This is a genomic window from Streptomyces sp. PA03-3a (assembly GCF_033792735.1).
GTDB lineage: Bacteria > Actinomycetota > Actinomycetes > Streptomycetales > Streptomycetaceae > Actinacidiphila.
The window spans coordinates 1-57,671 of sequence record NZ_JARAVM010000037.1 but is presented as its reverse complement, the minus strand read 5'-3'; the positions used below and the strand labels follow the sequence as shown (position 1 = coordinate 57,671).

At 73.1% G+C, this 57,671-nt stretch carries 43 protein-coding genes and 2 tRNA genes (1 of these 45 running past the window's edge); 28 read left to right on the top strand and 17 right to left on the bottom strand.

Annotated features, from left to right (window positions below):
• Positions 1-592: the 5' portion of a mycothiol-dependent nitroreductase Rv2466c family protein gene (locus PV342_RS33370; RefSeq protein ID WP_018556550.1), read on the bottom strand. 50 nt of this gene lie to the left of the window's left edge; 592 of the gene's 642 nt are visible here — the first part of the coding sequence; the start codon lies at positions 590-592; the stop codon falls past the left edge of the window.
• Between the two features lie 161 nt (positions 593-753).
• Between PV342_RS33370 and pepN (PV342_RS33365) the strand changes: the two genes are divergently transcribed.
• Positions 754-3,333 carry an aminopeptidase N gene (pepN, locus tag PV342_RS33365; protein WP_500319960.1) on the top strand — a complete coding sequence of 860 codons (2,580 nt, stop codon included), beginning with the start codon at positions 754-756 and terminating at the stop codon, positions 3,331-3,333.
• Positions 3,334-3,578: 245 nt separating this feature from the next.
• Positions 3,579-4,553 carry a hypothetical protein gene (locus tag PV342_RS33360; protein ID WP_386991073.1) on the top strand — a complete coding sequence of 325 codons (975 nt, stop codon included), beginning with the start codon at positions 3,579-3,581 and terminating at the stop codon, positions 4,551-4,553.
• A 9-nt stretch (positions 4,554-4,562) separates the two neighbouring features.
• Here the strand turns inward: PV342_RS33360 and PV342_RS33355 are convergent, their stop codons facing one another.
• Positions 4,563-6,311, bottom strand: coding sequence for a TIGR03767 family metallophosphoesterase (locus PV342_RS33355; protein ID WP_500319959.1), 1,749 nt, complete (start codon positions 6,309-6,311; stop codon positions 4,563-4,565).
• A 413-nt stretch (positions 6,312-6,724) separates the two neighbouring features.
• Between PV342_RS33355 and PV342_RS33350 the strand changes: the two genes are divergently transcribed.
• Positions 6,725-10,036, top strand: a complete 3,312-nt coding sequence (locus PV342_RS33350; protein WP_500319957.1) for a S8 family serine peptidase — start codon at positions 6,725-6,727, stop codon at positions 10,034-10,036.
• Between the two features lie 61 nt (positions 10,037-10,097).
• Here the strand turns inward: PV342_RS33350 and PV342_RS33345 are convergent, their stop codons facing one another.
• Genes PV342_RS33345 through PV342_RS33335 form a run of 3 tightly spaced genes read right to left on the bottom strand, consistent with a single transcriptional unit; the run spans position 10,098 to position 11,787 of the window.
• Entirely contained in the window at positions 10,098-10,562 is a 465-nt protein-coding gene (locus tag PV342_RS33345) for a hypothetical protein (RefSeq protein WP_500319955.1), read from the bottom strand.
• Between the two features lie 14 nt (positions 10,563-10,576).
• Positions 10,577-11,260, bottom strand: coding sequence for a hypothetical protein (locus PV342_RS33340; protein ID WP_400801456.1), 684 nt, complete (start codon positions 11,258-11,260; stop codon positions 10,577-10,579).
• A gap of 2 nt (positions 11,261-11,262) precedes the next feature.
• Entirely contained in the window at positions 11,263-11,787 is a 525-nt protein-coding gene (locus tag PV342_RS33335; protein ID WP_391578143.1) for a sigma-70 family RNA polymerase sigma factor, read from the bottom strand.
• A gap of 99 nt (positions 11,788-11,886) precedes the next feature.
• On the opposite strand from PV342_RS33335, the gene PV342_RS33330 reads away from it, so the two are divergent.
• The 3 genes from PV342_RS33330 (at position 11,887) to PV342_RS33320 (ending at position 15,857) form a co-directional block, all read left to right on the top strand.
• The gene (locus tag PV342_RS33330) at positions 11,887-13,329 is read left to right on the top strand and encodes an amidase (protein ID WP_400801454.1); all 1,443 of its coding nucleotides are present in this window, start codon (positions 11,887-11,889) and stop codon (positions 13,327-13,329) included.
• Between the two features lie 157 nt (positions 13,330-13,486).
• Positions 13,487-15,571, top strand: coding sequence for a 4-alpha-glucanotransferase (malQ, locus tag PV342_RS33325; RefSeq protein WP_400801452.1), 2,085 nt, complete (start codon positions 13,487-13,489; stop codon positions 15,569-15,571).
• 49 nt (positions 15,572-15,620) lie between these two features.
• Positions 15,621-15,857, top strand: coding sequence for a hypothetical protein (locus PV342_RS33320; protein ID WP_018556540.1), 237 nt, complete (start codon positions 15,621-15,623; stop codon positions 15,855-15,857).
• A 212-nt stretch (positions 15,858-16,069) separates the two neighbouring features.
• Here the strand turns inward: PV342_RS33320 and pepN (PV342_RS33315) are convergent, their stop codons facing one another.
• A complete protein-coding gene (gene pepN, locus PV342_RS33315; protein WP_392615920.1) occupies positions 16,070-18,640 on the bottom strand; it encodes an aminopeptidase N in 2,571 nt (856 codons plus the stop codon).
• Between the two features lie 195 nt (positions 18,641-18,835).
• Between pepN (PV342_RS33315) and PV342_RS33310 the strand changes: the two genes are divergently transcribed.
• The 4 genes from PV342_RS33310 (at position 18,836) to PV342_RS33295 (ending at position 22,710) form a co-directional block, all read left to right on the top strand.
• A complete protein-coding gene (locus PV342_RS33310; RefSeq protein ID WP_500319952.1) occupies positions 18,836-19,960 on the top strand; it encodes a beta-N-acetylglucosaminidase domain-containing protein in 1,125 nt (374 codons plus the stop codon).
• 115 nt (positions 19,961-20,075) lie between these two features.
• Positions 20,076-20,615, top strand: coding sequence for a PadR family transcriptional regulator (locus PV342_RS33305; protein WP_386991056.1), 540 nt, complete (start codon positions 20,076-20,078; stop codon positions 20,613-20,615).
• On the top strand, positions 20,612-21,322 hold the full coding sequence (locus PV342_RS33300) for an ABC transporter ATP-binding protein (protein ID WP_386991054.1): 711 nt from the start codon (positions 20,612-20,614) through the stop codon (positions 21,320-21,322). The genes PV342_RS33305 and PV342_RS33300 overlap by 4 nt, the downstream gene beginning before the upstream one ends.
• Positions 21,319-22,710, top strand: coding sequence for an FtsX-like permease family protein (locus tag PV342_RS33295; RefSeq protein WP_500319949.1), 1,392 nt, complete (start codon positions 21,319-21,321; stop codon positions 22,708-22,710). Before PV342_RS33300 ends, PV342_RS33295 begins: the two co-directional genes overlap by 4 nt.
• A 102-nt stretch (positions 22,711-22,812) precedes the next feature.
• Here PV342_RS33295 and PV342_RS33290 read toward each other — a convergent pair whose 3' ends face one another.
• Complete coding sequence (locus tag PV342_RS33290; RefSeq protein WP_018556534.1) at positions 22,813-23,349, bottom strand: HNH endonuclease; 537 nt, start codon at positions 23,347-23,349, stop codon at positions 22,813-22,815.
• Between the two features lie 233 nt (positions 23,350-23,582).
• Between PV342_RS33290 and PV342_RS33285 the strand changes: the two genes are divergently transcribed.
• The 14 genes from PV342_RS33285 to PV342_RS33220 all read left to right on the top strand — a co-directional run bounded on the left by PV342_RS33285 (position 23,583) and on the right by PV342_RS33220 (position 41,905).
• The gene (locus PV342_RS33285) at positions 23,583-24,641 is read left to right on the top strand and encodes a mechanosensitive ion channel family protein (protein WP_500319947.1); all 1,059 of its coding nucleotides are present in this window, start codon (positions 23,583-23,585) and stop codon (positions 24,639-24,641) included.
• A gap of 257 nt (positions 24,642-24,898) precedes the next feature.
• Positions 24,899-26,131: an ROK family transcriptional regulator gene (locus tag PV342_RS33280; protein ID WP_500319945.1), complete on the top strand. Its 1,233-nt coding sequence runs from the start codon at positions 24,899-24,901 to the stop codon at positions 26,129-26,131.
• Between the two features lie 114 nt (positions 26,132-26,245).
• On the top strand, positions 26,246-27,583 hold the full coding sequence (locus tag PV342_RS33275; RefSeq protein ID WP_500319943.1) for an ABC transporter substrate-binding protein: 1,338 nt from the start codon (positions 26,246-26,248) through the stop codon (positions 27,581-27,583).
• Positions 27,583-28,530 (top strand): carbohydrate ABC transporter permease, encoded by a 948-nt coding sequence (locus tag PV342_RS33270; protein ID WP_018556530.1) that lies wholly within the window; start codon positions 27,583-27,585, stop codon positions 28,528-28,530. The genes PV342_RS33275 and PV342_RS33270 overlap by 1 nt, the downstream gene beginning before the upstream one ends.
• A gap of 5 nt (positions 28,531-28,535) precedes the next feature.
• Positions 28,536-29,441 (top strand): carbohydrate ABC transporter permease, encoded by a 906-nt coding sequence (locus PV342_RS33265; protein WP_018556529.1) that lies wholly within the window; start codon positions 28,536-28,538, stop codon positions 29,439-29,441.
• Positions 29,438-30,700 carry a 6-phospho-beta-glucosidase gene (locus PV342_RS33260; protein ID WP_018556528.1) on the top strand — a complete coding sequence of 421 codons (1,263 nt, stop codon included), beginning with the start codon at positions 29,438-29,440 and terminating at the stop codon, positions 30,698-30,700. Before PV342_RS33265 ends, PV342_RS33260 begins: the two co-directional genes overlap by 4 nt.
• Positions 30,691-31,707, top strand: a complete 1,017-nt coding sequence (locus PV342_RS33255) for an N-acetylglucosamine kinase (protein WP_396345980.1) — start codon at positions 30,691-30,693, stop codon at positions 31,705-31,707. Before PV342_RS33260 ends, PV342_RS33255 begins: the two co-directional genes overlap by 10 nt.
• A gap of 302 nt (positions 31,708-32,009) precedes the next feature.
• Positions 32,010-33,329: a GlnX family signal transduction membrane protein gene (locus PV342_RS33250; RefSeq protein ID WP_500319940.1), complete on the top strand. Its 1,320-nt coding sequence runs from the start codon at positions 32,010-32,012 to the stop codon at positions 33,327-33,329.
• A gap of 17 nt (positions 33,330-33,346) precedes the next feature.
• Positions 33,347-34,357, top strand: coding sequence for a glutamate ABC transporter substrate-binding protein (locus tag PV342_RS33245; protein WP_500319938.1), 1,011 nt, complete (start codon positions 33,347-33,349; stop codon positions 34,355-34,357).
• A gap of 39 nt (positions 34,358-34,396) precedes the next feature.
• Positions 34,397-35,683: a hypothetical protein gene (locus PV342_RS33240; RefSeq protein WP_386991037.1), complete on the top strand. Its 1,287-nt coding sequence runs from the start codon at positions 34,397-34,399 to the stop codon at positions 35,681-35,683.
• Positions 35,680-38,286, top strand: coding sequence for a serine/threonine-protein kinase (locus PV342_RS33235; RefSeq protein ID WP_500319936.1), 2,607 nt, complete (start codon positions 35,680-35,682; stop codon positions 38,284-38,286). The genes PV342_RS33240 and PV342_RS33235 overlap by 4 nt, the downstream gene beginning before the upstream one ends.
• 5 nt (positions 38,287-38,291) lie before the next feature.
• Positions 38,292-39,479 (top strand): protein phosphatase 2C domain-containing protein, encoded by a 1,188-nt coding sequence (locus tag PV342_RS33230; RefSeq protein WP_400801430.1) that lies wholly within the window; start codon positions 38,292-38,294, stop codon positions 39,477-39,479.
• Positions 39,480-39,532: 53 nt separating this feature from the next.
• Positions 39,533-40,894, top strand: a complete 1,362-nt coding sequence (locus PV342_RS33225) for a vWA domain-containing protein (RefSeq protein WP_400801428.1) — start codon at positions 39,533-39,535, stop codon at positions 40,892-40,894.
• Between the two features lie 39 nt (positions 40,895-40,933).
• Positions 40,934-41,905, top strand: a complete 972-nt coding sequence (locus PV342_RS33220) for an FHA domain-containing protein (protein WP_400801426.1) — start codon at positions 40,934-40,936, stop codon at positions 41,903-41,905.
• Here PV342_RS33220 and PV342_RS33215 read toward each other — a convergent pair.
• On the bottom strand, positions 41,886-43,037 hold the full coding sequence (locus PV342_RS33215; RefSeq protein ID WP_400801424.1) for a methyltransferase domain-containing protein: 1,152 nt from the start codon (positions 43,035-43,037) through the stop codon (positions 41,886-41,888). The genes PV342_RS33220 and PV342_RS33215 overlap by 20 nt on opposite strands.
• 62 nt (positions 43,038-43,099) lie before the next feature.
• On the opposite strand from PV342_RS33215, the gene PV342_RS33210 reads away from it, so the two are divergent.
• The gene (locus PV342_RS33210; protein WP_386991026.1) at positions 43,100-43,504 is read left to right on the top strand and encodes a globin; all 405 of its coding nucleotides are present in this window, start codon (positions 43,100-43,102) and stop codon (positions 43,502-43,504) included.
• Positions 43,505-43,640: 136 nt separating this feature from the next.
• On the opposite strand, the gene PV342_RS33205 is transcribed toward PV342_RS33210, so the two are convergent.
• The 7 genes from PV342_RS33205 to PV342_RS33175 form a co-directional block, all read right to left on the bottom strand.
• Positions 43,641-44,336 carry a DUF8185 domain-containing protein gene (locus PV342_RS33205; RefSeq protein ID WP_361008630.1) on the bottom strand — a complete coding sequence of 232 codons (696 nt, stop codon included), beginning with the start codon at positions 44,334-44,336 and terminating at the stop codon, positions 43,641-43,643.
• On the bottom strand, positions 44,333-44,785 hold the full coding sequence (locus tag PV342_RS33200; RefSeq protein WP_500319932.1) for an acyl-CoA thioesterase: 453 nt from the start codon (positions 44,783-44,785) through the stop codon (positions 44,333-44,335). The genes PV342_RS33205 and PV342_RS33200 overlap by 4 nt, the downstream gene beginning before the upstream one ends.
• Positions 44,786-44,792: 7 nt before the next feature.
• Positions 44,793-46,457, bottom strand: a complete 1,665-nt coding sequence (gene ettA / locus PV342_RS33195; RefSeq protein WP_391577920.1) for an energy-dependent translational throttle protein EttA — start codon at positions 46,455-46,457, stop codon at positions 44,793-44,795.
• A gap of 477 nt (positions 46,458-46,934) precedes the next feature.
• A complete protein-coding gene (locus tag PV342_RS33190; protein WP_500319930.1) occupies positions 46,935-48,353 on the bottom strand; it encodes an LAETG motif-containing sortase-dependent surface protein in 1,419 nt (472 codons plus the stop codon).
• Positions 48,354-48,586: 233 nt separating this feature from the next.
• A complete protein-coding gene (gene ssb / locus PV342_RS33185; protein WP_500319928.1) occupies positions 48,587-49,033 on the bottom strand; it encodes a single-stranded DNA-binding protein in 447 nt (148 codons plus the stop codon).
• A 116-nt stretch (positions 49,034-49,149) separates the two neighbouring features.
• Positions 49,150-50,748 (bottom strand): GTPase, encoded by a 1,599-nt coding sequence (locus PV342_RS33180; RefSeq protein WP_361008643.1) that lies wholly within the window; start codon positions 50,746-50,748, stop codon positions 49,150-49,152.
• A gap of 4 nt (positions 50,749-50,752) precedes the next feature.
• Positions 50,753-52,393 (bottom strand): dynamin family protein, encoded by a 1,641-nt coding sequence (locus PV342_RS33175; RefSeq protein ID WP_500319971.1) that lies wholly within the window; start codon positions 52,391-52,393, stop codon positions 50,753-50,755.
• Positions 52,394-52,724: 331 nt separating this feature from the next.
• Between PV342_RS33175 and PV342_RS33170 the strand changes: the two genes are divergently transcribed.
• The 3 genes from PV342_RS33170 (at position 52,725) to PV342_RS33160 (ending at position 56,570) form a co-directional block, all read left to right on the top strand.
• Positions 52,725-52,797: transfer RNA gene (locus PV342_RS33170), tRNA-Arg, on the top strand.
• Between the two features lie 378 nt (positions 52,798-53,175).
• A complete protein-coding gene (locus PV342_RS33165; RefSeq protein ID WP_500319926.1) occupies positions 53,176-56,403 on the top strand; it encodes an FG-GAP-like repeat-containing protein in 3,228 nt (1,075 codons plus the stop codon).
• Positions 56,404-56,491: 88 nt separating this feature from the next.
• Positions 56,492-56,570, top strand: a tRNA-Arg gene (locus tag PV342_RS33160).
• A 120-nt stretch (positions 56,571-56,690) separates the two neighbouring features.
• On the opposite strand, the gene PV342_RS33155 is transcribed toward PV342_RS33160, so the two are convergent.
• Positions 56,691-56,837 carry a hypothetical protein gene (locus tag PV342_RS33155; RefSeq protein WP_500319924.1) on the bottom strand — a complete coding sequence of 49 codons (147 nt, stop codon included), beginning with the start codon at positions 56,835-56,837 and terminating at the stop codon, positions 56,691-56,693.
• A 386-nt stretch (positions 56,838-57,223) separates the two neighbouring features.
• On the bottom strand, positions 57,224-57,671 hold a 448-nt coding region (locus PV342_RS33150; protein ID WP_500319922.1), incomplete at its 5' end, for a DNA-directed RNA polymerase subunit alpha C-terminal domain-containing protein.

Here is a 57,671-nt window from a genome sequence, read left to right as displayed (position 1 = left end):
CGGGGGTCGACGCGACGAGCAGGGTGCCGTCCCACAGGCGGGCCGCGGCCTCGCCCTTGGGCGCCGGGGTGACGACCGGGCCGAAGAAGGCGATCTGCTCGCCGTCGGCGCCGGGGACGGCGATGACCGGGGTGCCGACGTCCTGGCCGACCTTGGAGATGCCCTCCTGGTGGGAGGCGCGCAGCTCCGCGTCGTAGGCGTCGCTGCGGGCGAAGTCGGCGAGCTCGGCGGGCAGGCCCGCCTCCTCCAGTGCGGCGACGATCACGTCGTGGTCCTTGTGGCCCAGGCCCTGGTTGTGGATGCGGGTGCCCAGCGCGGTGTAGAGGGGGCCGAGCACCTTGCTGCCGTACTTCTGCTCGGCGGCGATGCAGACGCGGACGGGGCCCCAGGCCGTGGTCAGGAACTCCCGGTACTGCTCGGGCAGCTCGTCGCGGTTCTCGTTGAGGACGGCGAGGCTCATCACGTGCCAGCGCACCTCGACGGGCCGCACCTTCTCCACCTCCAGCATCCAGCGGGAGGTCATCCACGCCCAGGGGCAGGCGGGGTCGAACCAGAAGTCCACCGGGGTGGGGGTGGTCGTGGTCTCGGTCACGTTTCTCTCCTCCGGGCATGGTGCGGTGACGCGCTGTTTCCCAGGGCGCAACGCCCTCGCCGCCGTCCCCATTCCCGTGCGCCGCCGTCAGGGCCGACATGCGAAGATGCGTGGCGTCCACACGACAGATCCCACGACGGCGTGCGAAGGATGGAGACCCCGTGCCCGGTGAGAACCTCACGCGTGACGAGGCCCGAGAGCGGGCACGGCTGCTCGCTGTGGACGGTTACGAGGTCGCCCTCGACCTCCGGTCGGCGCTGCGTCCACAGGAGCGGACGTTCCGGTCGGTGACGACGATCAGGTTCCGCTGCACGGAGCCCGGCGCCTCCAGCTTCGCCGACCTGCTCGCCCCCTCGGTGACGTCGGTGACACTCAACGGCCGCGAGCTCGACCCCGCGGAGGTCTTCGACGGGACGCGGATCGCGCTGGACGGCCTCGCCGCCGAGAACGTCCTGGTGGTGGACGCGCAGTGCGCCTACAGCCGGACGGGCGAGGGCATGCACCGCTTCACCGACCCCGAGGACGGCGAGGTCTACCTCTACACGCAGTACGAGCCGGCCGACGCCCGCCGGGTCTTCGCCGACTTCGAGCAGCCCGACCTGAAGGCGCCGTTCACCTTCTCCGTCACCGCGCCCGAGTCCTGGGTGGTGCTCGGCAACGAGCGGGTGACCGGGGTCTCCGGCGGCGGCGAGACGCGGCACTTCGCGCCGACCCGGCCGATCTCCACGTACATCACGGCGGTCGTGGCCGGGCCGTACCACATGGTCCACGACACCTACCGGCGCGCGCTGCCGGACGGCTCCGAGCTGGAGATCCCGCTGGGCGCGCTGTGCCGCAAGGGCCTCGCCCGGCACTTCGACGCCGACGAGATCTTCACCGTCACCAAGCAGGGCCTGGACTTCTTCCACGACCACTTCGGCTACCCGTACCCCTTCGGGAAGTACGACCAGGCCTTTGTGCCCGAGTACAACATCGGCGCGATGGAGAACCCGGGGCTGGTCACCTTCCGCGAGGAGTACGTCTTCCGCGGCAAGGTCACCCGGGCGTCCTACGAGGCCCGGGCGAACGTCATCCTGCACGAGATGGCGCACATGTGGTTCGGCGACCTGGTCACCATGCGGTGGTGGGACGACCTGTGGCTGAAGGAGTCCTTCGCCGACTTCATGGGCGCCTTCTCGCTGGTGGAGGCCACCCGCTACAAGGACGGCTGGATCACCTTCGCCAACCGCCGCAAGGCCTGGGCCTACCGCGCCGACCAGCTGCCCTCCACCCACCCGGTCACGGCCGACATCCGCGACCTGGAGGACGCCAAGCTCAACTTCGACGGCATCACCTACGCCAAGGGCGCCAGCGTGCTCAAGCAGCTGGTGGCGTACGTCGGGCGGGACGCCTTCCTGGAGGGCGCGCGCCGCTACTTCCAGCGCCATGCCTACGGCAACACCGAGCTGGGCGACCTGCTGTCGGTGCTGGCCGAGACCTCGGGGCGCGACATGGCCGGGTGGTCGCGGTCCTGGCTGCAGACCGCGGGCGTCAACTCGCTGACCCCGCAGGTGGCGTACGACGCCGACGGACGGATCGCCGAGCTGGCCGTGGCGCAGGATGCCGCCCCCTCGCACCCCGAACTGCGGCCGCACCGGGTCGCGGTGGGGCTCTACCGGCGCACCGCGCAGGGCACCGTGGAGCGCTACGCGCGCGTCGAGACCGACGTCGCGGGCCCGCGCACGGTGGTGGGCGAGCTCGCCGGGGCGGAACGTCCCGACCTGGTGCTGGTCAACGACGACGACCTGACCTACTGCAAGATCCGCTTCGACGAGGACTCCCTGGCCACGGTGCGGGAGCACCTGGGCTCGCTCACCGACCCCATGGCCCGCGCCCTGGCCTGGTCCGCGGTGTGGAACATGACCCGCGACGGGCTGATGCCCGCCCGGGACTACCTCGGCCTGGTGCTGCGCTTCGCCGGCGCGGAGACCGACATCGGCGTCCTGCACGGGCTGCACATGCAGGCCCGTACGGCGCTGAGCGACTACGCGGCGCCGGCCTGGCGCGAGCAGGGCGGGCGCGAGCTGGCCGACGGCGCGCTGCGCGAGCTGCGCGCGGCGGCCCCGGGCAGCGGCCACCAGCTGGCCTGGGCCCGCTTCCACGCGGCCGTGGCCTCCGGGGACGCCGGGACGGACGTGCTGCGCGGGCTGCTCGACGGCACCGAGAAGATCGACGGGCTCGAGGTCGACCAGGAGCTGCGCTGGGCCTTCCTGGAGGCCCTGGCCGCGGGCGGCCGGGCCGACGAGGCCGCCGTCGCGGCGGAGCTGGCCCGCGACGACACCGCCTCCGGCAAGCGGCACCAGGTGCGCTGCCTGGCGGCGCGGCCCTCCGCGACCGTCAAGGAGCAGTGCTGGGCGTCGGTCGTGGAGTCCGACGCGCTGTCCAACGCGCTCGTCGAGGCCACCATCGCGGGCTTCGACCAGGCGGGCCAGCGCGAGCTGCTCGCCCCCTACGCGGACCGCTATTTCGAGGTGATCGAGCGGGTCTGGAAGGAGCGCTCGATCGAGATCGGCATGGCCGTGGTCCGCGGGCTCTTCCCGCACCACCAGGACCGGCCCGCCACGCTCGACGCCGCGGACTCCTGGCTGGCCGCCCACGCGGACGCGCCGCCGGCGCTGCGCCGGCTGGTCGCCGAGTGCCGTGACGACCTCGCGCGGGCGCTGCGGGCGCAGGAGCGGGACGCGGCGGCGGGGGCCGTCTGAGGCCTCCCTCCCGGAAGGGAACAGGTGACCGGTCACCCCAATGGCGTACGCGGGGTACCGCCCGGCCCCGGTGGTGCGACAGCATCGCCGGGGCCGCCCGCAGGTGGGAGAGGTAGGTCACCCGAATAGGTGAAAAACGGCACTCGGCAACCGAACGTCTGAACTTTAGTGCGGTGATGTCCGCATTTGTCGACGGTACGGTAACAGCCGTTAGCCCCCCCGGGGGATGCGGGAATCCACCCGCCATGAACCACAACATCCCCCTCAGCCCCCGCCCCCTCGACCACCTCTCCCGCACCCGGCCGACCGTGCTGTCGGCCCGCCAGCTGCGGGAGCACGGCGTCGCCCCGGAGACGCTGGCCGAGCGCAGCCGCCCCGGCGGTCCCTGGCAGGAGGTGCTGCCCCGGGTGTACGTCCTCCACCGCGGCCGGCCCACCGGCGACGAGCGCGTCCGGGCGGCACTGCTCTACGCGGGCCGCGAGGCGATGGTCACAGGGCTCGCGGCGCTCGCCCTGCACCGCTTCTCCTCGGTGCCGCCACTGGTCGGCCTGGACCGGATCGACCTGCTGGTGGCCCGGCAGCGGCGGCTGCGGGCCGTCGGCGACGTGGGGCTGGTGCGCACCACCGCGCTGCCCCGGCCGCGCGAGGTGCAGGGCGTGCCGTGCGCGCCGCTGCCCCGGGCACTGGCGGACGCGGTGGAGGAGCTGGACGACGCCCGGGCGGTGGGCCAGGTGCTGACCGAGGCGGTGCGCGGCGGCCACTGCGAGGCGTCGGCGCTGGTCGCGGAGCTGAGCCGGGCCCGTCTGCTGTCCCGCCCGCACGTGGTGGAGGCGGTGGACGCGCTGGTGGCCGAGGGCCGCGCGATCGCCGAGAAGCGGCTGTACACGATGGTGCGCTGCTACGGGCTGCCCGACCCGCTGTGGAACGTGGACCTGCGGCTGCCGGGCGGCCCGTACCTGGGCGGCGTGGACGCGTACTGGCCGGAGCACGCGGTCGCGGTCGAGCTCGACGCCCGCGTGCCCCGCCAGGAGGACGACGCCCTGTGGGCCGAGTACGCCCGCAAGCGCGAGCACCTGGAGCGACTCGGCATCTCGGTCGTGCACATCACTCCGCGCAAGCTCCGGGAGTCCCTGGAGCAGCAGGCCACCGTCGTCCGTACGGCCCTGATGGCCGCGGCCGACCGCAACCCCGCGTCGTGGGTGGTGGTGCTGCCGCGGTGACCCCGGCGGTCAGCGCTTCTTCAGCAGCAGTTCCACGTTGCGGTCGCCCGGCTCGCCGGAGAGCGTCGCCCGGGAGCCCGGCGCGTTGAACGCGAGCTCGCGGTAGAGCGAGGCGAGCCCGGTCTGCGACAGGTCGGAGAGATCGGTGCGGTAGGGAGCGGCGGACTCCACGAGCGTGCAGAGCAGCGAGAGCGTGCCGTCGTGGTTGTCGGTCAGCTCGATGATCCGGGCCAGCTGCGGATAGTCGACGTGGGAGGCGGTGGAGACCTCCCAGAAGGTGCCGTGCGGGACGATCCGGTTCTTGTGGCTGTGCCCGTTGATCCAGGCGGCGACGCCCGGATGCCGGCCGAGCAGCGCGAGCACCTCGTCGCCGCCGTGCCGCCGCTCGCCGGGGCGGGCGGGATCGCGGACCAGGTTGGTCATCGACCAGCTGGGGTGGTGGCTGAAGACCAGCACGGTCTCGCCGGCGTGCGCGGTGAGCGTCCGGTCCAGCCAGTTCAGCTGTTCCGTCCCGAGGGAGCCGCGGTAGTCGCCGCCACGGTCGGTGGTGTCGAGGCTGACGCCGAGCACGCCGTCGGAGATCCGGAACGCGTAGTGGAGCCGGCCGGAGTCGAGTTCGGCCGTCGTGTAGCCGTGGCCGACGGGACCGGCCCCGGCGTGCGCCGGGTCCAGATGGGCGGCGATGTACTCGCGCGGGGTGACCGGTGCCCGGCGTCCGTCGGGGGTGACGGTGCGGGTGGTGCTCTTGTAGCGGTTCCAGGCCTCGCGGAAGCGGGTGCCCTGGGGGTCGGGCCCCTGGCGCAGGAACGTGTTGACGGCTTCGGCCTCGGCCGGGGGCAGCCAGAACAGCTTGCGTGAGCCCAGCGCCAGGTCGTGGAAGAAGGACGAGGCGGCGTACGAGCCCCCGTACAGCTGGTCGTGGTTGCCGATGGTGGAGTACCACGGGACGTTCAGGCCGGGGCTGTTGAGCTCGCGGACCGCGGCGGCGAGGAAGCCGGGCAGGCGGGGGTAGCCGGCCGCCTTGTCGGCGTCGCGCAACGCGTCGTCCGGCTGCCAGAAGCCCTTCAGCCCGGAGTCCTGCACGCCCTCGTAGTGGCCCGGGTCGCCCGAGTCGGGGGTGAACCGGCCGCCGCTCATCACCGCGAGGAACCAGTCCAGTTCGATGCGCGAGTTGTTGTCGGTGTTGTCGCCGGTGGTCATGACGAAGCCGATGGGCGTGCCGGTGGCGGGCCCGTACCGCAGGGCGTTGACCCGCTCGACGAGGGAGACGGCGCCGGCGTTGGTGAGCGCCTCCTGGGGACGCCAGCCGGCGGAGGCGGCGGAGCGCAGGAACTCGTAGCGCTGCGGGTTCTGCACATCCGTCAGGTGCAGGTCAGTGAACTGCACGAAGCAGGACAGGCTCGTACGGCGAGCGGCGCGGCCGCGCCCGGCGGCGGCCAGCTCGGTGCGGGTGACCCGCTTCCAGCCGGGGCCCTCACCGAGCCGGCGGTAGCCTCCCCGGCCGCGCGGGGCCGCGACGGAGTGCAGGGTCGTGCCCGCGGTGTAGGGCCGCGCGGCGGCCGGCCCGGCGGGTGACCTGGGGGCAGCCGGGAGGCCGGACGCGGGCCCGGTGACCGGTTCCGCGGGTGGGGGCGCGGCCGTCGCGTCGCCCGAACCGGGGACGAGCGCGAAACCGAGCCCCGCCCCGAGGGCGGTCGCACCCGAGGCGATCAGGACGTTGCGGCGGCTGAGGGCGGCAGCGGACACGGGATCAGGCATGGCGGGTTCCCTCGGTGGACGGTGGCTGCGGCGGCACTGCCGTGCCGCTCCTCACCGGATCGTTGGCACCCGGGATGGCCTGCGGTGCAACGCAGACGGAACGTCCGGCACCCATTTACGGACGTGGATCAGCGGTCCTCCCGCGGGTCACCGGCGGCCGGTCCGGCGGTGGCCGGACGCTCATCCGGTGTTCACCGCCCGCCGCGGCGGTGCGCGGCGGTCGGGGGCTCAAAGCGCCGGAGCACCGTCCGGCCGGACGCAATGGACCGGTTCGGCACGCTTCGCGCCCCGGCCCGGGTCCCGGCGTCTTGACGTATTCGCGTCATGTCGGTCTTACGCCATCTACGGCACTCCCCAACAAGCCCACAGATGGCGCAATGTGTCGGTCAACTGGCGCCCAAATCTTGAACAGGATGCCCATGTCTCTCGATCACATACGCGGGAAGAGACGCGTGGTCCGAGTCGCGCTCGCGGCGGGTCTGGTAGCCGCGCTGACGACGACCGGAATCTCCGCCTCCACCGCTTTCGCCGACACGACCGGCGACCCGGCGGACGCGGCGGTGAAGACCGCGCACGACAAGCTCGGAACGGCCGACGCCGAACTGCTCGCCGAGGCCAAGGCCGGTGGCGACAAGAACGTCACCCTCATGATCGCCACCAAGAAGGGCTCCACCGAGCAGGTCTCGGACGAGCTCGGCGCCCTCAAGGGCGCCTCGGTGGACCGGACCTACGACAGCCTCGGCTACGTCCGCGCCACCGTCCCGACGGGCAAGGCGGACGCGGCGATCGCGGCGGCGCAGAAGCTCTCCTCGGTGCAGGCGATCGACCTCAAGCAGGAGATCGTCCTCGACGACCCGTCCCCGTCGGCCGACGGCGGCAAGGGCTCCTCGAAGGGCCACGGAGATGGGCACGGTTCCACCACGTACCCGGGTCCCGACGCGAAGACCCCGGCGAAGAACCCCTACCAGCCGTCGTTCGAGACCGGCGCGGTGGACTTCGTCAAGGACAACCCGAAGGCCGACGGCCGCGGCGTCACCATCGGCATCCTCGACTCGGGCGTCGACCTCGGCCACCCGGCGCTGCAGAAGACCACCACGGGCGAGCGCAAGATCGTCGACTGGGTCACCGCCACCGACCCGATCACCGACGGCGACGCCACCTGGCGCCGTATGACCAACGGCCCGAGCGTCACCTACCAGGGCCGCACCTGGTCCGCCCCCGAGGCGACGCAGCAGGTCACGGTCTTCTTCGAATCCGCCACCACCGGTGGCGACATGGCCGGTGACCTCAACCGCGACGGTGACACCACCGACTACTGGGGCGTCCTGTACGACCCGGCGAAGGGCACCGTCCGCCTCGACCTGAACGACAACGGGAACTTCGCCGACGACACCGAGATGAAGCCGTACAAGGACGGCTTCCAGATCGGCTACTTCGGCACCGACAACCCCGCCACCGCCATCTCCGAGCGGATCCCCTTCGTGGTGCAGGTCCGCAAGGACGTCCCCACGGACCCGTACGGCGGCACCTGGGTCGGCAAGAAGGCCGACTTCGTCAACATCGGCGTCATCGAGTCCGAGCACGGCACCCACGTGGCGGGCATCACCGCCGCCAACAGCCTGTTCGGCGGCAAGATGAACGGCGCCGCGCCGGGCGCGAAGATCGTCTCGTCGCGCGCCTGCACCTGGACCGGCGGCTGCACCAACGTGGCGCTGACCGAGGGCATGATCGACCTCGTGGTCAACCGCGGTGTGGACATCGTCAACATGTCCATCGGCGGCCTGCCCCCGCTGAACGACGGCAACAACGCCCGCGCGCAGACGTACACCCGTCTCATCGACGAGTACGGCGTGCAGCTGGTCATCTCCGCCGGCAACAGCGGCCCCGGCGCCAACACCATCGGCGACCCCGGCCTGGCCGACAAGGTCCTCAGTGTCGGTGCCACCGTCTCCAAGGAGACCTGGGCGGCCAACTACGGCTCGCAGGTGACCAAGGCGTACGACATGATGCCCTTCTCCTCGCGCGGTCCGCGTGAGGACGGCGGCTTCGCGCCGATCATCTCCGCGCCCGGTGCCTCCATCAACACCATCCCGACCTGGGAGCCCGGTGGCCCCGTCGCGGAGGCCGGCTACAGCCTGCCGCCCGGCTACGCCATGCTGCAGGGCACGTCGATGGCCTCCCCGCAGGCGGCCGGCGCCTCCGCGCTGCTGCTGTCCGCGGCCAAGCAGGCGCGCATCCCGCTCTCCCCGGCGACCCTGCGCACCGCGCTGACCAGCACGACGAACGAGATCAAGGACGTCCCGGCGTACGCCCAGGGCTCCGGTCTGATCGACATCGTCGACGCCTGGCGCCTCATCAAGGCGGGCGCGAGCGCCCACACCTACACGGTCAAGGCCCCGGTCAGCACGTTCTTCTCGTCCGCGCTCGCCACGCCTGGCTACGGCACCGGCATCTACGACCGCGAGGGCGGTCTGAAGGCCGGTCAGACCAAGACGTACGACGTCACCATCACCCGCACCACCGGTCCGAACCAGTCCGTCCGGCACGACCTGGAGTGGGTGAACAACGACGGCACGTTCCGCTTCGCCGACTACGACAACGTGTGGCTGCCGCTGAACAAGCCGGTGACCGTGCGCGTCAAGGCCAAGCCCGGCTCGACCGGTCTGCACAGCGCGATCCTGACGGTCGACGACCCGGCGACGCGCGGTACCGACCAGCAGATCCTCAACACCGTGGTCGTCGCCACCCCGCAGGCCAAGCCGTCCTTCGCGGTCAAGGCCTCGGGCTCGGTGCAGCGCAACGGCACCAAGTCCTACTTCGTGACCGTCCCCGAGGGCGCCAAGACGCTCGAGATCAAGATGGGCGGCCTCGCCACCGGCAGCCAGACCCGCTTCATCGCGATCACCCCGTGGGGCATCCCGGCCGACCCGACCACCACGACGTTCTGCTACCCGAACTACACCACCACCAACGGGTGCCGTCCCGACCTGCGCTCCTACACCGACCCGATCCCGGGCGTGTGGGAGATCGAGGTCGAGGCGCGTCGTACCTCGCCTGTGCTGAACAACCCGTACAACCTGACCGCGACCGCGCTCGGCGTCTCCTTCGACCCCGAGGTCCAGACCGTCGAGGAGGCCACGGTCGGCACCGCCGCCCCGGTCACCTGGAAGGTCACCAACGGCTACGCCCCGGTGCAGGGCAAGCTGAAGGGCGGCGCGCTCGGCTCCGCCGCGGCCTCGCGCAAGACGATCGCCGACGGTGACAGCGTCACCAGCACGGTCGTCGTCCCCGCGGGCGCGTCCCGGCTGGACGTCGCCATCGGCGGCACCTCCGACACCTCCGCCGACCTCGACCTGACCGTGTTCCTCAACGGCACGCAGGTCGGCCAGTCCGCGGACGGCGACTCGGAGGAGGCCGTGAGCATCGCCAACCCGGCGGCCGGCACGTACACCATCCAGGTGGACGGCTACTCGGTCCCGGCCGGCACCACCGAGTACGACTACCGCGACGTCTTCTACTCGGCGACGCTGGGCTCGGTCGCCGTGGACGAGGCGGCGTCCGTGCCGCTGGCCAACGGCGCCTCCGCGAACGTCGCGGCGAACGTCCTGGTCGCGGCCCCGGCCCCCGAGGGACGTCAGTTCTTCGGCGAGGTGCAGCTGCTGAACGCCGACGGCACCGCCGCCGGCACCGGCAGCGTGCTGATCGACAAGGTCAACGCGGGCTGACCCGCGGGCACGGCCTGATCACCGCCTGAAGGGGCGGGCGCTCCCCGGAGCGCCCGCCCCTTCAGCTCTGCCGCCACTCGTACTCCTGCTCCCCGCAGCGCAGCGTGCGTGAACGGGGCAGCGCCCGCTCCACCCACTCCCGCGTCAGGGCGATGTCCTCGCCCTGGTGGACGAAGGTGGAGCCCCAGGGCCGCAGCCCGACTCTGACGAGCACACGGCTCCCCACGGCCATCTCGGGCTCCCCCTCCTCGTCACGGTCGACGGGGAAGGTCAGCCGGCGGTCCCCGCGCCCGCCCTTGAGGTAACGGTCCACCTCCATCCGCAGCGACACCCGGTCCGGTCCCTCCCCGGGCGTCACCCGCAGCACCGTCCCCTCGGCGACGAGTTCGGTGCAGGCCAGCACTTCCGCGTCGGTGCTGCGGACCGAGTCGGATTCGGCCTCGCCGCCGCCGGTCCCGCAGCCGGCGAGCGCGGCGCGCGCGAGCAGCGCCGCCGCGGCGAGGGCCGGTCCCGTCCTGCGTCCCATGTCCTGTGCTCCCCTCATGCGGTGTCGCTCTCGCACGGCAGGCCCCGGGAGGCCGCGAGCGCCCTCGCCATCCAGGCGCGGGCGGAGGCGATGTCCGCGGCGCCCTCGTACAGGTCCACCGGCTCCCCCGGGAGGACGGAGACCATCACCAGGACGCGGGACCCGGGTTCGGGGGGCGGGGCCACGTCGTCGTGGTCGTCGTCGATGTGGATCGTGAACGCCAGTCGGCGGGCGCCCCCGGCGGGCTTGAGGCGGCGGTCGACGTCCATCACCACCCGCAGGTCCCCCGGTCCGCCGGCGGGCGTCACCTCGCGCACGGTGCCCTCGGCGATGTCGCTCGCGCAGGCGACGACGCCCTCCGGCGTGCGCTTCGCGTCGCCCACCGCCGAGTCCCCGCCCAGGGCGGCGTCCCGTGCCAGGACGACCCCGCCGATCCCCGCCACGCCCGCCACGACGGCGGCCAGGCACCACGCGAGCGCCCTGCGCCCGCGGGGGCGGCGCTCCGCGGGCGGGACGGGCCGCGCGGCGAGGGCGTCGCCGATCAGCCGCACCTGGGTGCGCAGCAGGTCCACGTCGGCGCGCGCCGCGGCGTACGCCCGGTGCGCCTCGTCACCGGCGGACGCCTGCGGGGGCACGTCCGCGAGGGCGGCCGACAGTGCCTCGTCCGCCTCACCCGCGCCCTGCCCGTTCCCGCTCATCGTCACACCACCTCCTTCGTGTGCAGCCGGCCGCGCAGCGCACGGACGGCGGCGTGCAGCCGGCTCTTGACGGTGCCCTCCGGGACGCCGAGCGCCGTGGCGATCTCCGCCACGGGCAGGTCGGCGTAGAAGCGCAGCGTCAGCACCTGCCGCTGCCGCGGCGGGAGTTCCTGCAGCCCGTCGGCGACGGCCAGGGCCAGCACATGCGCCTCTCCCCCGCCGTGCCGGGCCTCGTCCCGGGGGGTCAGGGCCGCGAGGCGTTCGCCGAGCCGCTCCTGCCGGCGTCGCGAACGGTGCCAGTCCATCGCCACGTTGGACGCGGCGACGGCCGCCCACGCCCCCGGGTCCCGAAGCGGCTCGCGGCCGCCCGCCCGGTGCTCCAGCAGCTTCAGCCGCACCTGCTGCACCCCGTCCGGCAGATCGCCCGCCGGCACCCCGCCGAGCGCCAGGACGGCCCGCACCCGATCGAGGTGCTCCGGCGCGAGGGGGTCCTCCCCTTCCCCCGGCCGGGACCTCCGTCTCAGCAGCGCCACACCCCACCCCTTCCGCGATTTCCCCTATGACGCGGCAGCGGGGGAAAACGTTCACCCCTCCTGCGCTCCAGGGCCAGGCCCTAACCTGGCGGTGTGTCCGCCCCCCATGAACTGACGATGCTGGAACAGGCCGCGGCCGTCCGGGCGGGCGAACTGTCGCCCGTGGAGCTGACGGCCCACTACCTCGACCGGATCGAGCGGATCGACCCGGCGCTCGGGGCCTATCTGACCGTCACGCCCGAACACGCCCTGCAGGACGCTCGGCGCGCCGAACGCGTGCTCAAGGAGGGCGGGCCGCTCCCGCCGCTGCTCGGCGTACCGGTACCGGTGAAGGACCTGACGCCGGTCGCCGGGGTGCGCTTCACCTCCGGGTCGGCGGTCTTCGCGGACCGGGTCGCCGACCGGGACGCGTACCTCGTCCGGCTGCTGAGGGACGCGGGGACCGTGCTGACCGGGAAGACCAACACCCCGGAGTTCGGGCTCCCCGCCTACACCGAGGGCGCCGCCGGTCCGCCGGCCCGCACCCCCTACGACCTCGCGCGCGGCGCCGGCGGCAGCAGCGGGGGCGCGGCGGCGGCCGTGGCCGCCGGTCTCGCGGCGGCGGCGCACGGCAGCGACGGGGGCGGCTCGATCCGCATCCCGGCGAGCTGCTGCGGGGTCGTCGGGCTGAAGCCGAGCAGGGGCCGGGTGAGCCCCGCGCCATGGGGCGACGCGAGCGGACTGGCCGTCAACGGGCCCCTCGCACGCACCGTCCGGGACACGGCGGCCCTGCTCGACGTGCTGGCGGTGCCCGCACCGGGCGACCCCTTCCGTCTGCCGCCGCCGGAGCGATCGTTCCTGCAGTGGTGCGAGCGGGAACCGCGGCGGCTGCGGATCGCCCGCTGGGCGGTGCCGGACGTCACTGGCGTGCAGGTCGACCCGCAGGTGCTGGCGGCGTACGAGCGCACCTCGGCGCTGCTGGCCGCGCTCGGGCACGAGGTCGTGGACGTACCGCAGCCGCTCGCCCCCGGCGACCGCGACGCGTTCACCCCGGTGTGGGCCGTGCTGGCCGTGCTGACCCCCGTGGCGGCGGAACGGGAGCGGGAGCTGCTGCCGCTCACCCGCTGGCTGCGCGCCCAGGGACAGGACGTGGGCGGCCTCGACTACGCCCGCACGCTGGGGGCGATGCAGAGCGTGGGCCGCAAGCTGGCCGAGGCCGCCGAACCGTACGACGCGGTGCTCACCCCGACGCTGGCGCAGCTCCCCGCCCCGGTGGGCGCCCTGCGCGACGACGCCGACCCCGAGGCCGACTTCGCGGCGCAGCTGGCCTTCACGCCGTTCACCGCGCCCTGGAACATCGCCGGGCTGCCCGCGGTGTCGCTGCCGCTGGAGTGGTCCCCGGCGGGGCTGCCCATCGGCATGATGCTCGGCGCCCGGCACGGCGAGGAGGGCCCGCTGCTCGCCCTCGCCGCCCAGTTGGAGGCCGCCTCCCCGTGGCGGGCCCGTACGGCCCGCGCTTTCGAGGTGCCCGGGGCCGTCGGCGGGCCGCCCGCCTGAGACCGCCCGGGGACGGGAGCCGGGCCCGCTGCGTCCGCGTGCCGCCACTCCTGGGTGGGAGCGCGTGCACGGAATGCGACTGCTCCGCCACGCAGTGGGTATGGCTGAGGCTGTCCGGAGAACCCGCGCCCGCGATGACGCCCCGGGAGGGCATCCCATGACCGAAGCCGCCGACCGGGACAGACTCGCCGCGCTGCACGGCGTGGACGTCACCTACCGCCCGTCGCCGGACCGCGAGGTGCGCGTGCCGGACGGGACGGTCGTGGCGGTGCTGGCCGCGCTCGGCGTCGACGCCTCGACCCCGGCGGCGGTGCGGAACGCGCTGGCGGAGCACGAGCACCGTGCCGGGCGCCGGCTGCTCCCCCGCAGCGTCGTCCTGCGGACCGGTCGTCCGCTCGGACAGCGGCTGCCCGAGGGCACCGTGCTGCGGCTGACGACGGAGGACGGCACCGAGACCTCCTGGGACGGCGGCGCGCCCCTGCCCGTGGGACGGCACGCGCTGCGCGCGCAGGCCCCCGACGGGCGCACCGCGCAGGCGCAGCTCGTCGTGGCGCCGGAACGGCTGCCCGGCCCACCGGAACGGGTCCTGGGCTTCATGGCGCAGCTGTACTCCGTGCTGTCCTCGCGGTCCTGGGGCATGGGCGACCTCGGCGACCTCGCCGACCTCGCGGCATGGACGGGCCGGGCGCTGCACGCGGGCTTCCTGCAGGTCAATCCGCTGCACGTGGCCGTGCCCGGGCATCCCACGGACCCGTCGCCCTACCGTCCCTCCTCGCGGCGCTTCCCCGACCCGGTGTATCTGCGGGTGGAGGAGATCCCCGAGTTCGCCTACCTCGGTCCCGACGACCGCGACCGCGCCGCGGACCTGCTGCGCAAGGCGGCGGTACTGCGCGACTCGGTGCTGCTCAAGGACGCGCTGATCGACCGGGACGCGGTGTGGGAGCTCAAGCGCGAGGCGCTGGCGCTGGTCCGCAGGGTGCCGCTGTCGCCGGGGCGGCGGGCCGCGTACTGCGACTTCCTCGCGGACCAGGGGCAGGCGCTGGACGACCACGCCACCTGGTCGATGCTGGCCGAGCTGCACGGCCCGGACTGGCGCCGCTGGCCGGCGGGGCTGCGCGACCCGCGCTCGGGGCAGGTCGCGCGGCTCCGCGGCGAACGGCTGGACCAGGTCGACTTCCACTGCTGGCTCGCCTGGCTGACGGACGCCCAGCTGGCCGCGGCGCAGCGTGCGGCGCGGGACGCGGGCATGGCGGTCGGCATCGTCCACGACCTCGCGGTCGGGGTGCACCCCTCCGGTTCCGACGCCTGGGCGCTGCAGGACGCCCTCGCCCACAAGATGTCGGTCGGCGCGCCGCCGGACGCCTTCAACGCCCACGGCCAGGACTGGGGCCTGCCGCCCTGGCGCCCCGACGCCCTGGCCGCCACGGGGTACGCGCCCTACCGGGACCTGCTGCGCAACGTGCTGCGGCACGCGGGAGGCCTGCGGATCGACCATGTGATGGGGCTCTTCCGCCTGTGGTGGGTGCCGGAGGGCGAGCCGCCGACACAGGGTGCGTACGTCCGTTACGACGCCGAGGCGATGCTCGGGATCCTCGCGCTGGAGGCGCGGCGCGCCGGTGCCGTCGTCATAGGGGAGGACCTCGGCACGGTCGAGCCGGGCGTCCGCGAGGAGCTGGCCGACCGGGGCATCCTCGGCACGTCGGTGCTCTGGTTCGAGCGGGACTGGGAGGGGGCGCACGGCTCCGCGCGAGCCCGGCCGCTGCCGCCCGCGGCCTGGCGGGCGGACGCGCTGGCCACGGTGACCACCCACGACCTGCCCACGACGGCGGCCCGGCTGACCGGGGAGCACGTCGTCCTGCGGCACCGGCTGGGTCTGCTGACCCGGCCGCTGGAGGTGGAGCAGGCCGAGGACGCGGTGGAGGTCGCGGAGTGGCTGGCGCTGCTCGGCCGGCTGGGCATGCTGCCGGAGGGCGCCCGCGACGAGGAGGCCGTCGTCAAGGCCGTCCACCGCTTCCTGGCGCGCACGCCGGCCCGGATGGTCGGGGTGTGGCTGCCGGACGGGGTCGGCGACCGCCGCCCGCAGAACCTGCCGGGCACCTGGGACCAGTACCCCAACTGGCGGCTGCCGGTCGCGGACCCGGAGGGACGCCCGCTCACCCTGGAGCAGCTGACCGCCTCGCCTCGGCTGCACGCGCTGGCGCACGAGGTGCGGACGGCGATGGCGGCGCCCCACGGGCCCTGACACCACCCCCGGGCGCGCGGGCCCCGGGAGCGTTCGCTACTTTGAGAGCGTGGACAAGCTCAACAAGAACGCCCTGCGCGCCGGTGCCGTCACGGCCGGCACGGCGCTGATGCTGCTGATGTCGTCCCCCGCGTTCGCGAACACTCGCGACGACGGCGACGACCCGGGTCCCGGTCTGAGCGTGATCGAGACGCTCGGCCTGTACCTCGTCCTGCCGATCGTCCTGTTCCTGGTCATCGCGGGCCTGGTCGTCGCGACCGACAAGTCCCGCAAGACCCAGAGCTGATCCTTCGACCGTCTCGCTGACCGGGCCGCGGAGCACCGCGGCCCGGCTTCAGGCATGCCCGTCGCCGGCCCGCGCGTCGCGGGGCGACCGGTGCCGCGGCAGCGCGCGGGGATCCCCCGAACGGCGCAGTGCTCCCGCCACGCCCCGGTGCGTAAGGCACGAGGCCCCCCGCGGCTGGTCGCCGCGGGGGGCCTCTTCGGTGCTGCCGCGGATCAGCCGGCCGCCGCGTCCGCGGCGCGGGCCTTGAGGGCGCGCTCGACCCCGGCACGGCACTCCGTCACCATGCGCCGCAGCGCGGGCGCCGGATCGGCCGCCGCGAGCCAGGCGTCGGTGGCATCCAGGGTGTCCTGGGAGACCTGGAGCGCCGGGTAGAGGCCGACGATGATCTGCTGGGCCATCTCGTGGCTGCGGGAGGAGAACACGTCCGAGACCGCCGCGAAGTACCGCTGCGTGTACGGCGCCAGCAGCTCGCGCTGGTCCGGCTCGGAGAAGCCCCCGATGACCGCCTCCTGGACGGCGTTGGTGAGCGTCTCCGCCTCGACGACCGAGGCCCACGCCTCGGCCTTCGCCTCGGCCGTCGGACGCGCCGCCCGGGCGGTGGCCGCGTGCCGCTCACCGGCCGCCGTGGCGTCCCGGCCGAGCTCGGCGGCGATGGCCTCCTCGTCGGCGCGGCCGGTCGCGGCCAGCCGCTCCAGCAGGGACCAGCGCAGCTCGGTGTCGACGTCGAGGCCCTCGATCGTCTCCGTGCCGCCGAGCAGCCCGGCGATCAGGTCGAGCTGCTCCTTGGTGCGGGCCGTCGCGGCGAACGCCCGGGCCCAGGCGAGCTGGTGGTCGCCGCCCGGGGCGGCCGCGCGCAGGTGCTCCAGGGTCGCCTCGGTCCACCGGGCCAGGCCGGTCTCCCGCCACTCGGGCGCGGCGTACAGCTCCAGCGCCGTCTTCACCTGGCGGTGCAGGGACTGCACGACGCCGATGTCGGACTCCTTGCCGATGCCGGAGAGCACCAGCTCCAGGTAGTCGCGGGTGGCGAGTTCGCCGTCGCGCGTCATGTCCCACGCGGAGGCCCACACCAGGGCGCGCGGCAGGGACTCGGTGAAGTCGCCCAGGTGCTCGCGAACGGTGGCCAGCGAGACCTCGTCGAGCCGCACCTTGGCGTACGACAGGTCGTCGTCGTTGAGCAGCACGACCGCCGGGCGCTTCACACCGGTCAGCTCCGGCACCGCGGTCAGCTCGCCGTCGACGTCCAGCTCGACGCGCTGGACGCGCACCAGCTTGCCGTCCTGGAGGTCGTACGCGCCGACCGCGATGCGGTGCGGCCGCAGGATCGACTCGCCCTTGGCGCCGGCCGGCAGCGCCGGGGCCTCCTGGCGTACGGCGAAGGAGGTGATCGTGCCGTCGGCGGCGGTCTCGATCTCCGGGCGGAGGATGTTGATGCCCGCGGTCTCCAGCCACTTCTTCGACCAGGTCTTCAGGTCGCGGCCGGAGGTCTCCTCCAGGGCGGTCAGCAGGTCGGTCAGGCGGGTGTTCTTCCAGGCGTGGCGCTTGAAGTACGCCTGGACGCCGGTGAAGAACGCGTCCATGCCCACGTAGGCCACCAGCTGCTTCAGGACGGAGGCGCCCTTGGCGTAGGTGATGCCGTCGAAGTTGACCTGGACGTCCTGCAGGTCGTTGATCTCCGCCATGATCGGGTGGGTGGACGGCAGCTGGTCCTGCCGGTACGCCCAGGTCTTCATGGAGTTGGCGAAGGTCGTCCAGGAGTGCGGCCACCTGCTGCCGGGCGCGTAGGCCTGGCAGGCGATGGAGGTGTACGTGGCGAACGACTCGTTCAGCCACAGGTCGTTCCACCACTCCATGGTGACCAGGTCGCCGAACCACATGTGGGCCAGCTCGTGGAGGATCGTCTCGGCGCGCACCTCGTAGGCCGCGTCGGTCACCTTGGAGCGGAAGACGTACTGGTCGCGGATGGTGACCGCGCCCGCGTTCTCCATGGCGCCGGCGTTGAACTCCGGCACGAAGAGCTGGTCGTACTTGGCGAAGGGGTAGGGGAAGTCGAACTTCTCCTCGAACCAGTCGAAGCCCTGCCGGGTGACCGCGAAGATGGCGTCGGCGTCGAGGAACTCCGTCAGCGACGGGCGGCAGTACAGGCCCAGCGGTACGCTGCGGCCGCCCTCGCCCTCCCAGGTGCTGTGCACGGCGTGGTACGGGCCGGCGATCAGGGCGGTGATGTACGTGGAGATGCGCGGGGTCTGCGCGAAGCTCCAGACGTTGTCGACCGGCTCCGGGGTCGGGGAGTTGGAGATCACCGTCCACCCGGCCGGGGCCTTCACGGTGAAGGTGAAGGCCGCCTTCAGGTCGGGCTGCTCGAAGCAGGTGAAGACCCGGCGGGCATCCGGGACCTCGAACTGGGTGTAGAGGTAGGCCTGCTTGTCGACGGGGTCGACGAAGCGGTGCAGGCCCTCGCCGGTGTTGGTGTACGCCGCGTCCGCGACGACCCGCAGCTCGTTGGCGCCCGCCTGCAGCGACGGCAGGGCGATGCGGCTGTCCGCGAAGACCTCGGCCGGATCCAGCGCGGTGCCGTTGAGCACCACCTCGTGGACCGTGGGGGCGACCAGGTCGATGAAGGTCGAGGCACCCGCCTCGGCGGAGTCGAAGCGCACCGTGGTCACCGACCGGAAGGTGCCGCCCTCCTGCGCCCCACTCAGGTCGAGCTCGATGTCGTACGCGTCCACGGTGAGCAGGCGCGCTCGCTGCCGCGCCTCCTCACGTGTGAGGTTGGTGCCGGGCACGTGTCCGTCTCCTTCGTCGGGTTTTCGGCCATCCTCGCACGCGGCGGGGGTGGAACGGCCGGGGGTTTTCCCTCGACGGGCAGGTCGTGTCCCCGGCCGCCGCCGGCTACCGGCGGTACGGGCCGCGGGAACGGGGCGGAGGGGGCGCGTCCGCACGTTGACACGCCCTCCGCGCGGGTGATGGGCTGTCGGACCATGACCCCGGGCAGGAGAACGGCCGCGACCCGCACGGCAGCGCTCGTCGCCGCCCTCGCCGGCACGGTGCTCGGCACCGCGCCGGCCGCCCTGGCCGCCCCGCCCGTCATCCCGGCGACGGCGCCCGACGCCTCGGACGACACCGCGGCGGAGGGCACCGCGCCCGCCGTCCACCCCCGGCCGCAGTCGCTGCGCCATCGCGGTGCCGACGTCGCCGTGCCGGACACCGCGACCCTCGTCGCCGGACCCGGAGCCGACCCCTACGCCCTGGACTCCCTCCGCGCGATCCTGCGCGGGGCGGGCGTGACCACGCTCCACGAGGACCCGGCCGAGCCGCGCGGGCTGGTGGTGTACGCCGGCGGCGCACAGGCCGGCTCCGCGCTGCGCGCCCTGGGCGCCGCGCCCACCGGGGACCTGCCCTCCGGCGGCTACCGGCTGGCCGTGGGCCGTACCGGCGGCCGCGACGTCGTGGCGCTTGACGGGGCGGGCGAGGACGGGCTGTTCCACGCGGCGCAGACGCTGCGCCAGTTGGCGACCGGAAGGAGCCTGCGGGGCGTCGTCGTCCGCGACTGGCCCGCGGCCGCGACGCGCGGCGTCGCCGAGAGCTTCTACGGCGAACCGTGGACCCGGGAGCAGCGGCTCGCCCAGCTGGACTTCCTCGGCCGCACCAAGCAGAACCGCTACCTGTACGCCCCCGGCGACGACCCCTACCGCCAGGAACGCTGGCGCGAGCCCTACCCGGCCGCGCGCCGCGCGGAGTTCCGCGAGCTGGCCGAGCGGGCCCGGGCCAACCACGTGACCCAGGAACCCGCGCGGGTACCCCGCTGGTCCTCCCCCGTACGGGACGACGCCTGGGTGCAGGCCGAACTGCCGCGGGCCGCCAGGGTCGGCCGGGTGGTGCTGCGCTGGCAGGACGCGTACGCCTCCCGCTACACGGTCCTGACCTCGGCCGACGGGCGGAGCTGGCACACCGCGGCGGTCGTCTCCGACGGCCGCGGCGGCACCGAGTCCGTACGGCTGGACGCCCCGTCCGACGCGCGCTTCATCCGGGTGCAGGGGCTGGAGCGCGGCACGAAGTACGGCTACTCGCTGTACTCGATGCAGGCGTACGCCGTCACCGGCTGACCCGCCGGCGTCCGCCCCTCCCAACCCGCCGCCCTGGGGGCCGTTGCGCGACGGCCGCGCGGCTGCAACTATTCACCCAGTACATATATTGAGTGAATAGCAGAGGGGACGTCGTATGAGCACCGGAAACGTCCTGCTGGGTCTGCTCGCCGCCGGTCCGGGCCACGGCTACGACCTCAAGCGGCGGCATGACGAACGCTTCCCCGAAGCCCGCCCCCTGGCCTACGGACAGGTCTACACGAGCCTGCAGCGCCTGGTGCGCGACGGCCTCGCCGAGGTCGACGCCACGGAGAGCGACGGCGGCCCGGAGCGCACCACCTACCGGCTCACGGAGCGGGGCTCGCTGACTCTGCGGACCTGGCTCGGCGAGCCCGTACCGCCCGCGCCGGTCAGCGCGGCCAACGAGATCTTCGCCAAGGTCACGGCGATCATCGCCTCCGGCTTCGGCGACCCGGCCGCCTTCCTCCGCCTCCAGCGCGCCGCCCACCTCGCGCGGATGCGCGAGCTCACCGCCGTGAAGACCGCGTCCGGCGCCCCGCTGTCGGCCGTGCTCTCCGCCGACTACGCCCTCACCCATCTCGACGCCGACCTGCGCTGGATGGACAACGCCGCGCAGCGACTCGGCGCACTGGCCGAGGAGGTCACCTCAGCATGACGACACCCCTGATCGAGGCCCGCGGCCTCGTCAAGCGGTACGGCACCACCGACGCGTTGCGCGGCGCGTCACTGCGCCTGCTGCCCGGGGAGGTGCTGGCCGTCACCGGACCGAGCGGCAGCGGCAAGTCCACGCTGCTGCACTGCATGTCGGGCATCGTCCGGCCGGACGAGGGCGAGGTCCGCTACACGGGCGGCGTCGCCGGCGCGGAGCGGCTCGACCAGGCCGGGGAGGGCCGTCGCTCCACGCTGCGGCGCACCGACTTCGGCGTGGTCTTCCAGTTCGGGCAGCTGGTCGGCGAACTGACCGCCCTCGACAACGTGGCCCTGCCGCTGCTGCTGGCCGGGACCTCCCGCGCCGCCGCCCACGAGAGCGCGGGCACCTGGCTGGAGCGCTTCGGCGTGCGCGGTCAGGCCGCCCTGCGTCCGGGCGAGATGTCGGGCGGACAGGCGCAACGCGTCGCCCTGGCCCGCGCGATGGTCACCGGCCCGAAGGTGGTCTTCGCCGATGAGCCGACCGGGGCCCTGGACTCCCTCGCCGGTGAGCAGGTCATGACCGCCCTGGTCCACGCGGCCCGCGAGTCCGGTACCGCGGTGCTGCTGGTCACGCACGACGCCCAGGTCGCGGCGTACGCGGACCGCGAGGCGACGGTGCGGGACGGCGTCGTGGAGTCAGAGGACGAGCCGGCCGCCGAGGTGACCCGGTGAGGGGATTGCGGGGGGACGCCCTGCTGGCCTGGACGCTGCTGCGGGGCTCCCCGCGCAGCGAGTGGTGGCGCCTGGCGCTCACCGCGCTCGGCGCCGCCCTCGGCACGGGCTTCGCGCTGGCGGCCGCCGTCGTGACGGTGATCAACACACGGTTCGGGGGCGGGGAGCACCGGTACACCAACAACCTGCTGAACGAGAGCGGCCTGCGCCCGGGTGTGGTGGCCGCGCTGTTGCTGCTCATCGTGCCGGTGCTGGCCTTCATCGGCCAGTGCACCCGGATCGGCGCCCTGCGCCGTGAGCACCGGCTCGCCGCGCTCCGCCTGTCCGGGGCCACCCCGCGGCAGGTCACGCGGATCGCCGCCCTGGAGGCGGGTGCCGCCGGCTGCCTGGGCGCGGTGGCCGGGCTGGCGGGCTTCCTCACGCTGCGGGCCGTGGTCGCGGCCGTGCAGGATGACCGCGAGGCACTGACCTGGCCCACCGACGTGCCGGTGCCGTGGCTTCCTGCCGCCCTGATCGTCCTGGCGGTGCCGGTGCTGGCCACCCTGGAGGCGCGGTTCGCGCTGCGCCGGGCGGCCGTCGACCCGCTGGGCGCGGCGGCGCGCCGACCGCGCCGGCACCGCACCGGCCCCGGCATGTGGCTGCTGGGCCCCGTGGCCCTGCTCCTGGGGATCGGGCTCGTACTGCTGGGGCGGGCGGTGGACCTGGATCAGGTACCGGTCCTGCCGATCCTGGTGGCGATCCTCGCCCTGTGCGCCCTCGGGCTGGTGTACACCAGCGCGGGGCTTGCGCTGCTCACCGGACGGCTCGCGGCCCGCTCGGGCCGCCCGGCCCTGCTCATCGCGGGTGAGCGGCTGCGGGCCGACCCGTGGGCGGCGGCCCGCTCGCACACCGTGGTGATGCTCGCCTCGCTGGTGGGGGTCGGCTGGGTGGCCATGCGACGGGTGACGGTCGAGATGCTGCGGAACGACACGAACTACTCCGCCGGTGACGTCTCGTTCTACGTCGGCGGCTACGACCTGGCCGGGCTCGCGCTGCTGATCGGCGTCGCGGTCGTGGTCAGCGGCCTGGCCGTCGGCGTCGTCGAGTCGCTGATGACCCGTCGCCGGACGCTGGCGGCGCTGGCCGCGGCGGGCACGCCACGGAAGGTGCTGTGGCGCGCGACGCTGCTGGAGACGGCGCTGCCTCTCACCCCGGCGATCCTGCTCGGCGGGTGCTGCGGGCTGACGATCGTGGCCCCCGTCGTCGCCATCGGCCAGCGGCGCGCCCTCCCGCTGCTGGAGCCGGCGCTGCTCACGGGCGGCCTGCTGGCCGCGTCCCTGCTGGCCACAGCCGTGTCCCTGCCGCTGCTGCGCCGCACCGTACAGCCCGCGCAGTTGCGCTACGAGTAGGCGGACGCCGCGGGCGCGGCGGGACCCCGGACCGGCACGGGGGTGCGGTCCGGGGCCCTGAGCCCGGTCCGGGACGGTTCAGGACAACATGAAGGCCCGGTCTCAGGCGGATATGCCGTCGATCCGGGCCATGGCGTCATCCGCGCCGAATGGCTGCAGGTATGGCAGCCAGCGCGGGTCCCTATGCCCCGTCCCGATGATCCGCCAGGCCAGGCCCGACGGCGGGGCGGGTTGGTGGCGCATCCGCCAGCCGAGCTCGGCGACGTGGCGGTCGGCCTTGAGGTGATTGCACCGGCGGCATGCCGCGACCACGTTGTCCCACGTGTGCTGGCCTCCGCGGCTGCGCGGGATCACGTGGTCGACGCTGGTTGCGACGGCTCCGCAGTACGCGCACCGGCCGCCGTCCCGGGCGAACAGCGCCCGCCGGGTCAGGGGCACGGGGCCGCGAAAGGGGACTCGGACGAATTTGGTGAGCTTGACGACACTCGGGGCGGGGACAGAGCAGGTCGCGCTGTGCATATAGGCGCCGGATTCCTCGAGGCACACGGCCTTCTTGTTCAGCACGAGGATGAGCGCGCGGCGGAGCGGTACGACGCCGAGCGGCTCGTACGACGCGTTGAGGACCAGGACATGCGGCACGGGTGCCTCCTTTTACGCCGGCGGCGCGTGGCTCGCGCCGGGACGATCTGCCCACAGTCTCTCCGGAAGCCCGGTCACGGCGCCACCATGACCGGGTAACGGAGCGAGGGTGTTTTCAACCACACCCCCTTTACATGCCCTGAATCGCCGCACGTCGCGCTCGAACAACGCAACGGGACACATCGCCTCCCCCGTTAGTGTGGGAAGCCTGCCCAACCCGGAGGTTTCCGCCCGTGTCCCCATCGCCGTCCACCGCCACGACGATCGACGACGCCCAGAAGAGCGCGACCGACGCCGCCGACTACATCAGCCAGAACTGGGCGGACTGGCTGTCCGCCGGGCTGCGCATCCTGCTGATCCTGGTGATCGCGCTGGTACTGCGGTCGGTGGTCCGTCGCATGATCACCAAGTTCATCGAACGCATGAACCGCGGCGCCGAGGTCGCGGCGACGAGCGCGCTGGGCGGACTGCTGGTCAACGCCGAGCGCCGGCGGCAGCGCAGCGAGGCGATCGGCTCGGTGCTGCGCAGCGTGGCCTCGTTCGTGATCATGGGGACGGCGGCTCTGACCGTGCTGTCCGTGCTGAAGATCAACCTGGCTCCGCTGCTGGCCAGCGCGGGTGTGGCCGGTGTGGCCATCGGCTTCGGCGCGCGGAACCTGGTGACCGACTTCCTCTCCGGCGTCTTCATGATCCTGGAGGACCAGTACGGCGTCGGGGACGTCATCGACGCGGGCGTCGCCAGCGGCACCGTGGTCGAGGTCGGACTGCGCGTGACCAAGCTGCGCGGCGACAACGGCGAGATCTGGTACATCCGCAACGGCGAGGTCAAGCGGATCGGCAACCTCAGCCAGGGCTGGGCTACGGCGGTGGTGGACGTCCAGGTCGGCTACGGGGAGGACCTGGACCGGGCCCGCGCGGTGATCGAGGAGGCCGCGGCGGCGATGGCCAAGGACCAGCCGTGGGACGAGGTGCTCTGGGAGCCGGTCCAGGTGCTGGGCCTGGAGTCGGTGGCCGCGGACTCGGTCCTGATCCAGGCGCAGGTCAAGACCATGCCGGGCAAGTCGGCGGCGGTCGCGCGGGAGCTGCGCTGGCGCATCAAGCGGGCCTTCGACGCGGCCGGGATCGCGATCGTCGGCGGCACCCCGCAGGTGGTGGAGGAGGACGAGGCGGCCGACCCCTCGGCCGCCGTCGCCCCGCCGTCGGCACTCGCCAACCCCGCCTCCCCGCAGGCCCTGGCGGCCCAGCCGCTGACCCCCGCGCAGGCGTCCTCCCAGCCGAGCACGCTCAAGTAGCGAACGCCGCCCACCAGGGGCGCCGGGCACCGCCCGGCGCCCCTTTTCCGTGTCCCGGCGCGGCCGGTAACGCTTTGGCGCCGACCTCGCGAACCGCCCTTGACGCTCCGGCCCCGGGCGCCTACCTTGCCTTTCACCAACAGGAAAGTTTCCTAACTACCAACAGGGGGCACACCCGCCCCCCTGACCCCACCCAGCCCACCAGCCCCGTGCCGTAGCCTGCGGCGCGAGCCGTCACGACGAGGGAGGACGAGACCGTGGCCGGTACCCCAGGAAGCCCAGGCACACCTGGCACCCCCGGCACACCGCGCGTACTGCGGGCGATGAACGACCGGGCCGCGCTCGACCTGCTCATCGAACACGGCCCGCTCTCCCGGACCCGGATCGGCAAGCTCACCGGCCTGTCGAAGCCCACCGCCTCCCAGCTGCTCGCCCGCCTCGAGGCGGCCGGGCTGGTCCTGGCCACCGGAACGACCGACGGCCGCCCGGGCCCCAACGCACAGCTGTACGCGGTCAACCCCGCCGCCGCGTACGTCGCCGGCCTCGACGTGACGACCGAGCGCATCCGTGCCGCCGTCGCCGACATCACCGGCCGGGTGGCCGGCTGGTTCGAGCTCGCCACCCCCGGCCGCGGCCGGCGCGGGCAGGGCGGCGCCGTCGAACTGGTCGTCCAGGCCGTCGACGGCGCGGTCAAGGCGGCCGGACTCCACCGCACCGACCTGCACCGGATCGTCGTCGGCACCCCTGGCGCCTTCGACCCCAGCACCGGCCGGCTGCGCTACGCCAGCCATCTCCCCGGCTGGCACTCCCCCACCCTGCTGGACGAGCTGGCCGCCGCCCTGCCCGTCCCCCTGGAGTACGACAACGACGTGAACCTCGCAGCCGTCGCCGAGCAGCGGCTCGGCGCGGCCCGGGACCACGACGACTTCGTCCTGCTGTGGAACGAGGAGGGCATCGGCGCGGCCATCGTGATCGGCGGCCGGCTGCACCGCGGCTGGACCGGCGGCGCCGGCGAGGTCGGCTTCATGCCGGTGCCGGGGACCCCCCTGGTCCGGCACGTCGCCAAGGCCAACGCCGGCGGCTTCCAGGAACTGGCGGGCTGCAACGCGGTGCTGCGCGTCGCCCGGGAACTGGGGCTGACCGTACCGCGGGGCACGCAGGCCGAGGGCGCCTCGGCGCTGCTCGCCGCGGCGGCGGAGACCGGCGAGGGCGCACACGCGGAACTGCTGAGGCGCTTCGCCACCGGGCTCGCCGTCGGGCTGGCCTCGCTGGTGACCGTCCTCGACCCCGAACTGATCGTCCTGGCCGGCGGGGTGATCGCCGCGGGCGGGGAGCCGCTGCGCTCCCTGGTCCAGTCCGAGCTGGCCGAACTGGCCGTGCCCCGGCCCCGACTGGTGCTCGGCGGCGTACCGGACGACCCCGTCCTGTCCGGCGCGCTGCAGAGCGCCCTCGCCACCACCCGCGACGAGGTGTTCGACACCTCCCGCTGAACCCGACAGCCCACCCATCCCACCCACCCGCACACACAGCGGACGGACCCACCCGGGCCGCTCCGCCGGTCTCGCACACCCTCGAACCGCCCGAAGTCCCCCGGAGGAAGCGAAGTGTCCGGTTCCACCAAGACGGCCGCGGCCGCCGTCGCGGCCGCCGCCGCGATAACCCTGCTGACGAGCGCGTGCACGGGCTCCGCCAACAACACCGCAGGCGACGACCCCACCAAGGACGTGACCATCACCTTCTGGCACGGCTGGTCCGCGCCGAGCGAGGTGAAGGCGATCGACGCCAACGTCAAGGCCTTCGAGAAGGCCCACCCCAACATCCACGTCAAGGTGCAGGGCAACATCACCGACGACAAGATCAACCAGGCGCTGCGGGCCGGCGGCCCCAACGCCCCGGACGTCGTCTCCTCCTTCACCACCGACAACGTCGGCAAGTTCTGCTCGTCCAACGCCTTCGCCGACCTGGACCCGTTCCTGAAGAAGGCCGGCATCGACCCGGCCGCCACGTTCCCCAAGCCGATGCTGGAGTACACCCAGTTCGAGGGGAAGCGCTGCACCCTGCCGCTGCTCGGCGACGCCTACGGCCTCTACTACAACAAGGACGCCTTCAAGGCCGCCGGGATCGCCTCCCCGCCCAAGACGCTCTCGGAGTTCAAGGCCGACGCGGTCAAGCTCACCAAGAGCAAGGGCGACTCCTACTCCCAGCTCGGCTTCATGCCGAACTTCCACGGCTACGAGTCCACCACCACGCACCTGGCCGCGCAGTGGGGCGCGAAGTACTTCGACGCCGACGGCAGGTCGAACGTCGCCAAGGACCCCGGTTTCACAGCCATGTTCACCTGGCAGCAGGAGATGGTGAAGGCGCTCGGCGGCTTCAGGAAGCTGGAGAAGTACCGGTCGGGCTTCGGTGACGAGTGGGGCGCCAAGAACCCCTTCCACACCGGCCAGGTGGCCATGGCCATCGACGGCGAGTGGCGGGCCGGCATGGCGAAGGAGGCGGGCACGAAGTTCGAGGTCGGCGTCGCGCCCTTCCCCGTACCGGACGACCAGGCGGACACCTACGGCAAGGGCTACCTGTCCGGCACGATCATCGGCGTCGCCAACACCAGCGCCAAGAAGAACGCCGCCTGGGAACTGGTGAAGTACATGGCCACCGACACCGACGCGGTGGTGAGCTTCGCCAACGCCATCCACAACGTGCCGTCCACGCTCGCCGCACTCAAGTCCCCGGATCTGGACGCCGATCCGCTCTTCCGCACCTTCGTGGAGATCGCGCAGAACCCGAACAGCACCACCACTCCCGCCAGCGTCAACGGCGGCACCTACCAGCTGACCCTCCAGGACTTCGGCTACGCCTACGAGGCCGGCAAGCAGAGCGACCTGGCCGCGGGTCTCAAGGGCGTCGACGAGCAGGTCGACAAGGACATCGCGCAGGCCCGTTGATGAGCGCCGTCCACCCGATGCTGAGGGCGAAGCGCCGCCGTGAGGCGCTTCGCATCCTCGCCTTCATGTCGCCCTGGATCATCGGCTTCGGCGTCTTCTTCGCCTACCCGCTGGTCTCGACCGTCTACTTCTCCTTCATGAAGTACGACGGGTTCGCCGCCCCGACCTGGAACGGCGTCAGGAACTGGTCGTACGTCTTCAACGACTACCCGTTCTTCTGGCCCGCGCTGCGCAACACCCTGTGGCTGGTCGTGGTCATGGTCAGCCTGCGGGTCGTGTTCGGTCTGGGCATCGGACTGCTGATCACGAAGATCAAGACCGGTGCGGGGCTCTTCCGCACCGCGTTCTACCTGCCCTACCTGGCCCCGCCGGTGGCCGCGACGATGGCCTTCGCCTTCCTCCTCAACCCCGGCACCGGGCCGGTCAACCACCTGCTGGGCAGCGTCGGGCTGCCGACGCCCGGCTGGTTCAACGACCCGGCGTGGTCCAAGCCCGCCCTCACGCTGCTGGCGCTGTGGGGCATCGGCGACCTCATGGTCATCTTCATGGCCGCGCTGCTCGACGTGCCCAAGGAGCAGTACGAGGCCGCCGAGCTGGACGGCGCCGGCCCCTGGGCGAGGTTCCGCTACGTCACGCTGCCGAACATCTCCCCCATCCTGATGTTCGCCGTCGTGACCGGCGTAATCCAGACGATGCAGTACTACACACAGCCCCTGGTCGCGGGGAAGGTCGCCAGCGGCGTCATCGGCGGCTCCGGCCAGCAGTTCGAGCCGGGCTACCCCGAGAAGTCCACGCTGACCCTGCCGCAGCTGGTCTACAACCTCGGCTTCCAGCGCTTCGACACCGGCTCGGCTTGTGTGATCGCCCTCGTGCTCTTCGCGCTCGCCATGGCCTTCACCGCGCTCCTCATGCGCCGCCGCAGCGGCTTCCTGACGGCGGAGGACTGACGCCCATGACCACCCACGCCACCCTCGCCCCCTCCGCCACGGCGCCCGCCACCGGTCTCCCCTCCGGTGCGCGGCGCGCCGCGGCCCGCAAGGCGGCGCTGCACTGGATCGCGGTGCACGCCCTCGGCATCGCCGCCGCGCTCTTCTTCGTCCTGCCCTTCGTCTTCGTCTTCCTCACCGCGGTGATGAGCGACAGCCAGGCCCTCACCCGCGACCTGTGGCCGCGGACCTGGGAGTGGGGCAACTTCGGCACCGTCTGGGACACCCCCGGATTCCTCACCTGGTGGCGCAACACCCTGCTGTACGCGGGCCTCGGCACGGTGCTGACCGTCGTCTCCAGCACGCCGGTCGCCTACGCGCTGGCCAAGTTCCGCTTCCGCGGCCGCAACCTGTCGATGATGCTCGTGGTCTCCACGATGATGCTGCCCCCGCAGGTCGTCATCGTGCCCATGTACCTGTTCTGGGCGAAGCAGCTGCACCTGTCGGGCACGCTGTGGCCGCTGATCATCCCGATGGCCTTCGGCGACGCCTTCAGCATCTTCCTGCTGCGGCAGTTCCTGCTGACCATCCCCAAGGAGTACACGGACGCGGCGAGGGTCGACGGCTGCGGCGAACTGCGCACGATGCTGCGCGTCGTGCTGCCGATGGCGAAGCCGGCCATCGCGGCGGTGGCGCTGTTCCAGTTCTTCTACTGCTGGAACGACTACTTCGGCCCGCAGATCTACGCGAGCGAGAACCCGGCGGCCTGGACCCTCAGCTACGGCCTGGAGTCGTTCAAGGGCGCCCACCACACCAACTGGAACCTGACGATGGCCGCGACGGTGCTGGTCATGGCACCCGTGATCGTCGTCTTCTTCTTCGCGCAAAAGGCCTTCATCGAAGGCGTGACGTTGACGGGAGTCAAAGGATGAAGCTGGCGGTCGTGGGCGGCGGGTCCACGTACACCCCGGAACTCATCGACGGGTTCGCCCGGTTGCGGCAGACGCTGCCGGTCGAGGAGCTGGTGCTGGTGGACCCGGCCGAGGACCGGCTGCGGCTGGTCGGCGGGCTCGCCCGGCGGATCTTCGCCCGGCAGGGCCACCCCGGCACCGTGACCACCACCTCCGACCTGGACGCGGGCGTGGCCGGGGCCGACGCCGTGCTGCTGCAACTGCGCGTCGGCGGCCAGGCCGCCCGGGCGCAGGACGAGGCCTGGCCGCTGGAGTGCGGCTGCGTCGGCCAGGAGACCACCGGCGCGGGCGGCCTCGCCAAGGCGCTGCGCACGGTGCCGGTGGTGCTGGACATCGCCGAGCGGGTCCGCCGGGCCGCCCCCGACGCCTGGATCATCGACTTCACCAACCCGGTCGGCATCGTGACGCGCGCGCTGCTGCAGGCCGGCCACCGGGCCGTCGGGCTGTGCAACGTCGCGATCGGCTTCCAGCGCAGGTTCGCCGGGCTGCTCGGCGTGACGCCCGAGCAGGTCCACCTGGACCATGTCGGCCTCAACCACCTCACCTGGGAACGCGGCGTCCGGATCGGCGGTCCGGAGGGCGAGGACGTCCTGCCGAAGCTGCTCGCCGAGCACGCCGACGGCATCGCCGGCGACCTCCACCTGCCCCGCGCGGTGCTGGACCGGCTGGGCGTGGTGCCCTCGTACTACCTGCGCTACTACTACGCCCACGACGAGGTCGTGCGGGAGATGCGGACCAAGCCCTCCAGGGCCGCCGAGGTGGCGGCCATCGAGGCCGAACTGCTGCGGATGTACGGGGACGAGACCCTCGACGAGAAGCCGGAGCTGCTCTCCCGGCGCGGCGGGGCCTTCTACTCCGAGGCCGCCGTGGCACTCGCCTCCTCGCTGCTGCGGGACACCGGCGACGTCCAGGTCGTCAACACCCTCAACAACGGCACCCTCCCCTTCCTCCCGGACGACGCCGTCATCGAGGTGCCGGCCACCGTGGACGCGAACGGGACGCACCCGCTGCCCGTCGCGCCCCTGGACCCGCTGTTCGGCGGTCTGGTCGCGAACGTCACCGCCTACGAGGACCTGGCGCTGACCGCCGCCGTGCACGGCGGCCGCGACCGGGTCTTCAAGGCCCTGCTGTCGCACCCCCTCGTCGGCCAGTACGAGTACGCCGAGGCCCTGACCGACCGTCTGATCGCTCATAACCGGGAGCACCTCGCGTGGGCCTGAACCCTCTCGTCGCCGACGGCGTGCTCGCCGTCGACGCCGGCAACAGCAAGACCGACGTGGCCCTGGTCGCCGCCGACGGGACGGTGCTCGGCACCGCCCGCGGCGGCGGTTTCCAGCCGCAGATCGTCGGCACCGAGGCGGCGGTCGAGGTGATCGCGCGCATCGTGGAGCGGGCCGCGGACGCCGCGGGCCTGTCCCCGCGGCCCGGCGAGCCGCTGGTGCGGCACGTCTCCGCGTGTCTGGCCAACGCCGACCTGCCCGTAGAGGAGCAGGAGCTCGAACTCGCCGTCCACGCCCGCGGCTGGGGCGAGGGCACCCGTGTCGCCAACGACACCTTCGCGCTGCTGCGCGCGGGCGTCGACGGGCCGCGCGGGGTCGCCGTGGTGTGCGGCGCGGGCATCAACTGCGCGGGCATGCTCCCGGACGGCCGCACGGCCCGCTTTCCGGCCATCGGCCACCTCTCCGGCGACTGGGGCGGCGGGGCGGGTCTGGCCGACGAGGCCCTGTGGTGGGCGGCGCGCGCCGAGGACGGCCGCGGCGGCGCCACGGCGCTGGCCGCCGCGCTGCCCGCGCACTTCGGGCTCACCTCGATGTACGCGCTGATCGAGGCGGTGCACCTGGGCCGCATCGCGGTCTCCCGCAAGCACGAGCTGACGCCGGTCCTCTTCGCCACCGCGCAGGACGGCGACCCGGTCGCCCGGGCGATCGTGGAGCGGCAGGCCGAGGAGATCGTGGTCATGGCCACGGTCGCGCTGCGCCGGCTCGGCCTCCTCGACGAGGAGACCGACGTCGTCCTGGGAGGCGGTGTGCTGGCCGCCCGTCACCCCCTGCTGATGGACTCCGTGACCGCCCTGCTGGCCGCGGCGGCGCCGAAGGCCGTCCCCAAGGTGGTCACCTCGCCGCCGGTGCTGGGCGCCGCCCTGCTGGGCCTGGACCGCACCGGAGCGGCGGCCGAGGCGCACGCGCGGCTGCGGGCGCACTACGAATCGGTGGGCTCCGTGTCGTGACCGGCGCGCACGCCGGGGGAACCGAACACGCTCCCCCGTGCGTGGTGACCTGCGAGGGGGCGGCACGCGGGGGAAGGCCCCACGGGCGGCGGTCGGACCGTGTCGGACGGCAAGATCCACGCAATTCGTGGGTGGATGTCTGTGACGACGGTCATACTGCTGGTCATGGGCTCGTCGCGCGTACGCGCGGGCGAACGGGTCGGGGGGAGGGCCGGCAGGTGACACGGACGCCGATGGAGACGGAGTCGCCGACGGTGCGGGGGGACACGCCCGCACCCGGCGGCAGACGGCCACGGGCGTGGGTGGAGCAACCACGCGCGTGGCGGGCCGCGGCCACCACCGAACCGGGCAGGCTGCGCGTCATGGGTGCGCTGCTGGCCCTGCTCGTCGTCGCCTTCGGCGCGGTGACGGCGTGGCAGATCACCGAGCGCTCTGCCGCGGCCGACGACGTGATCCACCACAGCGAGCCGCTGAGCGCCCGCGCCGCGGACATCTACCGCTCGCTCGCCGACGCGGACGCCACCGCCGCCGGCGGCTTCCTCGCCGGCGGCGACGACCCGGAACGGGACCGCGAGCGGTACGCGAAGGACATCGAGATCGCCTCGCGCAACATCGCCGAAGCGGCGGCCAGTTCCGAGGACTCCGCCCAGGCGCGGGCCCGCCTGGAGCGGCTGAACCAGCGGTTGTCGGTCTACACCGGCCTGGTCGAGCGGGCCCGCGCCAACAACCGCCAGGGCTTCCCGGTCGGCGGGGCGTACCTGCGGCGCGCGAACAGGATGATGAACGAGGAGATCCTCCCGGACGCCAAGCAGTTGTGGACGATCGAGACCGCGCGGCTGGGCGAGGACTACAAGGACGCCAAGGCCCTGCCGCTGGCCGCCTGGGCGCTCGGCGTCGTGGCGCTGGGCGCGCTGGTGTGGGCGCAGCGGCGCTCGTACCGGCGCACCCACCGGGTGTTCAACCCGGGCATGGTGGCGGGCACGGTGGCCACCGCGGTGGTGCTGCTGTGGCTGGTCGCCGGGCACGGCGTCGCCCGCGCGAAGCTGGACGACTCCTCTGCGCACGGCGCGCAGTCGCTGCAGGTCCTCAACGAGGCCCGGATCCAGACCCTGCAGGCCCGGGGCAACGAGAACCTGACGCTCGTGGCCCGCGGCGGCGGGGACACCTACAGCGCGGCCTACGACAAGCAACTGCAGGGCCTGGCGGGCACGGACGCCGACGGGAGGACGGGCCTGCTGGCGCAGGCGCTCGGCCTCGCCGACGACGACCGGGGCCGCACGAGCATCACGTCCGCGATGGAGGCCGCGAAGGCCTGGTGGGGACTGCACGGCGAGGCCCGCGAGAAGGACGACGAGGGCAACTACCTGGACGCCGTTGCCCAGACGATCGGCGGCACGTACGAGAACGGCAAGCGGCCCGAGCAGTACACCGGCTTCTGCTTCGACCAGGTCGACAACCACCTCGCGGATGCCGTCGACCACGAGCAGCGGGAGTTCGAACAGGCCGCCGCCGACGGGCGCGGCGCGCTGGGCGGGCTGGTGCCGGGAGCCGCGGCTCTGGCGGTGCTCGGCGCCGCGGGCGCGGTGCTCGGCATCGGGCGACGACTGTCGGAGTACCGGTGAGCGGGGGGAGGCCGCTGATGGGACGCGAGGAGCGTGGGTGGCGCGTGCGGGGCTGGGCGACCGTGGTCTCGGCGGCAGGGCTGGTCGCGGCCGCGGCGGCCGGCGCCGTGCTGCCGCTGCAGGACGGCGGGGACGGCGGGCCGCGGGCCCGGGCGACGGACAACGCGGCCCCGGCCGCCGCGCCGGGGAGGGCCTCGGCGGACGACGACTGCGGCGGGCACCCGGAGGCGAGCCTACGGCCGTCCTCCGCGAGCGGTCCGGCGGTCGAGCGCATCAAGAAGCGCGGCAAACTGGTCATCGGGGTGGACCAGAACGGCTACCGCTGGAGCTACCGCGACCCGGTCTCCCGGAAGATCGTGGGCTTCGACATCGACCTGGCCAAGGCCATCGCCAAGGACATCCTCGGCAGTGAGGACGCCATCCTCTACAAGACCGTGCCGACCGCCAAGCGCTTCGAGGCCGTCAACCACCGCGACGTGGACCTGCTGGTGCGCACCGTGAGCATCACCTGCGAACGGATCAAGGAGAAGCACATCGCCTTCTCCACCGCCTACTTCAAGGCGGGGCAGCAACTGCTGGTCCCCCGCCAGGGTTCGGCGATCAAGGGGTTCGACTCCTCCGTGAAGGGGAAACGGATCTGCGTCGCCGAGGGGAGCACCGCTCAGGCCGAGCTGGACAAGGAGAAGGAGCGGCTGCGGCCCCGCGTCCTTCAGGTGGCGAACCAGCTGGACTGCCTGGTGATGCTGCAACTCGGCGAGGCCGACGCCGTCTTCACCGACAACGCGCTCGCCGCCGGCCAGGCCGCCCAGGACCCGGCGGTGCGGCTGGTGGGCAGGCCGGTCACCACCGAGTACTACGGCGTGGCGATGAACGAGCAGGACACCGACCTGGTGCGCCGGGTCAACAAGGTGCTGGAGGACTACCGCAGCGGTGGCCCGGACAGCCGATGGATGCAGGCGTACCGTACCTGGCTGGAGGCGGACCTTCCCGGCGTCGAAGGGCCGCCGGAACCGCTCTACAAGGACTGACGGCAGCACGGGGACCGGCGGGGAGAGAAGGAAGGTGCGATGGCGGTCGCGGGACCATCCGGACCGGCGCTGAGCCGTGAGGACGTCGACCGTGCCCTGGCACGGCTCGGTGACGAGCGGGACGCGATCGAGGCGTCCCTGCTCGCGCTGCAGGACCACTCCGGCCGCAGGCTGCTGGAGGGCGCGGAGCTGAGCGGTGCCACCAAGGAGCGCTGGACGGCCGCCGAGCAGGCGATCTCCCTGCTGTGGGCGCACTTCGACACCTACACCGAGGCCCTGACCACCGCCCGGGGCCTGCGCGGCCGCCGCCGCTGGCCCACCCAGAGCGAACTGCGGGAGCTGACCGAGCTGTTGCGTGGCTCCGGCGTCACCGTCTCCGGCGGCGCCGTGCCGGAGGCGGCGCGGGGCCTGACGGGTCCGGCCCGGCTGAGCGAGCGGATCAGCCTGGAGCAGCTGCTGGCGCGGATGAACGAGTGGTACGCGCAGGTGATGGACGTGGTGTCCGCCGCCGACGCGGTGTGGTCGGCGCTGCCGGCCCGTATCGACCTGCTGGTCGCGGAGGCGCAGCGGGTGCGTTCGCTCGCCGAGTCCGTGGGTGTGCGTCCCGGCACCCATCCGTCGGGCGACGACCTCGCGGGGATGCTGGACTCGCTGGCGGCGCTGCGCGCCGAGGTGGTCTCCGACCCGCTCGCCTTCTGGTCCGGCGGCCGGCCCGACACCGGGCGCTACGACCGGGCCGGGCGGACCCTGGAGGAGATACGGCGAGAGGTCGAGGCCGTGCTGCACGTCCGCGACGACGCCGACCACCGGCTGATGCGGCTGCGGGACGTCCTGTCGCGCGCCGACCGCACCCTCACCGAGGCGCGCAGCGCCCGGGTGGAGGTGCTCGCCAAGATCGCGGCCTCGGAGGTGCCCGCGGTCAGCGGGGCGCCGGTCGCGCTGCACGAACAGCTCTCCGCCGCCGTCGACTTCCGCAGGACCGGCCAGTGGCACCGGCTCTCGCCGCTACTGGACGGCCTGGAACAGCGTGCCGACGAGGAACTGCTGCGCGCCCGCGAGTCGCTGACCGCGGTCACCGCGCCGCTGGCCGTCCGCGCCGAACTGCGCGGCCGGCTGGACGCCTACCGGGCGAAGGTGGCGCGGCACGGCATGGCCGAGGACCCGCTCCTGATGGAGCGGTACGACCACGCGCGGCGTCTGCTGTGGAGCGCGCCGTGCGACCTGCGCGCCGCGGAGAACGCGGTGCTGCGCTACCAGCGGGCCGTCGCCGAATCGCTGGTGCCGGGGCAGGCGGAACCTGCCGACCACAGGGGGGATGCACGATGAACTGCCAGCGTCCGGGGTGCGACGGGACGATCGAGGACGTCGGCGGGGGTGAGCTGTTCTGCGACACGTGCGGCCTGGCGCCGCTCGGCGCGGGGACGGCTGTCGGCCGGGGCGGTGGGGGCTCGTCGCAGCCGTCACGTGCCACCGGGACCGGACCGGGCTCCGCCGCCTCCTCGCGCTCCTCGCGGACCTCGGGCTCGTCCCGCTCCTCGCGCCGTTCGGTGTCCGGACGGCTGTCGCGTTCGGTGAGCGGCGGCACGAGCACCGCCTCCGTGTCCGTGCGCAGTTCGCGCTCCGGCTCCAGCGGCCCGACCCGCGGCAAGCTGGGCGCCGGCCTGGTGAACGTACCGCCCATCCCCCGGCCCGACCCGGCCGCCGCCGTGCTGCGGGACCCGCAGGTCCCCGAGCGGAAGCGGTTCTGCAGCAGGGGCGAATGCGGCGCCCCGGTCGGGCGCGGCCGCGGCGACCACCCCGGGCGCACCGAGGGCTTCTGCACCAAGTGCGGCCACCCCTACTCGTTCACCCCCAAGCTGCGGGCGGGCGACGTGGTGCACGGGCAGTACGAGGTGGTGGGCTGCCTGGCGCACGGCGGCCTGGGCTGGATCTACCTGGCCGTGGACCGCGCGGTCAGCGACCGCTGGGTGGTGCTCAAGGGCCTGCTCGACACCGGCGACGAGGACGCGCTGGCCGCGGCGGTCTCCGAGCGCCGCTTCCTCGCGGAGATCGAGCACCCCAACATCGTGCGGATCTACAACTTCGTCGAGCACCTCGACCCGCGGGGCGGCACCCTCGACGGCTACATCGTCATGGAGTACGTCGGCGGGAAGTCCCTCAAGGAGATCGCCAACGAGCGCCGGGGCCCCGACGGCAGACGCGAGCCGCTCCCCGTCGACCAGGCCATCGCCTACGCCATCGAGGCCCTGGACGCCCTCGGTCACCTGCACAGCCGCAACCTGCTCTACTGCGACTTCAAGGTCGACAACGCCATCCAGACCGAGGACCGGCTGGAGCTCATCGACATGGGCGCCGTCCGCAGGACGGACGACCAGGACAGCCCGATCTACGGGACGGTCGGCTACCAGGCGCCCGAGGTGCCCGAGGTCGGCCCGTCGGTCGCCTCGGACCTGTACACGGTGGCGCGGACGCTGGCGGTGCTCACCTTCGACTTCCAGGGCTACACCAACGTGTTCGTGGACAGCCTGCCGGACCCGGACGGCGTCGAGGTCCTCTCCCGTTACGAGTCCTTCTACCGGCTGCTGGTCCGTGCCACCGACCCCGACCCGGGCCGGCGCTTCGCCTCCGCGGAGGAGATGAGCGAGCAGTTGCTGGGCGTGCTGCGCGAGGTCGTGGCGCTCGGCTCGGGCAAGCCGCGGCCCGCGCTGTCCACCCTGTTCGGCCCGGAACTGCGGGTGGTCGACACCCAGTTGATGGCGCCCGCCCGGGACGCCTCCGCCCTGGGCGACCGCGGCGCGAACGGCGGGCGCAGGGGCGCCGTGCCGCTCCCGCCCGCCGCGCGCCCGGCCGGGCCCGTGCTGCCCCCGTCGTCGCCGGCGGTGCCCGGCCCCGGCGGGTACGGCGCCGTCGTGCCGGGCTCGCCGTTCACCGTGCCCGCCCAGCGGACCGCCCCGGCGATCCCCGCGAACCCGGCGGCCGGGCCGGCCGTCTCGACCCTCGACGTGCGGGCGGCGGCGCTCTCGCTGCCCGTGCCGCACGTCGACCCCGCCGACCCCAACGCCGGTTTCCTGGCCGGTCTCGCGGCCGCCGCCCCGTCGGAGCTGGTGGCCGCCCTCCAGGCGGCGCCGGTGCAGTCCCCCGAGCTGCGGCTGCGCAGGGTGCGCGCCCGGCTCGACAGCGACGACGCGCCCTCGGCCGTCGAGGAGCTGCGGAGACTCCAGGAGGAGCATCCCGACGACTGGCGCGTGGTGTGGCACCGCGGCCTGACCGCGCTGGTCACCCGCGACGACGGGACCGCCGCGCTGTCCTTCGACGCGGTCTACGACGCCTTCCCCGGCGAACCCGCCCCCAAGCTGGCGCTGGGCGTCTGCGCCGAGGTGCTGGGTCAGCTGGACAACGCCGCCGAGTACTACCGGCTCGTGTGGACCACCGACCAGAGCTACGTGAGCGCGGCCTTCGGCCTGGCCCGCGTGCTGCTCGCCGCCGGCGACCGGGCGGGGTCGGTGGCCGCCCTGGAGTCGGTCCCCGAGTCCTCGATCCACTACACGGCCGCGCGGGTGGCTGCCGTTCGCGCCCGGCTGCGCGGACGCGCCCCGCAGGAGCCGCTCCTGGACGACCTGCGGGCCGCGGCCCGGCAGGTCGAGGACCTGCAGCGGCTGGGCCTCGACACACGGCTGCGCGAGCAGCTCTGCACCGAGGTGCTGGGCAGCGCGCTGGACTGGGTGCTGGCCGGACAGCAGGGCGCGGCCGGGGTCCCGACCGCGCAATCCGCCACGCCCGGGCTCCTGGGCCGGGACCTGGACGAACGGGGGCTGCGCTTCGGCCTGGAACACTCGTACCGGGTACTGGCCCGGCTCGCCGACCAGGGCCGCACAAGGATCGAACTGGTGGAGCGCGCCAACCGCCTCCGCCCCCGGACGTGGGTGTAACCGCCATGCCGCACCAGACCGTTTGCCCGGAGTGCAGCGAGCCTCTGGAACCCGACGACAAGTTCTGCGGCGTCTGCGGCGCCGACCTGTCCGCGCCCCGGCAACCGGACGCGTACGAACTGGCGCCGCCCGACCCCGCCGCCGTGCCCGAACCGCCGGGCGGTGAGCCGGAGTCGTACGAGCTGGCCCCGCCGGGCAGGGACACCGACACCCTCCCCTTCGGCCTGGGCACCGCCGACCTGCCCCGGACGCGAATCACCGATCCCCGGCTGGACCCGTCCGCGGGCGGGGCGTCGGCGTCCTCGCCGCGGTGCGTCGCCTGCGGGATGGGCGACGTCGACCCGGACGGCTACTGCGAGCACTGCGGGCACGCGCAGCCCCGGCCGCGCGACCACCAGGAGCAAGAGCTCGACGGGGTGGCCGCCGTGACCGACCGGGGCCTGCGGCACCACCGCAACGAGGACGCCTTCGCGCTGGCCACGACCGCGCTGCCCGACGGCACGCCCGCAGTCGTCGCCGTGGTGTGCGACGGGGTGTCCTCCGCATACCGTCCCGACGACGCCTCTGAGGCGGCGGCGGGCACCGCGAGCGGCTCCCTCGTACGGTCCCTGGCCCGCGGCGCCCGCCCCGAGGAGGCGATGCGCGACGCGCTGCTCGTGGCGGCCCAGGCGGTGACGGACCTGGCGGCCGAGACCCCCGAGGAGGAGGCCCGGCGCCACCACAACGCGCCCGCGTGCACCTGCGTCAGCGCGATCACCTCCGGAAAGACCTTCACCGTGGGCTGGATCGGGGACAGCCGCGCCTACTGGATCCCCGACGACCGCTCCGCGCCCGCCTCCCGGCTGACCGAGGACGACTCGTGGGCCGAACGCATGGTGTCGATGGGCCTGATGACGCAGGCCGAGGCGTACGCGGACGAGCGGGCCCACGCCATCACCGGCTGGCTCGGCGCGGACGCCGTGGAACTGGACCCGCACACCGCTTCCTTCGAACCGGACGAACCGGGTGTAGTGGTGGTGTGCACCGACGGACTGTGGAACTACGCGGAGTCGGCGGCGGAGCTGGCCTCCGTGGTGCCCAAGGACGCCCGCACCCGGCCCCTGCACTGCGCCCGCACCCTGGTCGGGGTCGCCATCGACGGCGGCGGCCACGACAACATCACCGTCGCCGTGCTGCCGTTCCCGGCCGCGTGACCTCTCCCTGATGCTCTCTTCCGAAGGTTGAACAAGCGCAAGGAGCGCACCCGATGGCCAACATCTCGAAGTCGAACGTGCCGCAGTTCTCCGTCGACATCTACCAGAACGAGTTCCTGCCGGAGGGCGGGCGCGAGGTCAACGCCATCGTCACCGTGACCTCGACCGGCGGAGGCACCACCGGCGGACTGCCGCTGGCCACGCACGGGCCCGGAGACGTGCCGGGCTCCGGGGCGGGCTCCGCGGCCGGGGCCGCCGTGGTGATCATGGTGGACTGCTCGGGCTCCATGGACTACCCGCCGACCAAGATGCGCAGCGCCCGCGAGGCGACCGCCGCCGCCATCGACACCATCCGCGACGGCGTCGCCTTCGCCGTGGTCGCCGGCACCCACGTGGCCAAGGAGGTCTACCCGGGGAACGGCGCGGTCGCCGTCGCCGGCCCGGCCACCCGGCACCAGGCCAAGGAGGCGCTGCGCAGGCTCAGTTCGGGCGGCGGGACCGCGATCGGTACCTGGCTGCGGCTGGCCGACCGGCTGCTGTCCACGGCCGAGGTGTCCATACGGCACGGCATCCTGCTCACCGACGGCCGCAACGAGCACGAGAAGCCGGAGCAGTTGCGCGCCGCGCTGGAGTCCTGCGCGGGCCGCTTCACCTGCGACGCGCGCGGCGTCGGCACCGACTGGGAGGTCAAGGAGCTGACCGGGATCGCCTCCGCGCTGCTCGGCACGGTGGACATCGTCGCCGACCCCTCGGGCCTGGAGGCGGACTTCCGGCGGATGATGGAGACCGCGATGGGCAAGGAGGTCGCCGACGTGGCCCTGCGCGTGTGGACCCCGCAGGGCGCGGAGATCCAGTACGTCAAGCAGGTCGCGCCGACCGTCGAGGACCTCACCGCCCGCCGCACCGAGGCCGGTCCGCGCGCCGGCGACTACCCGACGGGCTCCTGGGGCGACGAGTCGCGCGACTACCACGTCAACGTGGTCGTACCGGCGGCCGGTGTCGGCCAGGAGATGCTCGCGGCCCGGATCTCCCTCGTCCTGCCGCAGCCTGACGGCACGCCGCGCGTGCTGGGCCAGGGGCTGGTGCGGGCGCTGTGGACGGACGACATGGCGGCCTCGACGCGGATCAACCCGCAGGTCGCCCACTACACCGGGCAGGCGGAGCTGGCCCAGGTCATCCAGCAGGGGCTGGAGGCCCGCAAGCAGGGCGACCTCGACTCCGCGACCGCCAAGCTCGGCCGGGCGGTTCAGCTGGCCAGCGCGTCCGGCAACGACGACACCGCCAAGCTGCTCGCCAAGGTCGTGGACGTGGTCGACGCGGCGACGGGTACTGTGCGGCTGAAGGCCCGGGTGGCCGACGCCGACGAGATGACCCTCGAGACACGTTCGACGAAGACCGTCCGTGTGAAGAAATAGAGCAGCGGGACACAGCGGGGCAGAGGGGGAGAGAGCGACATGTCGACTTGCCCGAACGGTCACCAGTCCGCGACGGACGACTGGTGCGAGGTGTGCGGAATGCGCATGTCCGCGCCACCGTCCCCCTCCGTCCCCGCCTCGCCGTCGCCACCGTCCACGTACGCCGCGCCGGGTCCGCCGCCGCCCCCGCCGCCCTACTCCGGCGGCTACCCACCCGGTTACGAGTCCGCCTACGACCCGGCCTACGACCCCGGCTACGGCCGTGGTCAGGGCGGCTTCGGCTACGACCCGGAGGCCACCGCGGCCGCGGAGCCCTGCCCCGACTGCGGTACTCCGCGCGAGGGCTACGCCCAGTTCTGCGAGGAGTGCCGCTACGACTTCGTCACCCAGGCCGGGACGACCTTCGTCCCGCCGGCGCGGCCCTCCTCCCCCGGTTACCCGCCGGACGGGCCGCCGTACCAGCGCTACGAGTCGCAGCTGTCCCGCCCGTCGCAGATCAACCGCCCGGCGGAGCCGCTGGCCCCGGAGTCGGTGACCTCCGGCTCGGGCGACTTCCTGCTCACCCCGCCGAGCCTGCCGGATCCCGGCGCCGGGCAGGCGGGCCCGCGCACCTGGACCGCCGTGATCGCCGCCGACCGGGAGTACTTCACCGGGATGATGGCCCGCAGCGGCCCGGAGGCGCGCGGGCTGTACTTCCCGTCGTACTCCCCCGAGCAGCGGATGCCGCTGGCGGGCCCGCAGGTCACCGTCGGCCGCCGCCGGCACAGCACGGGCGTGGCCCCCGACATCGACCTGTCCCGGGCGCCGGAGGACCCGGGGGTCTCCCACAAGCACGCCGTGCTGGTGGAGCAGCCCGACGGCAGCTGGTCGGTGGTGGACCAGGGCTCGACCAACGGCACCACGGTCAACGGCGGCGAGGACCCCATCGACCCCTTCGTGCCCGTCCCGCTGACGGACGGCGACCGCGTCCACGTCGGCGCCTGGACGACGATCACGATCGTCCGCGACTGACCGCGGCCGTTCCCGGCACGGGCGGCAGCTCCCAGCGATGCGGCCCGTCCGGGCGGTCCAGCCAGGTCCACTGGCGGCCGTCCGCCACGCTCATGCCGAAGCGGTCCCGGGGCGGCCGGCCCTCGTCGCACCACAGGCCGTACGCCTCCTCGACGGACGCCCACAGGTCGCGCGGCCCGGAGAGCCGGACGGTGCCGTCCCGGGCGGCGTGCGCGACGGAGCCGTCGGCGGCGGTGACCGTGGGGCCGCCGGCGGTCCAGTGGACCTCGGCGTCCCCGGCGTACAGGCCGAGCAGGAAGCGGAACAGCTCGTTCTCCAGAACCCTCGGCGGGGTGTCGCCGGCACGGCTGCGCCCGCCGGCGAAGCAGGCGCCGGCGGTCTCCCGGCGCGGGGCCGCGCCTGCGCCCCGCAGCGAGACGAAGTAGGCGGGGGTGTGCAGGAAGCGCCCCTCGGCCCGCGCCGGGCCCGTCACGCGCAACGCGATCAGCCCGGCCGCGAAGGGCGCGAGGATCAGCCCGCCGGGCCGGCACTGCCGCGGCCACGCCTGCGGCACCGACGGCAGCTCGCAGGTGGCGACGATCCGGTCGTACGGCGCGCGCTCCGGGCAGCCCAGCGCCCCGTCCCCGGTGACCACGGTCACCGGACGCCCGGCCGCGACCAGGTGCGCGCGTGCGGCCTCGGTGATCTCCGCGTCGAGGTCCACCGTGGTCACCGCGCCGGCGCCCAGGCGGTGCGCCAGCAGGGCCGCGTTGTACCCGGTCCCGGCGCCGATCTCCAGCACCCGCTGCCCGTCCTCCACCCCCAGCGCCTCCAGCATGGCGGCCATCAGCGAGGGCTGGCTGCTGGAGGAGACCGGCTCCCCGCCCCGGACCAGGGTGATCAGCGGCACATCGGCGTAGGCCCCGGACAGCCAGCGGGACCGGCCGCGCGGGTCGGGGTCGTCGGCCGACAGCCGCGTGAACCCTCCGTCCGAGCGGGGCCGGTGGTAGACGGGCACGAACAGATGCCTCGGGACCTCCTCGAACGCCGCCCGCCACCGCGGGTCCGCCGGCCCGCCGGCCGCCGCGATCCGGCGCACCAGCCGGGCCCGCAGCGGAACCGCGGCCGCCGCGTACCGGTCGCCATCCGTCATATGACCACTCTGCGACGGTGACCCCCTCCGGACAACGCGGGCCGTCTGAGAACATGGGGGGCGTGAACGAGATCCCGCAGGGCACCGTGGAGCAGCAGACGTTCTTCGAGGCGGTCGGCGGCGAGCCGACCTTCCGGCGGCTCGTCCGCCGCTTCTACGAGGGCGTCGCCCAGGACCCGCTCCTGCGCCCCATGTACCCGGAGGAGGACCTCGGCCCCGCGGAGGACCGCATGCGGCTGTTCCTCATGCAGTACTGGGGCGGCCCCCGCACGTACAGCGAGAACCGCGGCCACCCCCGGCTGCGGATGCGCCACGCACCCTTCCGCGTCGACCAGGCCGCGCACGACGCGTGGCTGCTGCACATGCGCGCCGCGGTCGACGAGCTCGGCCTGGAGCCCGACCTCGAGCGGCAGCTGTGGGACTACCTGGTGTACGCGGCGGCGTCGATGGTGAACACCGCGGGCTGATTCCGTCGCCCGGATGTGTCACCATCCGGGACTGCACCCGCACGGGCGTGTCCCCCTGAGCGTTCTTGTGCGCCCTCGACGGGTGATCAGGGGGACGGGTGACGATCACTCCGCGCTCGGCAACCGCGTTCCGGAGTCAGCGGACCGGGCTGACCGACAGCCCCGGCAGGCCGCGCCGTACGGCGACCGAGCCGTACGGCGTGCGCAGCCGCAGCCACGGTCCCGCGGCGAGCAGCAGCACCGCGGGCTGCTCGGCGGTGCGCGGTGCGGGGACGGCCGTGCGCACCGGGCGGAGGAAGCCCAGCGCGTGGGCGGCGTGCACCACCCGCAGCGGCAGTCCGGTGGCACCGAGCCGCCGGGACCAGATGTCGTCGGCGATGGCGTCGAGCTCGGCGCGGGTGCGGCTCTCGGGCCGCAGCGCCTCGCTGCGGTCGCGGAACTCGCTCACCGCGGCCGCGGCCACGGCGCGTACGTCCTCCGCGGACGGCAGTCCCGGTACCTGCTCCCAGCCGCCGCGCGGCGGGAGCAGCCCGGCCCAGGCCGGACCGGTGACGGCCGGGGGCACGGCGACCGTGCCCGTCACGTCGTCGATGCCGTCGAGCAACTGCCCGGCGGAGACCGTCGAGTCCAGGTCGCCGGCGTCCCCGTCCAGTTCGGCGGTACGGACGGCCAGGACCCCGCCGCCGAACGGCGGCTGCCCGAACACGGCGAGCACCGTGCCCGAGGCGCGCAGCCGGACGACGGCGGCCTTGTCCCAGCGGAGCAGCCGGGCCAGGAAGGCGGCGAAACCGTCCGCCTCCCTGGCGTCGACGAGTCGCAGGGGTGCCGTCATGCGGCGACTGCCCCCTCGCCGGCGGCGCCGGAGTCGCTCGCGCTGTCGTCGAAGTATCCCTCGAGGAAGGACCGCTCCTCCGCCGTGATCCGGCGCGGCCGGCCCTTCTCGAGGTTGTACGGCACCACGACCGTGGCGGCGCGCACATAGACCGTCTCCGCGTCCTTGACCTCGTACGCGACGGTCAGGGAGGCGGCGGTCACCTTGGTCACCCACGTCTCGACGGTGACCGGCTCGTGCCGGTGCACCAGCGGGCGCAGATAGTCGATCTCGTGGCGGGCGACGACCGACCCGCCGGTGAACGACTCGCTGCCCTCCCCGGGCGCCAGCCGGAACATGAAGTCGATCCGGGCCTCCTCCAGATAGCGGAGGAAGACTACGTTGTTGACGTGCCCGAAGGCGTCCATGTCCGACCAGCGCATCGGGCAGCGGTAGATGTGACGCGCCATCCGCCGATCAGCCCCGGGTGAGCTTCTTGTAGGTGGCGCGGTGCGGCCGGGCCGCGTCGGCGCCGAGCCGCTCGATCTTGTTCTTCTCGTAGGACTCGAAGTTGCCCTCGAACCAGAACCACTTGGACTCGCCCTCGTAGGCGAGGATGTGGGTGGCCACCCGGTCCAGGAACCAGCGGTCGTGGGAGACGACCACGGCGCAGCCGGGGAAGTCCAGCAGCGCGTTCTCCAGCGAGGACAGGGTCTCGACGTCGAGGTCGTTCGTCGGCTCGTCGAGGAGCAGCAGGTTGCCGCCCTGCTTGAGGGTGAGCGCCAGGTTGAGGCGGTTGCGCTCGCCGCCGGACAGGATGCCGGCCGGCTTCTGCTGGTCCGGGCCCTTGAAGCCGAAGGCGCTGACGTACGCGCGGGACGGCATCTCGACCTGGCCCACGTTGATGTAGTCCAGCTCGTCCGACACGACCGCCCAGAGGGTCTTCTTGGGGTCGATGTTGGCGCGGGTCTGGTCGACGTACGAGATCTTGACCGTGTCGCCGACCTTGATCGTCCCGGAGTCCGGGTCCTCCAGGCCCTGGATCATCTTGAAGAGCGTGGTCTTGCCGGCGCCGTTGGGGCCGATGACGCCCACGATGCCGTTGCGCGGCAGCGTGAACGACAGGTCGTCGATGAGGACCTTCTCGCCGAACGCCTTGGAGAGGTTGTTCACCTCGACCACGATGTTGCCCAGACGCGGGCCCGGCGGGATCTGGATCTCCTCGAAGTCGAGCTTGCGCATCTTCTCGGCTTCGGCGGCCATCTCCTCGTAACGGGCGAGGCGGGCCTTGGACTTGGCCTGGCGGCCCTTGGCGTTGGAGCGGACCCACTCCAGCTCGTCCTTGAGCCGCTTGGCGCGCTTGGCGTCCTTCTGGCCCTCGACCTTCAGACGCGACTGCTTGGTCTCCAGGTACGTGGAGTAGTTGCCCTGGTACGGGTAGGCGCGGCCGCGGTCGAGCTCGAGGATCCACTCGGCGACGTTGTCCAGGAAGTACCGGTCGTGGGTGATCGCCACGACGGTGCCCGCGTACTTGGCCAGGTGCTGCTCCAGCCACTGCACGGACTCGGCGTCCAGGTGGTTGGTGGGCTCGTCGAGGAGCAGCAGGTCGGGGGCCTCCAGCAGCAGCTTGCACAGCGCGACGCGGCGCTTCTCACCACCGGAGAGGTTGACCACGGGCCAGTCGCCGGGCGGGCAGCCGAGGGCGTCCATCGCCTGCTCCAGCTGGGCGTCCAGGTCCCAGGCGTTGGCGTGGTCCAGCTCCTCCTGCAGCTTGCCCATCTCGTCGAGCAGCGCGTCGGAGTAGTCGGTCGCCATCAGCTCGGCGATCTCGTTGAACCGGTCCAGCTTGGCCTTGACCGGGCCCACACCGTCCTGGACGTTCTCCAGCACGGTCTTGGACTCGTCCAGCGGGGGCTCCTGCAGCAGGATGCCGACCGAGTATCCGGGCGAGATGTACGCGTCGCCGTTGGACGGCTGCTCCAGACCCGCCATGATCTTGAGCACCGTGGACTTACCGGCACCGTTGGGTCCCACGACACCGATCTTCGCGCCGGGCAGGAAGTTCAGGGTGACGTCGTCGAGGATCACCTTGTCGCCGTGCGCCTTGCGCGTCTTGCGCATGGTGTAGATGAACTCAGCCAAGAGAAACCGTCCGGCATTCGATGTGTGGGCAGATACACCCCATCTTGCCAGCCGTCCACCCCCGGGCGGAAACGAGTACCCGGGCGACGTCGCTCACGCCTGCGACCTGGGCACCGGCCGCCTCGTACCTGTCGTCGCCTGTCGCTGTCCGTCGACGCGGGCCATCCTCGGACGGCCCCGGGGCGGCCCAGCCGCCTCCGCCTGGCCCGTGGCGCGGCTTTGCGGGCCGGTGGCCGCCTCAGCCTTACGGAACTTGGCGTCCACGGCGTCGAGCTGCATCTGTAGATACAGCCTGATCACTCGCAGGCGTTCCGGATCCCCAGGCAACTGGTACAGACGTTCGAGACTGCCCTACCGGGCAGGGGGACAGGGCTTGTTGGCGCCGCCCGGGCCCGGCAGACGCGCCGGGAACTGCGAAGGGGGCGGAGGTCTGTCGACCTCCGCCCCCTTCACTCAGGAGCGGCCTGCGGGGTCAGTTCACTCGGCGGAGGGGGCCGCCTTCTTCTTCCGGAGGAAGAAGACCGCGCCGCCACCGACGACGACCAGGGCGATCGCGATGCCGGCGATCACCGGGGTGGCGCTGCTCGAACCGGTCTCGGCGAGGTCGCCGCCGGTGGTGGAGCCGGTGTCACCCGTGCCCTCGGAGGAGCCGCCGGCCGTGGCCGGGCTCGGCGAGGAGGACGGGGTGTCGCCGCCGTTGCCGGCGGTCTCGCAGTCGAGGACGCCCTCGAAGGTCTTCTCGAAGCCCTCGGGGCCGGAGATGGTGACCTTGTAGTGCTGGTCCTCGGCCACCGGCACGGTGATGGTCTCGGACTTGCCGGCCTCGACCGTGTAGTCCTTGTCGGCCAGCTTGAAGGTGAACGGCTGGTCGCCCTCGTTGGCGGCCGTCACGTCCAGGCCGTTCTTGGCGCAGTTGACCTCGGCGGAGACCGCGGGGATCGGGCCCTTGGCGGCCCAGGTGCCCGTCGCGGTCGCGGAGACGGAGCTGTCGCTGGAGCCGGCGAGGATCTGGACCTGCGTGGTGCTGTCGACGCCCGTGAAGGCGCGGCCGACCGGCAGCTTGGTGTTGGCGGTGGCCGTCAGCGACGTCGTGCCGTCGGGGGTGCCGGCCTCGACGTCGAAGTAGAGCTCGTCGCCGTTCTTGGCGGAGGTGACCGCAGTGCCGTTCTTGTCGGTGACCTTGACGCCGGAGGGGTTGCTGGGCGCGGGGCTCACCTGGACGGTGGAGGCGTTGGTGTTGACCTTGATCGGACCGAGCAGGTCACCGGCCTTGCCGGAGACCGCGGGCGGGTCGAGGGTCAGCGACGCCGCGGGCTCCTTGAGGTCCTTGGCGTTCCCCTCCAGCCAGTCCGCGAGCTGCTCGGCGACCGGGTTGACCGCGGTCACGTCGGCCTTGTCGGAGAAGCGCCAGATGGCCACCTGGGTACCGGCGGCGGCGAGCTCCGGGGTCAGCGCGCCGTCCTTGATCTCAGCCGTCTTCTGCAGGGCGGAGAGGTCGTCGACCTGGGGGTACGAGTTCTGCAGGATCCAGTTGATCTTCCCCGCATCGCCGTTGTCGTGCAGGCTCGACTGGTCCCAGGAGACTTCCTTGTACTTCGCCTCGGTCTGCGTGGGGTTCTTGATGTCGATGCAGTACGTCTGGATCGTGCCGCCGCCGTCGACGGACATCTCGAAGAGGCCGGCGCTGACGTGCTCATCCGCCTTGCCCTCCTCCTTGATGACGGCGTTGTCGGCGGTCTTCAGGCCGCCGAGCGTCGCCGTCGCACCGGGCGCGGTGGGGGTCGCGTCGTCCGCGATGGCGGACCCGGCAACGGCTATGGAACCCGCGGCGAGGAGGCCCGAGGCCACCATCGCAACGGAAAGACGGGCAGCTCCCCGCCTCCGTACAGTGAACATGAATTTCCCCTCCGGGCGAGGCTGGTCGTGGGGGCACACCTCGCCGTCAGCTGTGGATCCCCGCGGAAAGCCGGGGTACCGCTGAATCCTAGGAACCAACCGCACCAAAGCCACCGGGATTCACAGCCGCCCGAGAATTCGAATCGAAATCGTTACCCGCGCGTAGGCATGAACGTGAAATTGTCGATAAATCATCGACGTTTTGCCGCAGGGCGAATGCGCAGCTGTCCGGCTTATCCGGACAGCGCGGCCAGCGGATCACCGGTCGGCGACTCCCCGGCGCCGGGCGTGGAATTCGGAACCGTGAGTTCCGGCCGGGCCGCGGACAGCCGCCGGAACGCCGAGGTGCCCCGCGTCAGATCGTGGCCGCAGGCGATCGCGTCGACGTCGGCCGAGATCCAGCGCTGACCGTCGCGCTCCTCCTCACGGACTCTCAGGCGGCCCTGGACGAGCAGCGGTTCGCCGACCCCGACCGAGGCCACCACGTTCTCCCCCAGCTGCCTCCAGGCCCACACCGTGTAGAAGCTGGTGTGCCCGTCCGACCAGCCGCCGCGCTCGCGGTCCCAGCGGCGCGCCGTCGTCGCCAGGCGGAACCTGGCGACCGGGACGCCCGTGGGCGTCTTGCGGAATTCCGGCCTGGTGGCGACATTCCCCACGACGGTGACCAGTGTCTCGTTCATTGCCGATGCTCCCCCGTTGCCGTCGCCGGCCGGCGACCCCCTGCCGCCGGCCCCCGCGATGGCTCCATGGTGCGCCCGCCGCGCCCCCCGTGGAGGAATCGGATTCAACCTGTGGATTACTGGCCCGCTGTGGACAACTCCGTCATCCGGAAGTGGTTCCCGGTGAGTACCCCGTACTGCTCCCGCACTTCCCGGTAGCGCAGCAATTCCGCCGCCAGCGGTTCCAGTACCCGTGCCCGCCCGCAGTCGGCCGCCGCGTCGGCCATCCGCCGCTCCGCGGCCTGACCGTGCCGCCGGGCCGGGCCCCGGGCCGCGAACCGGCTCACCCGGGTGAGCAGCGGTCCGCCCAGAGCACCCACGGCCAGCAGCACGGGCGGCAGCCACCACGGCAGCCGCAGCGCACCCGCCGCCGTCACGGTCCCGGAGACCAGCGCTGCTGTCGCGAGCAGCGCCAGCAGCCACTGAGCCGTGCCGACCACCGACCACCACCGGGGACGCGGCGGCTCGTCCGGCGCCGCCCGCTCCACCGCCGCGTCCAGCGCCTCCGGGAGCGTGCGCCCACCGCGGCGCGCGGCCTCCCGTACGGCCTGCGCCCACGGAGCGGGCAGCCCCGCCACGGCCTCCGCGGCGACCGCGCGCACCGCCTCGTCGACCGACGCGCGGGACGCCGACAGCGCCGGGCGGCGGCCGTCGAGGGAGTCCTCGCCCCGCCCCGTACCGCGGACCCGGCGCAGCTGCCGCCACGGGGTGCCGCACGCCTCGTCGGCGGCCCTGGCCCACGCGCGCTCCGCCGCCCGGCCCGCCGCCGCGGCCCCGACGGCGTGCGCGAGGCTCGCCGTGAAGTCCTCGCGGGCCCGGTCGGTGAGCCCCGTCACCCCCTCGGCGACGTACAGCGGGCGCAGCCGCTCGGCGAGCCCGTCCACGTCCGCGGACAGCCGCCGGCTCGCGGCGGCGCGCTCGGCCACGACCTGGCCGACGGCCGCCCTCAGTTCCGGGACGCCGTCGCCGCTCAGCGCCGAGACGGCCATCACCATGGCGCCGTCCTCGCCGTGCTCGCCGACGGCGAGCCCGTCGTCGTCGAGGAGGCGCCGCAGGTCGTCCAGGACCTGCTCCACGGCCTCCTCCGGGAGCCGGTCGATCTGGTTGAGGACGACGATCGTCACGTCGGCGTGCCCGGCCAGCGGCCGCAGGTAGCGCTCGTGGAGCGCGGCGTCCGCGTACTTCTCCGGGTCGAGCACCCACACGATCACGTCCACGAGCTTGAGCACGCGGTCCACCTGGTCGCGGTGGGCGGTCGCCGCCGAGTCGTGGTCCGGCAGGTCGAGCAGGACCAGGCCGGCGGGCCCGTCGTCCGTCCGTTCCGCCACCGCGTCCAGGGCGCTGTGCCGGGCGAACCGCGCCTTGGGCGCGATGCCGAGCCGGTCCAGCAGCCCGGAGGCGCCCCGGGGATCCCAGGCGCAGGCGACGGGTGCGGAGGTCGTGGGCCTCCGGACGCCGATCCTCGACAGCTCCAGTCCGGTCAGCGCGTTGAACAGCGACGACTTTCCGCTGCCGGTCGCCCCGGCCAGCGCCACCACCGTGTGGTCGGCGGAGAGCCGGCGCCGGTCGCCGACCCGTTCCAGCAGCTCGCCGGCCCCGTCGAGCGCCTCGTGGCTCACGCGGGTGCGCGACAGCCCGAGCAGTTCCGACAGCGCGTCCACCCGCTCCGTGAGCACCTGATCACCTCTCCTGCAATCCGTACGACTTCTGCACGACCGAAAGCTCCGCGATCAGCGCGGCCTGCTGGCCCGCCGTCACATCCACCGCCTCCACCGGGAGCACCCGCAGTTCCCGCTCGGCGTCGAGCACGTCGCCGACGAGCCGGTCCAGTTCCTCGCGCGCGCGGTCGCCCGCCCGCAGCGCCGCGTGCGCCCCGACGAGGGAGGCGAGCCGCTCGCCGGCGACCGTCCCCTTGCGGCCGCCGAGCACGGCGACGGCGATCAGCGCCGCCGCGTGCTGCGGATCGACGCCCTCGGCGCTCCCGCGCACCGCCTTGTGCGCCAGGCGGTTCACCGTGCACCCCCAGGTGTCGACGGCCTCATCGATCCGCTCGGCCGCGTCGTCCGCCGCCGCCTCCGGTTCGGTGCCCTCCGCCAGGACGGCGCCCGCCCGGTCGGCGCGCCAGGCGTCGAGGGTCCGCTCGTCCGCGGTGGCGACCTCGGTGCGCAGCAGCGCGGCCAGGCTGTCGGCCAGGGCGGCCACCAGGGCCGCCGGGCCGCAGTCCGGATAGCCGCGCCAGCTGGCCAGGGCCTCGCCGGCGAGCAACGCCCCCTCCCCGACAGCCTCCTGTACACGCGATTCGGCCTCGTCGTAGGCCTCGTCCACATGACGGGTCAGGCGCACCGCCGCGGCGTGCTGCGCGGCCGAGGCGCCCGCCAGTTCCGGGAGCCGGTTCCCCAGCGAGCCGAGTACGCCGGACGCGGTGCGCCGCACCGCCTGGTGCCGTGCCGCCGGGTCCTCGGCGCAGTGCGCGAGCCAGCTGCCGAGCGCGGCGACCGCGGTGTGCGGCAGGAGCCCGCCGGACCCGGCGGACTCGGGCAGTTCCGGGACGGTGAAGCGCGGCACGTCCCCGAGCCCGGCCCGGGTCAGCAGGGCCGCGTAGTGCTGGGAGACGTCCTCGGCGATCTGGTGCGGCACCCGGTCCAGGACGGTGGCCAGGGTGACGTCGTACTCCTTGGCCGTACGGAGCAGGTGCCACGGCACGGCGTCGGCGTAGCGCGACGCGGTGGTCACCAGGATCCAGATGTCGGCCGCGCAGAGCAGTTCGGCCGCGAGCTCCCGGTTGCGGGAGACGAGGGAGTCGATGTCGGGCGCGTCCAGCAGGGCGAGCCCGCGCGGCAGCGTGTCGTCGGTCTCCAGGCGCAGCCACAGCCTGGTCTCCTCCGCCTCGCGCTCCTCGTCGTTCCCGTCCGCGCCCTCCGCCCCGTCGGCGTCGGCCGCGGTGCGGGGCCGCGGCGCCCAGGCGCGGGCCAGGCCCGGCAGCACCCGCGGATCGGCGAACCACGCGCGGTCCTGGGGATGGCACACCAGCACCGGTGTGCGCGTCGTCGGGCGCAGCACGCCCGCGTCGCTCACCCGCCGCCCGATCAGCGAGTTCACGAGCGTGGACTTCCCCGCGCCCGTCGAACCGCCCACCACGGCGAGCAGCGGCGCTTCGGGCGCCTTCAGCCGGGGCACCAGATAGTCGTCGAGCTGCGCCAGCAGTTCCTGTCGTGTGCGGCGGGCCCGCTCGGTTCCGGGAAGGGGGAGGGGAAAACGCGCGTCCGCGACGCGGTCGCGCAGCGCCGACAGCGCGTCGAGGAGTTCGGGCCGTACATCCAAGATCGCCACCCTGGCAGAATGCCCCATTTTGGTGGGTTTTTGAAGCGTATTCCGCCTGGTTCACATCATTCGGCCCGCAAGAAGGCCGGAACGGGACGGAAGGGCCGGAAGAGACACCGGCATAACGAGTGCACAACAGCCGTCGACTGAGGCGCCAAAACTGGTGCGACATTCGCACCTGCCTGCGATTATCAGACCGCTTCACCGAACCTACACAACGTGTCATGAAGGCGAAGCAACCGGCCGCACATCAGCCGCGCCCTATCCTTGTCCCCGGCAAGGTCACGGAACCGTCGACACAAGGGGCGGGTTCGGTCGCGGCCAACGTCCGGCCCCCGTAGCTCAGTGGATAGAGCAGGCGCCTTCTAAGCGCTTGGCCGCAGGTTCGAGTCCTGCCGGGGGCACCCACACCCAGCCCTCCCAGCGGGAGGGCTTTTTACTGGTCAGGGACGGTTTCACTCGACGCAGGCCAGTCCCGGATGCCCCTTGGTGATCAAGGGCGCACTCCAGGACGCTCCGGGGCTGTCCGGCCGTCACCGGGTTTTCGCGGGTGGCTGTGTCGACTGCGTGTCGAAGTTCTCGACCGGAGGAAGAGAACGAACGCCCAAACGGTCGCCGTCGCCCCGTAGGGCGTGACACGGACCGCGATCAGTCTTTGAACGCGTTCGAAAACTCGATGTCGTGCGGTGATCCTCCTGCTACCGTCGTCCTGCTCGCGCAGGGATGAGCGGCGATTCAATGAGCGCCCCCCTTGCGTCGATTGCCCTGGGGAGGACTCTTTCGTGATTCGTCGACTGAACAGACGGGCCAGGCGCCGCCAGCGCGCGCTCGGCCGTATCGCTCTCACCGTCACGCTTGCCGCGACCGCCGGAATCGGCACCGCCGCGGGGACGGCTGTCGCCGAGGTTCCCAGCGCGTCCGCCGATCCCGTCGTCATCAGCCCGGGTGCGCGCTTCGTGCCCCGCGCCACCATCGTCCTGAACGCCGGCGAGACCGGCTTCCTCACCGCCCAGGAGGGTGACGACCGCCTCCGCTGGATCGACTACGCCACCGGTGCGACGACCATCCTCGAGCACCGGCTGCCCGAGCCGCTCGCCTACACCGTGGACGAGTTCCGCTTCGCCAAGTACCCGGGGGACTTCGGCCACGGCTCCGACACCGTCGCCCTCTACGCGGATTCCCCGACCCCGCACGTGACGCTCCAGCAGCGGGCCGGTGGCGGACCATCGGCTACGGTCCCGATCCCGGAGGGCCAGACGTACGTCGCGACCTACGGCGACACCGTCATCACCCGGACCGGCACCGAGAACGCCGTCACGAGCCTGCACCTCCTGCACCTGGAGAACGGCGAGGTACTGGACCGGAAACTGGAGGGCCTGCCGGAGGGGTGGAACCTTTCCGTCAGCGAGGGCGACGCCCGGTCCGTCGCCGTCCGCGGCATCAAGTGGGAGGACACCACGATGTCCCAGGGGTGGTGGGTCGTCGACCTCGCCACCGGGGGCGTGAAGGCGCTCTCCCCGCACGGCGAGAGCGTCTCCTTCGACCGGGACACCGTCTTCCAATTCGGCGCCCCGTCCGGCGACGCCGCCCTGGTGTACCGCCGCGACGACCTGGACGCGGAGCCGACCACCGTCGACCTGCGGGACGTGGCCTCGTACAACGACGTCGTCCGGCCCCTCGGCGACGGCTTCGTCACCGTGACCCCGCCCAACCCCGGCGACAACGAGTATCGGGGCAACCAGCTCTTCCTGCGCGACGCCAAGGGGAACTCGAAGTCCCTGCTGGCCGTCGCCTCCCCCTCGGTCCGCCGCACTCCCGACGGCTCGCTCCTGGTGGCCGGTGCGGAGGAGAACACCACCAAAGGCGCACTGGACTGGGGGTACTACCTCTTCACCCCCGCCGCGGACGGCACCGTCACCCGCAAGCGCCTCGCGGACATCGAGGACCGGGAGGCCAAGCCGGCCGGCATCTCGCTGGGCAGCGGCATCCTCACCACGGCCGACGACTCGCAGTACTACAGCCCCGGCACCTACATCGGCGGCTATCGGAGCACCTGGCTGAAGACCTCCGGCCGTCCGGAGGAGCTGAACTCGACCGTCGACGGCCTCGTGTCCGGCCGGGACGACGACTCCTGCAGCCCCACCTACGGCACCTACTGCGTGACCATGTTCGCGAGCGGCGACGGCTATCACGGCCGCAAGGCCGCGACCGAGCAGGACGTCACCATGCTCTACCGGAACGGCGCCGCCCCGTGGGGTCCGAGGGTGACCTCCGGGCTCGACAGCCCGCAACTCATCGACCTCTCCGGCCGGTTCGGCGTCGTGAACCAGGCGTCGGGCGGCCAGCAGGCGATCCTTTATTTCAAGGACGCCGACACCGGGAGCGTGCTCCTGAAGCGGGAGCCGGTCGCGGCCTCCGTCTGGGGCAACACCCTGTGGAGCTCCCTCGGCCGGTGGGACGACACCGGCTCGGGCGTGCCGACCGGGGTGGCCGCGAAGAACCTGTCAACGGGTGCCGCCGGCGACTCCTTCGACGCGGGTTGCGTCCCCAGTGACCTGCAGGCCGTGGGCCGTTGGGTGTACTGGCGGTGCAGCGACTACTGGCACGACTTCAAGGGCGCCGGTGTCTACGACCGGCAAGCCAAGCGCTCCCTGAAGCTCGGGGCCGACGAGACGCTTCTCGGCGACGGCTACCTGGTCCACCGCTCGGACGCGACCGGCCTCACCCTCGTCGACCTGCACAACGGCCTCCCGCTCAGCGGCAAGGAAGCGGACCTGCCCCAGCGGGTGGTCGTCACCGCCGCCGAGCTCGGAGACCGGACCGGGCGCCGGTCCGGGTGGACCGTCGACCGCTTCGGCGGTCACGTCGCCTACACGGGCGAGGACCGCCGAGTGCGGATCGTCCCGTCGGGCGTGCCGGCCTCCCGGATCGCCGTCATCGACGCCGACACGCCCGCCATGGACAGCAAGGCCGGTGCGTGGAAACCGCTTTGGTGGCTGTCGAAGCCGGCGGCGACATGGTCGCTGACGATGAAGAACAAGGCGACCGGGAAGACCGTGCGGACGTTCTCCGGCGGGGAGGCCCGGGGGCTGATCACGCCGTCGTGGGACGGCAAGGACGCGGCCGGGAAGTACGTCCCGAACGGGGCGTACGTCTGGACCCTGACCGCGAAGCCGGCCGACGGCGTTCAGGCGGACCTCTCCGTCTCCGGGACGGTACCGGTGACCGGCGGTGCCGCCGTGTGGCGCGACATGGTCGGTGACGACGGGTTCGGCGACCTGCTGGCGATGGACACGACCGGGGCCGTGTCGCTGTACAGGGGTACCGGGACCGGTGCGCTGTCGTCCCGTATCGCCGGGTCCGGCAGCAAGTTCGCCACCAACTCCGTGCTTGTGCCCGTCGGGGACGTGAACGGTGACCGGTGCGCCGATGTGCTCGTGCGGGTGGGTGACCAACTCCGGGCCTACCGGCCGGGGTGCGGGAAGATCGTCACCGCCTCATCGCCGTACACGCTGATCGGTGCCGGCTGGGCCCAGTACGACCAGCTGACGTCGCCGGGCGATGTGAACGGGGACGGCTTTGTCGACCTGATAGCACGCCAGGCGTCCACCGGTGATGTGTACTTCTACGCCGGCACAGCTGATCACCGGCTGAAGGCCCGGCTGCGCATTGGGACGAACTGGAAGCTGTACAAGCGGATCGTCGGGGCCGGGGACCTGAACGGGGACGGCCGTGGCGACCTGCTCGGGGTCGACTCGGCCGGTGTGCTGTGGCGGTACTACGGGACCTCCACCGGTGGCGTGACCACCCGCGTGCGGGTCGGCGGCGGGTGGGGCGTCTACTCCGCTCTCGTCGGGGTCGGTGACCTGTCCGGTGACGGACGCGCCGATCTGCTGGCGCGGGACACCGCCGGGAAGCTGTGGCGATACGCCTCCACGGGGGTCGGCACATACGGCGGCCGGGTGCTGATCGGCACCGGCGGCTGGAACGGATTCAAGGGTCTGTTCTGACCTCGAAGTGAGGGGGTGCGCTGTCGGCGCAGTCGCTGCGCCGACAGCGCACCCCCTGTGCCGACACGGACAGCAGCGACCCAGGGGCGGCCCAGCAGGGGTGTGGCTCTCGACGCGCCAAGCGCCTTCTCAGCGCTTGGCCGCAGGTTCGAGTCCTGCCGGGGGCACCCACTGCGCCCCTCCCTATGGAGGGGCTTTTTTGCTGGTCAGAGCCTTGCCGGCCGGAGTGCGGCAGCACCGGTCCAGCCGCGCGTGCTCACGGAACGTGCTCCTACGCCGTCCGGCTGTCACCGCGATTCGGTGGTCACCGGGAAGCTGGACCACACCACGAGTGCGGCGAAGGCGCAAACGACGGCGGCCGTGCAGCCGCGGGCCGCGCGCACGTACGGCACGGTCATGGCCTCCTCCCGCTCGACGGAGCGCTCCTCGTCCACGACACGTCCTCACCCGCGGGTGAGCCGCGACCGTCGCGTGCCGACAGAGCAGGAAGGCGGCGGCCCCAGCCGACTCGCCCTCCGGAACGGGTACGTGGGAGACCCGCTGAGGGCCGTTCCACGCCCCGGGACGGTTTGCCGCCCACGTGCCGGAGCCCACGCGCACGGCGCCGTCGGACGACGCGGCCGTGCAAACCGGGCGACGACGGGCCCCTACGAAACATTCCCCCCGGATGATCTCCGGGGGGAATGTCACGTGCTCCAGATGCCGACGGGGACGGCGCGTCAGGCGGCGCTCCCGGCCGCACCCTGGGGCGGGTGCGGCCGGCCGGTGCTCATCGCCGGGTGCTCCGCCCTCCTGGCGCCCCCGCGGCCCTGCGCGACGCTCAGTACTGCTCGGTCTCCACGAAACCCGCGCCCGCGCCGTCGTCCGCACCGAAGGCGGCGGCGGTCGGGTCGAATCCGGGCGGGCTGTCCTTCAGGGCCAGGCCCAGGCCGGCCAGCTTCGCCTTGACCTCGTCGATCGACTTCGCACCGAAGTTGCGGATGTCGAGCAGGTCGGCCTCGGAGCGGGTCAGAAGCTCGCCCACGGAGTGGACGCCCTCGCGCTTGAGGCAGTTGTAGGAACGGACGGTGAGCTCGAGCTCCTCGATCGGCAGCGCCATGTCGGCGGCGAGGGCGGCGTCCACGGGCGAGGGGCCCATGTCGATGCCCTCGGCGTCGACGTTCAGCTCACGGGCGAGACCGAACAGCTCGACCAGGGTCTTGCCGGCCGAGGCCACCGCGTCACGCGGACGCATCGCGGGCTTGGTCTCGACATCGACCACCAGCTTG

Excerpts from the sequence above, each read along its gene's own strand:
- PV342_RS33360 (WP_386991073.1), top strand. The coding sequence starts at position 3,579 with ATGAACCACAACATCCCCCTCAGCCCCCGCCCCCTCGACCACCTCTCC.
- PV342_RS33355 (WP_500319959.1), bottom strand. The coding sequence starts at position 6,311 with ATGCCTGATCCCGTGTCCGCTGCCGCCCTCAGCCGCCGCAACGTCCTG.
- PV342_RS33350 (WP_500319957.1), top strand. The coding sequence starts at position 6,725 with ATGCCCATGTCTCTCGATCACATACGCGGGAAGAGACGCGTGGTCCGA.
- PV342_RS33345 (WP_500319955.1), bottom strand. The coding sequence starts at position 10,562 with ATGGGACGCAGGACGGGACCGGCCCTCGCCGCGGCGGCGCTGCTCGCG.
- PV342_RS33340 (WP_400801456.1), bottom strand. The coding sequence starts at position 11,260 with ATGAGCGGGAACGGGCAGGGCGCGGGTGAGGCGGACGAGGCACTGTCG.
- malQ (WP_400801452.1), top strand. The coding sequence starts at position 13,487 with ATGACCGAAGCCGCCGACCGGGACAGACTCGCCGCGCTGCACGGCGTG.
- PV342_RS33310 (WP_500319952.1), top strand. The coding sequence starts at position 18,836 with ATGACCCCGGGCAGGAGAACGGCCGCGACCCGCACGGCAGCGCTCGTC.
- PV342_RS33305 (WP_386991056.1), top strand. The coding sequence starts at position 20,076 with ATGAGCACCGGAAACGTCCTGCTGGGTCTGCTCGCCGCCGGTCCGGGC.
- PV342_RS33300 (WP_386991054.1), top strand. The coding sequence starts at position 20,612 with ATGACGACACCCCTGATCGAGGCCCGCGGCCTCGTCAAGCGGTACGGC.
- PV342_RS33270 (WP_018556530.1), top strand. The coding sequence starts at position 27,583 with ATGAGCGCCGTCCACCCGATGCTGAGGGCGAAGCGCCGCCGTGAGGCG.
- PV342_RS33265 (WP_018556529.1), top strand. The coding sequence starts at position 28,536 with ATGACCACCCACGCCACCCTCGCCCCCTCCGCCACGGCGCCCGCCACC.
- PV342_RS33260 (WP_018556528.1), top strand. The coding sequence starts at position 29,438 with ATGAAGCTGGCGGTCGTGGGCGGCGGGTCCACGTACACCCCGGAACTC.
- PV342_RS33245 (WP_500319938.1), top strand. The coding sequence starts at position 33,347 with ATGGGACGCGAGGAGCGTGGGTGGCGCGTGCGGGGCTGGGCGACCGTG.
- PV342_RS33240 (WP_386991037.1), top strand. The coding sequence starts at position 34,397 with ATGGCGGTCGCGGGACCATCCGGACCGGCGCTGAGCCGTGAGGACGTC.
- PV342_RS33235 (WP_500319936.1), top strand. The coding sequence starts at position 35,680 with ATGAACTGCCAGCGTCCGGGGTGCGACGGGACGATCGAGGACGTCGGC.
- PV342_RS33230 (WP_400801430.1), top strand. The coding sequence starts at position 38,292 with ATGCCGCACCAGACCGTTTGCCCGGAGTGCAGCGAGCCTCTGGAACCC.
- PV342_RS33225 (WP_400801428.1), top strand. The coding sequence starts at position 39,533 with ATGGCCAACATCTCGAAGTCGAACGTGCCGCAGTTCTCCGTCGACATC.
- PV342_RS33220 (WP_400801426.1), top strand. The coding sequence starts at position 40,934 with ATGTCGACTTGCCCGAACGGTCACCAGTCCGCGACGGACGACTGGTGC.
- PV342_RS33215 (WP_400801424.1), bottom strand. The coding sequence starts at position 43,037 with ATGACGGATGGCGACCGGTACGCGGCGGCCGCGGTTCCGCTGCGGGCC.
- PV342_RS33205 (WP_361008630.1), bottom strand. The coding sequence starts at position 44,336 with ATGACGGCACCCCTGCGACTCGTCGACGCCAGGGAGGCGGACGGTTTC.
- PV342_RS33200 (WP_500319932.1), bottom strand. The coding sequence starts at position 44,785 with ATGGCGCGTCACATCTACCGCTGCCCGATGCGCTGGTCGGACATGGAC.
- PV342_RS33190 (WP_500319930.1), bottom strand. The coding sequence starts at position 48,353 with ATGTTCACTGTACGGAGGCGGGGAGCTGCCCGTCTTTCCGTTGCGATG.
- ssb (WP_500319928.1), bottom strand. The coding sequence starts at position 49,033 with ATGAACGAGACACTGGTCACCGTCGTGGGGAATGTCGCCACCAGGCCG.